General features: G+C 35.6%; 53 protein-coding genes (1 of these 53 running past the window's edge). 18 read left to right on the top strand and 35 right to left on the bottom strand.

Annotated features, from left to right (window positions below):
- Positions 1 to 1,525: the start of a response regulator gene (locus AC2A07_RS04765; RefSeq protein WP_484049450.1), read on the bottom strand. The gene continues 2,381 nt to the left of window position 1, outside the view; 1,525 of the gene's 3,906 nt are visible here — the first part of the coding sequence; its start codon is at positions 1,523 to 1,525; its stop codon lies off the left edge, out of view.
- Positions 1,526 to 2,038: 513 nt separating this feature from the next.
- Complete coding sequence (locus AC2A07_RS04760; protein ID WP_484049449.1) at positions 2,039 to 2,980, bottom strand: NmrA/HSCARG family protein; 942 nt, start codon at positions 2,978 to 2,980, stop codon at positions 2,039 to 2,041.
- 66 nt (positions 2,981 to 3,046) lie between these two features.
- Between AC2A07_RS04760 and AC2A07_RS04755 the strand changes: the two genes are divergently transcribed.
- A complete protein-coding gene (locus tag AC2A07_RS04755) occupies positions 3,047 to 3,397 on the top strand; it encodes a winged helix-turn-helix transcriptional regulator (RefSeq protein ID WP_484049448.1) in 351 nt (116 codons plus the stop codon).
- A gap of 206 nt (positions 3,398 to 3,603) precedes the next feature.
- Here AC2A07_RS04755 and AC2A07_RS04750 read toward each other — a convergent pair whose 3' ends face one another.
- The 3 genes from AC2A07_RS04750 to AC2A07_RS04740 all read right to left on the bottom strand — a co-directional run bounded on the left by AC2A07_RS04750 (position 3,604) and on the right by AC2A07_RS04740 (position 5,728).
- Entirely contained in the window at positions 3,604 to 4,731 is a 1,128-nt protein-coding gene (locus tag AC2A07_RS04750) for an NADH-dependent flavin oxidoreductase (protein ID WP_484049447.1), read from the bottom strand.
- 104 nt (positions 4,732 to 4,835) lie between these two features.
- A complete protein-coding gene (locus AC2A07_RS04745; RefSeq protein WP_484049446.1) occupies positions 4,836 to 5,516 on the bottom strand; it encodes a helix-turn-helix domain-containing protein in 681 nt (226 codons plus the stop codon).
- Positions 5,513 to 5,728, bottom strand: coding sequence for a hypothetical protein (locus AC2A07_RS04740; protein ID WP_484049445.1), 216 nt, complete (start codon positions 5,726 to 5,728; stop codon positions 5,513 to 5,515). Before AC2A07_RS04740 ends, AC2A07_RS04745 begins: the two co-directional genes overlap by 4 nt.
- A gap of 391 nt (positions 5,729 to 6,119) precedes the next feature.
- Here AC2A07_RS04740 and AC2A07_RS04735 point away from each other — a divergent pair, with 391 nt between their 5' ends.
- The 8 genes from AC2A07_RS04735 to AC2A07_RS04700 all read left to right on the top strand — a co-directional run bounded on the left by AC2A07_RS04735 (position 6,120) and on the right by AC2A07_RS04700 (position 13,501).
- Positions 6,120 to 6,701, top strand: coding sequence for a TetR/AcrR family transcriptional regulator (locus AC2A07_RS04735; protein WP_484049444.1), 582 nt, complete (start codon positions 6,120 to 6,122; stop codon positions 6,699 to 6,701).
- 97 nt (positions 6,702 to 6,798) lie between these two features.
- On the top strand, positions 6,799 to 7,974 hold the full coding sequence (locus AC2A07_RS04730; protein ID WP_484049443.1) for an MFS transporter: 1,176 nt from the start codon (positions 6,799 to 6,801) through the stop codon (positions 7,972 to 7,974).
- 306 nt (positions 7,975 to 8,280) lie between these two features.
- Positions 8,281 to 8,679 carry a hypothetical protein gene (locus tag AC2A07_RS04725; RefSeq protein ID WP_484049442.1) on the top strand — a complete coding sequence of 133 codons (399 nt, stop codon included), beginning with the start codon at positions 8,281 to 8,283 and terminating at the stop codon, positions 8,677 to 8,679.
- A gap of 164 nt (positions 8,680 to 8,843) precedes the next feature.
- Entirely contained in the window at positions 8,844 to 9,026 is a 183-nt protein-coding gene (locus AC2A07_RS04720) for a hypothetical protein (protein ID WP_484049441.1), read from the top strand.
- A 452-nt stretch (positions 9,027 to 9,478) separates the two neighbouring features.
- A complete protein-coding gene (locus tag AC2A07_RS04715) occupies positions 9,479 to 10,210 on the top strand; it encodes a DUF3108 domain-containing protein (protein WP_484049440.1) in 732 nt (243 codons plus the stop codon).
- Between the two features lie 179 nt (positions 10,211 to 10,389).
- The gene (locus AC2A07_RS04710) at positions 10,390 to 11,277 is read left to right on the top strand and encodes a helix-turn-helix transcriptional regulator (protein WP_484049439.1); all 888 of its coding nucleotides are present in this window, start codon (positions 10,390 to 10,392) and stop codon (positions 11,275 to 11,277) included.
- Positions 11,278 to 11,336: 59 nt separating this feature from the next.
- Complete coding sequence (locus tag AC2A07_RS04705) at positions 11,337 to 11,789, top strand: SRPBCC family protein (protein ID WP_484049438.1); 453 nt, start codon at positions 11,337 to 11,339, stop codon at positions 11,787 to 11,789.
- A 275-nt stretch (positions 11,790 to 12,064) separates the two neighbouring features.
- Positions 12,065 to 13,501 (top strand): serine hydrolase, encoded by a 1,437-nt coding sequence (locus tag AC2A07_RS04700; RefSeq protein WP_484049437.1) that lies wholly within the window; start codon positions 12,065 to 12,067, stop codon positions 13,499 to 13,501.
- A 961-nt stretch (positions 13,502 to 14,462) separates the two neighbouring features.
- Here AC2A07_RS04700 and AC2A07_RS04695 read toward each other — a convergent pair.
- Positions 14,463 to 15,236: a hypothetical protein gene (locus AC2A07_RS04695; RefSeq protein WP_484049436.1), complete on the bottom strand. Its 774-nt coding sequence runs from the start codon at positions 15,234 to 15,236 to the stop codon at positions 14,463 to 14,465.
- Between the two features lie 206 nt (positions 15,237 to 15,442).
- Positions 15,443 to 16,888: a tetratricopeptide repeat protein gene (locus tag AC2A07_RS04690; protein ID WP_484049435.1), complete on the bottom strand. Its 1,446-nt coding sequence runs from the start codon at positions 16,886 to 16,888 to the stop codon at positions 15,443 to 15,445.
- Between the two features lie 371 nt (positions 16,889 to 17,259).
- Between AC2A07_RS04690 and AC2A07_RS04685 the strand changes: the two genes are divergently transcribed.
- The 6 genes from AC2A07_RS04685 to ade all read left to right on the top strand — a co-directional run bounded on the left by AC2A07_RS04685 (position 17,260) and on the right by ade (position 25,478).
- A complete protein-coding gene (locus AC2A07_RS04685; protein ID WP_484049434.1) occupies positions 17,260 to 19,272 on the top strand; it encodes a sensor histidine kinase in 2,013 nt (670 codons plus the stop codon).
- 114 nt (positions 19,273 to 19,386) lie between these two features.
- Positions 19,387 to 21,594, top strand: coding sequence for an ATP-binding protein (locus tag AC2A07_RS04680; RefSeq protein WP_484049433.1), 2,208 nt, complete (start codon positions 19,387 to 19,389; stop codon positions 21,592 to 21,594).
- A 310-nt stretch (positions 21,595 to 21,904) separates the two neighbouring features.
- On the top strand, positions 21,905 to 22,480 hold the full coding sequence (locus tag AC2A07_RS04675) for a hypothetical protein (protein ID WP_484049432.1): 576 nt from the start codon (positions 21,905 to 21,907) through the stop codon (positions 22,478 to 22,480).
- A gap of 83 nt (positions 22,481 to 22,563) precedes the next feature.
- Entirely contained in the window at positions 22,564 to 23,274 is a 711-nt protein-coding gene (locus AC2A07_RS04670) for an ABC transporter ATP-binding protein (RefSeq protein ID WP_484049431.1), read from the top strand.
- A 54-nt stretch (positions 23,275 to 23,328) separates the two neighbouring features.
- A complete protein-coding gene (locus AC2A07_RS04665; protein WP_484049430.1) occupies positions 23,329 to 23,775 on the top strand; it encodes a hypothetical protein in 447 nt (148 codons plus the stop codon).
- 68 nt (positions 23,776 to 23,843) lie between these two features.
- Positions 23,844 to 25,478 carry an adenine deaminase gene (ade, locus tag AC2A07_RS04660; RefSeq protein WP_484049429.1) on the top strand — a complete coding sequence of 545 codons (1,635 nt, stop codon included), beginning with the start codon at positions 23,844 to 23,846 and terminating at the stop codon, positions 25,476 to 25,478.
- A gap of 14 nt (positions 25,479 to 25,492) precedes the next feature.
- On the opposite strand, the gene AC2A07_RS04655 is transcribed toward ade, so the two are convergent.
- The 15 genes from AC2A07_RS04655 to AC2A07_RS04585 all read right to left on the bottom strand — a co-directional run bounded on the left by AC2A07_RS04655 (position 25,493) and on the right by AC2A07_RS04585 (position 42,260).
- Positions 25,493 to 26,284 carry a patatin-like phospholipase family protein gene (locus AC2A07_RS04655; protein ID WP_484049428.1) on the bottom strand — a complete coding sequence of 264 codons (792 nt, stop codon included), beginning with the start codon at positions 26,282 to 26,284 and terminating at the stop codon, positions 25,493 to 25,495.
- Between the two features lie 291 nt (positions 26,285 to 26,575).
- Positions 26,576 to 27,964, bottom strand: a complete 1,389-nt coding sequence (gene lpdA, locus AC2A07_RS04650; protein WP_484049427.1) for a dihydrolipoyl dehydrogenase — start codon at positions 27,962 to 27,964, stop codon at positions 26,576 to 26,578.
- Positions 27,965 to 28,145: 181 nt separating this feature from the next.
- Positions 28,146 to 28,409, bottom strand: coding sequence for a hypothetical protein (locus tag AC2A07_RS04645; protein ID WP_484049426.1), 264 nt, complete (start codon positions 28,407 to 28,409; stop codon positions 28,146 to 28,148).
- Between the two features lie 110 nt (positions 28,410 to 28,519).
- The gene (locus AC2A07_RS04640; RefSeq protein WP_484049425.1) at positions 28,520 to 29,830 is read right to left on the bottom strand and encodes a PQQ-dependent sugar dehydrogenase; all 1,311 of its coding nucleotides are present in this window, start codon (positions 29,828 to 29,830) and stop codon (positions 28,520 to 28,522) included.
- A 288-nt stretch (positions 29,831 to 30,118) separates the two neighbouring features.
- Positions 30,119 to 32,782, bottom strand: coding sequence for a glycoside hydrolase family 3 N-terminal domain-containing protein (locus AC2A07_RS04635; RefSeq protein WP_484049424.1), 2,664 nt, complete (start codon positions 32,780 to 32,782; stop codon positions 30,119 to 30,121).
- Between the two features lie 233 nt (positions 32,783 to 33,015).
- Positions 33,016 to 34,455, bottom strand: a complete 1,440-nt coding sequence (locus tag AC2A07_RS04630; protein ID WP_484049423.1) for an alpha-L-fucosidase — start codon at positions 34,453 to 34,455, stop codon at positions 33,016 to 33,018.
- Positions 34,456 to 34,774: 319 nt separating this feature from the next.
- A complete protein-coding gene (locus AC2A07_RS04625) occupies positions 34,775 to 34,921 on the bottom strand; it encodes a DUF1731 domain-containing protein (protein ID WP_484049422.1) in 147 nt (48 codons plus the stop codon).
- Between the two features lie 3 nt (positions 34,922 to 34,924).
- Complete coding sequence (locus tag AC2A07_RS04620; RefSeq protein ID WP_484049421.1) at positions 34,925 to 35,674, bottom strand: TIGR01777 family oxidoreductase; 750 nt, start codon at positions 35,672 to 35,674, stop codon at positions 34,925 to 34,927.
- 97 nt (positions 35,675 to 35,771) lie between these two features.
- Positions 35,772 to 36,224 (bottom strand): SRPBCC family protein, encoded by a 453-nt coding sequence (locus AC2A07_RS04615; protein ID WP_484049420.1) that lies wholly within the window; start codon positions 36,222 to 36,224, stop codon positions 35,772 to 35,774.
- 47 nt (positions 36,225 to 36,271) lie between these two features.
- The gene (locus AC2A07_RS04610) at positions 36,272 to 37,054 is read right to left on the bottom strand and encodes a fatty acid desaturase (protein ID WP_484049419.1); all 783 of its coding nucleotides are present in this window, start codon (positions 37,052 to 37,054) and stop codon (positions 36,272 to 36,274) included.
- A 9-nt stretch (positions 37,055 to 37,063) separates the two neighbouring features.
- The gene (locus AC2A07_RS04605; RefSeq protein ID WP_484049418.1) at positions 37,064 to 37,876 is read right to left on the bottom strand and encodes a DCC1-like thiol-disulfide oxidoreductase family protein; all 813 of its coding nucleotides are present in this window, start codon (positions 37,874 to 37,876) and stop codon (positions 37,064 to 37,066) included.
- Positions 37,877 to 38,186: 310 nt separating this feature from the next.
- The gene (locus tag AC2A07_RS04600; protein WP_484049417.1) at positions 38,187 to 38,564 is read right to left on the bottom strand and encodes a hypothetical protein; all 378 of its coding nucleotides are present in this window, start codon (positions 38,562 to 38,564) and stop codon (positions 38,187 to 38,189) included.
- A 96-nt stretch (positions 38,565 to 38,660) separates the two neighbouring features.
- Complete coding sequence (locus AC2A07_RS04595) at positions 38,661 to 39,164, bottom strand: transcriptional regulator (RefSeq protein WP_314498445.1); 504 nt, start codon at positions 39,162 to 39,164, stop codon at positions 38,661 to 38,663.
- A 114-nt stretch (positions 39,165 to 39,278) separates the two neighbouring features.
- A complete protein-coding gene (locus tag AC2A07_RS04590; RefSeq protein WP_484049416.1) occupies positions 39,279 to 41,729 on the bottom strand; it encodes a vWA domain-containing protein in 2,451 nt (816 codons plus the stop codon).
- Positions 41,730 to 41,741: 12 nt separating this feature from the next.
- Positions 41,742 to 42,260, bottom strand: coding sequence for an RNA polymerase sigma factor (locus AC2A07_RS04585; protein ID WP_484049415.1), 519 nt, complete (start codon positions 42,258 to 42,260; stop codon positions 41,742 to 41,744).
- A gap of 294 nt (positions 42,261 to 42,554) precedes the next feature.
- Between AC2A07_RS04585 and AC2A07_RS04580 the strand changes: the two genes are divergently transcribed.
- Positions 42,555 to 43,757 (top strand): C1 family peptidase, encoded by a 1,203-nt coding sequence (locus AC2A07_RS04580; protein ID WP_484049414.1) that lies wholly within the window; start codon positions 42,555 to 42,557, stop codon positions 43,755 to 43,757.
- Between the two features lie 93 nt (positions 43,758 to 43,850).
- Here the strand turns inward: AC2A07_RS04580 and AC2A07_RS04575 are convergent, their stop codons facing one another.
- From AC2A07_RS04575 to AC2A07_RS04565, 3 genes are all read right to left on the bottom strand, one after another.
- Positions 43,851 to 44,276: a PIN domain-containing protein gene (locus AC2A07_RS04575; RefSeq protein ID WP_484049413.1), complete on the bottom strand. Its 426-nt coding sequence runs from the start codon at positions 44,274 to 44,276 to the stop codon at positions 43,851 to 43,853.
- A complete protein-coding gene (locus AC2A07_RS04570) occupies positions 44,276 to 44,524 on the bottom strand; it encodes a DUF6364 family protein (protein ID WP_484049412.1) in 249 nt (82 codons plus the stop codon). The genes AC2A07_RS04575 and AC2A07_RS04570 overlap by 1 nt, the downstream gene beginning before the upstream one ends.
- A gap of 158 nt (positions 44,525 to 44,682) precedes the next feature.
- The gene (locus tag AC2A07_RS04565; RefSeq protein WP_484049411.1) at positions 44,683 to 47,115 is read right to left on the bottom strand and encodes an alpha-ketoacid dehydrogenase subunit alpha/beta; all 2,433 of its coding nucleotides are present in this window, start codon (positions 47,113 to 47,115) and stop codon (positions 44,683 to 44,685) included.
- A gap of 138 nt (positions 47,116 to 47,253) precedes the next feature.
- On the opposite strand from AC2A07_RS04565, the gene AC2A07_RS04560 reads away from it, so the two are divergent.
- Positions 47,254 to 47,550, top strand: coding sequence for a hypothetical protein (locus AC2A07_RS04560; RefSeq protein WP_484049410.1), 297 nt, complete (start codon positions 47,254 to 47,256; stop codon positions 47,548 to 47,550).
- Here AC2A07_RS04560 and AC2A07_RS04555 read toward each other — a convergent pair.
- The 4 genes from AC2A07_RS04555 to queA all read right to left on the bottom strand — a co-directional run bounded on the left by AC2A07_RS04555 (position 47,547) and on the right by queA (position 51,803).
- A complete protein-coding gene (locus AC2A07_RS04555; protein WP_484049409.1) occupies positions 47,547 to 48,524 on the bottom strand; it encodes a polyprenyl synthetase family protein in 978 nt (325 codons plus the stop codon). The genes AC2A07_RS04560 and AC2A07_RS04555 overlap by 4 nt on opposite strands.
- Before the next feature lie 72 nt (positions 48,525 to 48,596).
- On the bottom strand, positions 48,597 to 49,475 hold the full coding sequence (locus AC2A07_RS04550) for a hypothetical protein (RefSeq protein WP_484049408.1): 879 nt from the start codon (positions 49,473 to 49,475) through the stop codon (positions 48,597 to 48,599).
- 163 nt (positions 49,476 to 49,638) lie between these two features.
- Positions 49,639 to 50,670: a dual-specificity RNA methyltransferase RlmN gene (rlmN, locus tag AC2A07_RS04545; RefSeq protein WP_484049407.1), complete on the bottom strand. Its 1,032-nt coding sequence runs from the start codon at positions 50,668 to 50,670 to the stop codon at positions 49,639 to 49,641.
- Between the two features lie 83 nt (positions 50,671 to 50,753).
- Positions 50,754 to 51,803 (bottom strand): tRNA preQ1(34) S-adenosylmethionine ribosyltransferase-isomerase QueA, encoded by a 1,050-nt coding sequence (gene queA, locus AC2A07_RS04540; protein WP_314498423.1) that lies wholly within the window; start codon positions 51,801 to 51,803, stop codon positions 50,754 to 50,756.
- Positions 51,804 to 52,001: 198 nt separating this feature from the next.
- On the opposite strand from queA, the gene AC2A07_RS04535 reads away from it, so the two are divergent.
- The gene (locus AC2A07_RS04535) at positions 52,002 to 52,694 is read left to right on the top strand and encodes an AIM24 family protein (RefSeq protein ID WP_314498422.1); all 693 of its coding nucleotides are present in this window, start codon (positions 52,002 to 52,004) and stop codon (positions 52,692 to 52,694) included.
- Positions 52,695 to 52,754: 60 nt separating this feature from the next.
- On the opposite strand, the gene AC2A07_RS04530 is transcribed toward AC2A07_RS04535, so the two are convergent.
- The 6 genes from AC2A07_RS04530 to AC2A07_RS04505 form a co-directional block, all read right to left on the bottom strand.
- On the bottom strand, positions 52,755 to 53,243 hold the full coding sequence (locus AC2A07_RS04530) for a DNA-deoxyinosine glycosylase (RefSeq protein ID WP_314498420.1): 489 nt from the start codon (positions 53,241 to 53,243) through the stop codon (positions 52,755 to 52,757).
- Between the two features lie 1,118 nt (positions 53,244 to 54,361).
- The gene (locus AC2A07_RS04525) at positions 54,362 to 54,907 is read right to left on the bottom strand and encodes a hypothetical protein (protein WP_484049406.1); all 546 of its coding nucleotides are present in this window, start codon (positions 54,905 to 54,907) and stop codon (positions 54,362 to 54,364) included.
- A 1-nt stretch (position 54,908) separates the two neighbouring features.
- Positions 54,909 to 55,217 carry a hypothetical protein gene (locus AC2A07_RS04520; RefSeq protein ID WP_484049405.1) on the bottom strand — a complete coding sequence of 103 codons (309 nt, stop codon included), beginning with the start codon at positions 55,215 to 55,217 and terminating at the stop codon, positions 54,909 to 54,911.
- Positions 55,218 to 55,490: 273 nt separating this feature from the next.
- Positions 55,491 to 55,877, bottom strand: coding sequence for a hypothetical protein (locus AC2A07_RS04515; protein ID WP_314498417.1), 387 nt, complete (start codon positions 55,875 to 55,877; stop codon positions 55,491 to 55,493).
- Positions 55,878 to 55,960: 83 nt separating this feature from the next.
- Positions 55,961 to 56,218: a hypothetical protein gene (locus tag AC2A07_RS04510; protein WP_484049404.1), complete on the bottom strand. Its 258-nt coding sequence runs from the start codon at positions 56,216 to 56,218 to the stop codon at positions 55,961 to 55,963.
- Between the two features lie 102 nt (positions 56,219 to 56,320).
- Positions 56,321 to 56,671, bottom strand: a complete 351-nt coding sequence (locus tag AC2A07_RS04505) for a hypothetical protein (RefSeq protein ID WP_484049403.1) — start codon at positions 56,669 to 56,671, stop codon at positions 56,321 to 56,323.
- Between the last annotated feature and the right edge of the window lie 1,000 nt (positions 56,672 to 57,671).

The raw sequence follows: 57,671 nt of genomic DNA, 5'->3' as shown, positions 1-57,671 counted from the left end.
CATTTTCACATTCCGGAATTCCTTTTACCCTTACCCAGATCGTAACACCGTCATTACGTACCAACTGAAATTCATCATCATACGGAATTCCTTCTGTAACCGCTCTGTTGAATAAAAATTTAATTCTTTCTCTGCTGTCTTCTTTATAAAAACCAATAGCATTTTCAAAATCAGGTTGAAAATCGTCACTTATTTTATGAATTTCTTTGGTACTTTGTGACCAGAATACGGTGTCTTTTTTCAGATTTACTTCCCAGCCACCTACCTGAGCTACAGAACTTGTCTGCTCAAGCATTTTTTTTGTATAAACCAGATCTTTCTCTAAAGTCATTCGTTCGGTGACGTTCAGTGCCGTACTTAATGTATAAGGTTTTCCTTCTTTATCAATCTCAACCAGGTTATGATACATCCAGATCTGCTCTACCCCATTTTTCGCCTTCAGAATCATAGTTCCGAAATCCTCCTTATTTTTATTAATCCGGTCAAGATATTGACTTAAAGAAGGCCAACTATACTCTGGAACAAGGTCTCTAAGGTTTAAATTTTTAACTTCATCCACAGAATAATGCAGCATTTCTCTACCTTTTTCATTGACAGCGAGAATATTGCCCTCCATATCATGCATACTCATCAATCCGATGGCATTTTCAAAAAAGCTCCTGAAACGTCTCTCTGAGCTTTCTAACTGACGTTTTTCTTCAGTCTGCGCAGTAATATCGGTTCCGAAACAGAAAATTTCAGAAAGTTCCTGATTGGACTTCAATAACCATTCTACTATCACTGGACTGCCGTCTTTAATTACGGTAGAAGTAGTAAAAGACACTTCTCCTGTGATCTCGGAAAAGTTTTTAAGCTTTAAAATTTCCTTATTGTCTTCACCGAAAATCTGACTGAAACCAAGCCCTACCGCTTCTTCCTTTTTTAATGAAAAAATTTTTTCGACTACCGGATTAAAATCTTTAAACTTCAATTTGTCATCCAGAACGCAGATCAAATTATTGGATCTATTGAACAGTTGCTCGAAATATTCTGCATAAATTGTCTTTCTCTTTACCATCAGAAGTTTAGAGATAACGTGTGCAAGCTTTTTGAGTGCTGAAATCTGACTGTCTGTTATAGTTCTCGGAATGTAATCTATCACACAAATAGTTCCCAGCGGAAAACCCTCGTCGTCGATACATGGTACGCCTGCATAAAATCTAATCCCTCCATTCAAAATTAATGGATTATTCTGAGATCTCTCGTCCAGTAACGTATCATTGATAATCACCACTTCCCCACTCGCTATTGAATACTGGCAAACCGTGTTTTTGCGTTCTACAGAATCGATCTCAAGACCGATACAGCTTTGGATATTCTGTGTTTCACTTTCCATGATTGAAATCAAGGAAGCGGGACAGTCGGAAATCAGACATGCAGTCTCTGCAAAAACATCAAATTGAGGATCTTTGCCTAAGTTCAGGAGATCAAAAAACTCTAATTTTTTCAATCTTCTTATCTCATTATCAGGAGTAATATTATTCATCTTATTAGCCGCAAAATTATTTAAAAATAAATAAATATTATTATTATATCTATAAAAATAACTTTTTATAAAAATTTTATTTACAAACATAATAAGCTTCCAGATATGGTATAATCCCTACTTATTCAAAAATCACACATCAAATGACAATAATCCTGTTCTGAATTTACAGATGATAACATCTGCTTACCTCAACTCATTTTACGTATTACATGAAAAAAGGTTATAAATTATAGATTTCAGGCAAAACGAGTGTTTATATAGTTCTAAGATAATGGTACAGGGTAAGCAGAGCTAATTGAACATTCACTACCAAAATTTTCACTGGGTAATAGTTTATCACCGGGACTAAAATCTAAGTTGTCTTCACAACTGTGAAAGAGCAATTATTGAAATAAACTTATTTTATTTAAATCATTTGGAGATACCGTAAGAAATCCCGTCTTATTTAAAGTCGGGATCTTATTTTGAAAGTCGAGAAATTCTATTTAACTCTTAAGAATTCTTTGGGCTTTACTTTTTATTCTCTGATTCTTTATAAGTTTCCTGTAAAAGAGCTTTGTTTTGCTCTAAATAGGTTTTCAGCGATTCTGTCTCGATTCCAAATTCTGCGGCTTCCTGTGGATCAACTTTATACCCTTCAACATTTTGCCATAGATGACTTTGTGCAGCTGGCTCGTAAAAGCCTAGTTCTACAGCTTCTTCTACTGTTACCGTTTTAGCTTCATGGTATTTGCCTGTAACTGCTGTCAGTATTTCTGCAGTTTCGGCCATGGTCAGTTTATCTCCGACAATAGCAAATTCTTTTTGATTAAATTTTTCAGGTTTTGCAAAAGCTTCTGCGGCAAAACGACCAATATCAACAGGGGAAATCCATTCTAATTTTGTTTCCGGCGCAATTGGTGTAAATAGTTTGTCCTGTCTTAAGGTTGGAAAAACAACTGCACTTTTGGATGGCAGTAAATTTTCCATTATCATTGGTGGCTTTATGATTGTCCAGTAAGAAAATCCAGCTTCCTTTACAATATTGTTGGCAGCTGCTTTTTCCTCCCAGTAAGTAGGCTCCCATCTGCCTTCATCCCAGCCAATAAAGTTTTTGTGATCTCCTGCACGGGCAACGGAAGTATGTACAATCTGCTCTACTCCGGAAGCCTTTGCTGCAGCAACCAGATTTTTTGCGTGTTGTGATTCTGCCCCTTTGTTTCCGGGATGAGAACCCATCTGCATAGAGAATATACCGGTTCCACCCCGCGTAGCTTCAGTTAAACTATCCACATCATCAAAATTTGCCTCGGCCAATTCTATGTTTTTTCCAGCCAACACCTGTGCAGCTGCACTGTTTTTATCCCGTACGATTGCTCTTACCTCAATACCTTTAGTCAACAGGGCATCAATAACTGCTCGTCCCTGAGTACCAGCAGCACCTGCTACTACTATTAATTTTTTTTGATTCATATCATTTAAATTATTTTGTAAATTTACTTCCTTACTGGTTTACAAACTATACCAGTTACCTAAAGGATGCCAGATATACAAAAAGACAATACGAGTGTTGAACAGCAAATAAAATATCTTCAGGATAGTTTATACGTGATTAGCGGTAAATGGAAATTGCCCATATTAGTAGCTGTTTACGAGGGCAATAGCCGATTCCGTGACATACAAAGGAGTGTGAATAGGATTACCAGTAAAGTTTTATCGAAAGAACTTAAAGAATTGGAAATGAATAAACTTATCGTACGAAAAGTCTATGACAGCTCTCCACCAGCCGTTGAATATACGGTTTCCAACTATTGTGATTCTTTGCAAAACGTGGTTACAGGATTGATTGACTGGGGAAAACACCATCGTGATAAAATTCGGGAAGATTGATGTTTTTTTCTGGTATCTTAAAATGTTATTATGTATATGATAACGAATAAAATACGCCCGATATATCCGGGCGTAAAGCTTCTGAGAAAGGTCGTATAACTCTTTATCAAATTTGAGGATTTAGAGGTGTTGTTCAATCCTCAAACACTGAGTAAATAAGATATGGATGATATAAAAGTAAAAATTGAAGAAAATTGCTTTAACCATTAATCAGTAACCTGAAAAAATCCGGCAGCGACCTTAATAAATGCCTGAAGCTTTTTGGGCACCGCAAGTTCATCGGCTTTGGACAAACTCAGAACCTCATCGGCTTTTCCTCCTTTCGAAATAAGTTCAACCCAATCCGGATTGATAATGAGTCCATGTCCGACAGCAACCAGGGACAATCCCAAATTGATCGCTTCAACGGCGTCTTTAGACTGTTTGATGCCTCCCGCAGATAGTACAGGAATTCTATGACCAACATGATTAAGGATCAGCCTCAAAATTGTATGATTCCCATCATGTTCGTCTAAAGGCTTCTGAAAAAGCAGGTCAGCCAGTGAAACATGGAGGTAGTCGATTCCAGATTCAATCAACTTATCGATAAAAGGAAATGTATCCCAGACCCTGTAACTTTCGGGCTCTTCAGGAGAAAGTCTGAATCCTAAAAGAAAAGGTTTCTCTGCGTATTTTTTTATCGTATCCTTAACCTCATTGATAACTGCTGCCGCAAAATTCATACGCTTTTCGGCTGAGCCACCCCAATGATCGGTTCTTTGATTGTAATAGGGAGAAAAGAAATTCTGTAATAAAAATCCATGTGCCCCGTGCAGCTCAATACCATCAAAACCAGCCTTGATAGCCCTGTGTGTTGTCTCTCCGAAAGCTTTGATCATTTCCAGAATTTCTACGTTTGTAAGTTCCCTTGATACCGTACCCCCTGCATAAAATGCTGACGGAGCTAGTGCTACAGCACTTGCACTCACTGGAATGTTATCCGGTATCAGATCCAAAACAGCTTTGTTACCGGCATGATAGATCTGAAGGATTGCGGGAGCACCGTCTTTCTTTGCAGCGGTTGCCAGTCTTTCAAGACCGGGGAGGAAAGAATCATCATAAGAAGCATATTCATTGGTAAATCCTATTCCATTGGCCATCACCCTCGTACATCCAGTTATTACCAGACCTACACTGGAACTTCGTGCCTCATAGTGTCTGATCTCATCGTCTGCAACAGTATAGTCATCATTGCTAGCCCAGGTTGTCATGGGTGCCATTGCAATCCTGTTCCTGGTCTCGATCCCGTTCTCAAATTTGAAAGTCCCGAATAATTGATCTGTTTCTGTACTCATTATAAATGTTGATTTTAATTTTTATTTTACTTGTTATTTTGATTTCACATAAGGGCATAGCTCTCCCTCTGCTGTGTTTAAGCGGCGGTATTATGATCAAAAAATCAGTTTAAATGATTGTTGCGATAAATGTTTGGAGGGACCCCTACCTCCTTTTTAAATAACCGCGCAAAATAATTGGGATTTTCAAATCCCAGGGAAAAAGAGATCTCTGAAATATTCATTTTCCCGTTTGTCAAAAGATTCTTAGCCTCCTTTATCAAATGGATGTGAATCAGTTCGATAGCTGTTTTACCGGTTTCCTGCTTTAGAAGGTCACTTAGATAACGTGGAGAGATATTAAGTTTATTTGCCATATAGCCAACCGTGGGAAGTCCTTTATGACGAAACTCGTTTTCATTGTAGTACAGATCGATCATCTGCTGGAATCTGCCTGCATAAGCACCACTGACTTCTATACGGTTGATGAATTGTCTTCTGTAGAAGCGGTGAGCATAAGTAAACAAAGTACTTAGATGTGAAAGAAGGATCGATTTGCTGTAATCATCAGTATTGTTATATGTTTCTCTATGCATGATATTTACCAGATTCCAAATCGTGTCTTCCTCGCTGGGTGAAAGATACAATGCCTCATGGGTCTCATAATCAAAATAGCTGTAATCATTGATTTCGTTATGTAACTTGTTTCCCACCAGGAAATCCTCTTTGATCAAGATTAAAAAGCAATCATCCTCAGACTTTACATTCTTGAATGTAACGGTCTGATTCGGTCTGAAGAAAATCATCTTGCCCTTGCATGATCAAATTCTTTCCTGCCATAGATGATACTGCCCGAGATGAACTTTTGGAAAGAGATGATATAAAAACCGGCACTAAAAACGATGTCATCAATACTGCCATTGCTTTTATGGCCAAAGGAAATACTGAAGAGAGGATGCTCAGGTGCCTCTACTCCTACATCTTTGCTGAAAGAATTCAGGTCGTCATAATGCTTCATAATTCATAAATTATTTACTTTGCAAAGTTCGAATTTTAAGTGGTATCTGACGGATACAAAAGTATCGACTTGTAGCACATATGTACGAAAAATGAGTTTTATTTTATCAATTACTTTAAACAGGTTTTCTGCCTGAAGACCTTGACTAACTGATCGTATCTATTTTTAGTTAATTAGTTAGTGATTTGCTTACACAAGAAATTTAGTATCATTTGCTTTTGATCACGTTAAAACGAGGTGTGGTATGCATTATAGTCATGTCATTTAAAAGAGAGGTTACAACCACATCTGCTCTTACATGATCGAAAACAATTTTGAATTCAAAAATTAATTGAATATTTTAGATCTAAATTATAAACTGATCAGTTTAAAATAGTATATTTGCAGAGTAATGGCAAGAAAAAAAGAGTTTGGATACGAAGAAAAGCTAGATATAGCAATGAATCTCTTCTGGGAGCAGGGATATCATGTGACGTCACTTAGTGATCTTGAAAATCATATGAAGATTAACAGAAGCAGCATCTATCCTACTTATGGTGACAAAAAAGAACTGTTGCTAAAATGTCTTGATAAATATCAAAAATCCAAATTATCAGAATATCAATCTTTTCTAAATGATAGAAGTGACAACGCATTGGAAGATTTGGTAAAAATATTGAATCTATCTGTAAAACAAAGCATTAACGACAATAAAGTCTGCTTAGCTGTAAGAATGATCTTTGAAATTGCTTTGGTTGATAAGGAGATCAGTCAAATGCTGGTTGCAAATGAGAAAGCCATCGAAAAGGTCTATCTGGCCATATTACAGCGTGGTGTTCAACAAAAATTCGTAAAAGAGGAATTGGATGCAGAAACTACTGCTGCCTTTTTTGCAAGTTCATCCACTACCCTGCTCAAGAATTATGTTTTGTACAAAAATAAAACACAAATAGATGCAATGATCAATCTATTGGTTCAATTAATCAGTCGGTAAATTAACTCCTATTTACTGGTACCCGGTCATCTTGGCTGCGGTACTACAATTTATAAACATATATTTTTTTACCTTATTTTAAACCGTTCAGTTTATTATGAAAACAAACTTAAACAAAAAGATAGCATACATAGGCTGCTTAGGTGTTGTCGGAATTATCAGCACAGAATTTGGAGTCATTGGTATCTTACTACAGATCGCCGTACATTATAACATCAGTATTGCCACCGCCGGATATCTTCTCAGCGCATTTGCTTTATTCATTGCCATTACAGGACCTTTCACGGTTTTGTTGGCGTCCAGATTTGATAAGAAGATAATAATGCTGTGGGCAATGGGATTATTCCTGATATCAAATCTTTTCTCAATTTTCAGTCCACCGTTCTCAATCCTGATGATACTTAGAATACTGCCTACGCTCCTTCACCCTGCTTTTTTTTCTATGGCTATAGCAGCAGCTGTAAAAGGTACATCACAAAAAGATCAGATGCGTCTTACGGCTGTTATCATCGGTGGAATAGCTCTTGCGCAGGTAACTCTGATCCCAATAAGTACATTTCTGGCGAGTATATATTCCTGGCAGGTGACCTATGTCGTCCAGGGATTTATCATACTACTGACGATACTGATTATTCTTAAATTTCTTCCGTCTTTGCCTAACGAACAGCCTGCCTCTTTTAAAAGTCAGCTATCAATACTGACACGACCAAGATTTATCTCAGGTACACTTTTGAATTTACTGCTTATAACCGCATGGTTTTGTTCATACAGCTATTTTGCAGATTATCTGAGTAAAGAAAAGCATATGAGTGAAAAAGAAATAAGTCTTTTGCTACTGCTGTTCGGAGCAATGGGTGTAATTTCAAACTACGTAGCGGGCAAATTATTGGGAAAGTATATGTTCTGGACGGCCCTGTTTTTTATTGCAGGTATATTTGTGATCCCTTTTGCATTTAAATATACAGATACTTCTTTTTTAAATGTTGCGCTGGTTACAGGTATCTGGGGAATTATGTACGGTCCCTGCTTTTTGATCGGCTTGGGTTATATGATCTCAGCAGCGCCGGACGCCAAAGAATTCGCCAATAGCCTGCAGACCTCATTTGGGAACCTGGGGGTATCATTAGGAACATCTGTCGGCGGTTTCTTTATTTCCCAAAATGGATTATCGGTAACACCTTGGGCAGGAATTGTCTTTGGTATTTTAGCTATTTTTGTCATTATATGGCGCGCTTATTTAGATAATCATCATTCAGAAAAATCATCGTACTGATATATTGTGGCATTATACCTTCCTACATGCTGTATTGTTAATCAGCATACGCGTTCGCTGTTATTCAATTTTTCTAAAACTATTTTATTAACTGAATAAAAAAATGAAGTTGTATATTGATGACAACACTTCACTTCATTCTTTTCAAAACAAATTGAGAGTGAGACCAAACGAAAACATTTATAGAATGATATTTTGATCTGACAAATTACAAAGATCGATTAGTTTTTAATTTGCGAGATCACTGTTTTCAATTTTTCTTTGCGTTCTGAATAAAGCAACATCAATAAAACTGTCAAAAAATTTATGAAACCAAACAGTTTTCTTATCGCAATCTCACTCATTTTCCGGATGCTTATTTCCTCGAATCACATTTTTGCTCAGAATCCATCAGCGCCGCACATCAGTGGAAAAGTTCGGATATCGATGAAAGACGGACTGATCGCTTTTGATGTAACACTTTCAAATATTCCGATAAAAAATACTGCATTCCGTATCAATTTGAATCGCGGTATGAATATTAAACTCTTTAAAGACAGCACAACTGTGTTGAGATTTAACAATCCTTCCGGAGATGAGTTTATCAGTTACAGGATTCATGATGGAAAAGGATATGTTAATGCACCAAAAAACTCAAAATATCCTATTCAGGCGCTTTTCCTATATATGATGAAAGTAATAATTTTTATGACTACCAAGGGGTGATCGCACTCAATGGAATTACATTGCTTGCCACAAACTACAGCAAGTGGTATGCTGTAATATATGATACTAAAAATGACACGGAAGTTCTGGATATGACGTATGATTTTACGGTCCCAAAATAAAAGATCGCCGATTTCACATGAATGAATAAAATTTATGATCAGATGGAAAAATTAACAGATATCGTCAAGCAAGAGCTTATCGATATAATTTATCACGATTTACCAAAAGTTAAAAATCTGTACCAAGACACTCTGAAAATACAATTTCTCAATATAAAGGATTTGATGAAAGTAATCAAAACTCGCCACGATATGGTACACAGAAACGAAAAAGATAAAAAGTGACAAAGAATTGTGTTATCAAAGGAAAATATTGAAGATGTAATTCAAAAAGTTGAAACTTTTATAACAGAAATTGAAGGACAAATGCAATACTTAAAATAAAGGCAATAAAAATAAAAACTTTTACTTGTAAAATTATTACCTACAATCTTTTTTCAGAAACAATCCAAGCCCGAGCAAAGATCTATTTTTAAAATGGGGTTGCTGCTTATTTTGCAAAAAAGCGTTTCCAACCAAAAGTAGGAATTGCATTTTTGCAACCCGACTTTCATCGGAAAGCAAAATCTACTACAAAATTAATTGGGTTAAATATCGTTTTCACAAAAAATCAAGGTATCTATTTTATACATTGCTTAGCGTGTGCGTTGAAAAGCCTATCATGAGAGTATATTAAAAATTGGTGTACTGTAACTATTATCGTTTTTTGCACACTAACTTTTATAAAAATATTCTATATGAAATCTACAAAATTTTTATTTCTTCTATCTGCAGGTCTCTCTTTACTATGCTTTACTGCAAATGCCCAAGAGAAAATACAATCCCCTAATCACAATGAAATCATTGAGACACTAATTAAAAATGAAGAGTTTGAAATGAATTGGTTTGCAGTTCGGGATACTGCAAAAATTCAAATTGGAAAGGTATTTACTAATATCTCAAAAACAAAAAATACAATAAAAGTCACCACTACGGTAAAAATGAAAAATATGCCGGACTGGGTTGATGAAACTATAGCGGAACTTCCTAACTTAAATGCAGTAAAACATACTTCAGTAAACACCCAAAGAGACATAAACCTTAATTTTGGAAAACAAACAACTGGTTTTTATCTGGATAAAAAAGAGAATAAAAAAACAGATATTAATGAAAAGACCACCGGCGACTTTTTTGACAGTAATATTTATCCTCAAATAATCCGCTGGCTTCCGCTAAAAGAAAATTATAAGACAGAAATGACAATTTTTGACTATAATCCTGTGACAAAAGCTGCAATTCTAAAAGCAAATATAACCAATACAACGAGAGGTCTCCTTGATGGAAGACCTGTCTGGATTGTTACTGTGACAGATGGTATTTCGCAAAACAAAGTTATAAATACTTATTATATTGATTCTGAAACCAATCAATATCTGAAACAGGAAATTGATAGGGGAACAAACAAAATGATAATGGAAAAAGTGAAATAATCTGTAGGTATCCAATAGCAGCAATTGCGATGAAACAAATGCTTTTTTAGCATATTATGCTTGATTAAAAAGTGAATATATATCAAATGAATTGGTAGATATTCACTTTTTTGTATCGCACCTGAATTAAGTTAAGGTTCGATGAAGAGTAATTAATAAATTAGAACGAAAATAGAATAATGACAAAACGCAATATTGACAAATCAACAATAAGACACTGGAATTGTGACAATATTAAATTGACGCATTCAATATCAAATTATGAAAAATTGGGCAATTTTTCTACAAGTAATGACACTGATTTAGTGCGGCTGCACTTTGGATTGAAAGGTAATTATGAATTTTCATATAAACAACTTGAGAAAAAATTTGACCTTATTGGCGGACACCATAACATAATGTATTCAGACGGATTTGACATTGAGATTGAAAATAAGACATTTGAAATAGAAACATTTGGGATTCAATTTCCAAAAGAATTATTTGTTGATTTTACCCAAAATGCCAACGACCAAATTAAACGATTTTCAGAAAATATTCTTTCAGGAAAAAGCGATTTACTATCTCAAAATTGGGGAACGATTGACTTTTCAATTGAACAAGTAATAAGGCAAATCATAAATTGCAACTACTCTAGCGAATTCAAAAAAATGTTTTTGCTTTCCAAAAGTATAGAATTACTTGTGCTGTCTGCTGAATCTTATTCACATTCCGAAAATAAAAAAGAAATATTTGTAAAAAATAAAAGCGACAAAGAAAAAATTATTGCTGCTAGAGATTTTATAAATGAAAATTTGACTTGCCCACCAAATTTAAACCAAATTGCCAAAACCATCGGGCTAAATGAATACAAACTCAAACGCGGATTTAAGGAAGTATTCAATAGTACTGTTTTTGGATATTTGACAGACCAAAGGCTAGATTTAGCTATGCAATATTTGAAAGACACTGAAAAAACTTCTTCTGAGGTTGCTTACAGTCTTGGCTATGCAACGCCACAACATTTCAGCAATGCTTTTAAGAAGAAATTCGGTTTTGCTCCCAAATCTATTAGGAATAATCCTTAAATGGCAATCTAACTTTTAAACTTGTTTTTATGTTTGTGATTCAATTTATATTAATTCATATGAAACAAGATAGTAAATTAAAAATCAAAACAGAATTAACACTAAAAAAGTCTATTCGCATTAATGCTTCGACTTTTAAAGTTTGGGATGCATTGACAAATCCTGAACTTATTAAGATATATTTCTTTGGAACGGAATGTATTAGTGAATGGAAGAAAGGAAGCCCAATACTTTATAAAGGAATTTATGACGGAAAACCATACGAAGACAGAGGAAATGTAATAGACATTGAAACTGAAAAATTCATATTTTACAATTATTGGAGTTCATTTTCAGGAACAGAAGATATTCCTGAAAACTATTCGGAAATTAAGTACGAATTATCAGCAGACGAAGACGGAACAATCTTTACCATAGTTCAAGGAGGTTTTAAAACTCAAGAAACTCAAGACCATTCAGAAAAGAATTGGGGATATGTAATGGATGGGCTGAAAAAAATGTTAGAAAAATAACCTGAAAGAAAAAAAATTGGTTCAGAGAATATGAAATGAGCAAAAATAGAATTGGTCAATTGAAAAACTGATTGTGACGTCTATAAATTTAGACCTTGGAGAAAAGTACTGAAAATAGTTCCAAAACAAAAAGAGATAAAAAAATTAGCAGCCTTTTTCAAAGATTAATGGTTTAATGAATTTATCTCTCAAAGATATGCCCAGAAATAAAACATTGATAAATTTGTATCTTTCTCTTGATGTAATAAAACGTCTTGTATGGTTGTCCTGATAATATGAGAATCTATTTTTTACTACTACTAGCTTGTTTACAATTTTCCGCACAGCAAACAGAAATCAAAGTTGATGAGATCATTAACAGAGAAATGAAAGAAAGGAAGATCCCAGGTTTGCAATTGGCAGTTGTACAAAATGGTAAGATCTTCCTAAGCAGATCCTATGGGATAGCCAATCTGCAATATAATCTTCCGGTAAGCAATACAACAATTTTCCCGATCAACTCGAATACAAAGGTGTTCACCGGAGTTGCTGTGATGCAGCTGGTCGAACAGGATAAAATTAAATTGAATGACCCGATCAGTAAATATCTGGAAGATCTTCCTGCTGAATGGCAAAAGATCACTGTTGACCAGCTGCTGACCCATATTTCAGGATTACCTGAGATCCTTCAATTACTTGATCCAATGACCGGAAATATTGGGCCGTTAAAAACCGAGGCAGCGATATGGGAAAAACTCAAGACACTTCCTTTGGAATTTAAAACAGGAGAACAGTTCAGTTACAACCAGACGAATTATTATTTGCTGGGAAAAATTATTGAAAGGCTTACCAATAAATCTTTTACAATTGATTTTGAGGAAAATCAATTTAAGATCGCTCATCTTAAAAATACGGTATTTGGAGATTCGAGGGACATTATCCCCAACTATTCGCCATCATACCGTTACAACAGTTTTTTTGACGGCAGAAAAGGTGAGACGAAACTGACCAATACCTATACAGAATTTCCTGATTTCACAAGAACAGGAGCAGGTATCAACAGTACCGCTGAAGATATTGGAAACTGGCTCATCGCACTGCAAAGCGGTAAATTATTTAAAAAGTCATCAACATTGAATATGATGTGGTCGCCAGGGAAATTCAATAATGGAACTGCTACCAATTGGACGCGTGGCTGGGGCATTGCCAAATTCAGGAAAAGTCATAGAGCGATTGGAATGTCAGGAGGAAACAGATCTGTAATAATGGTATATCCTGACGATAATCTGGCAATTATAGTATTGACCAACCTGGCAGGAAGTGCTCCCGAAGATTTTATCGAAGAAATTGCCGGTTGCTATAACGCTGATATTATAAAGGCGGATGCATTGACTTATTTAAGGAAAAATCTGAGGAAAATAGGATTTGACAAAGCAACTGATTTTGTAAAAAAAGAACAAAAGACCAATCCCTCATTCAGTCCCAACGAATCCGACCTAAATAATTGGGCATACCGAATGATGGCCAATAATCAACAGAAAGAAGCTTTAGAGATTTTCAAGCTTAATGTTTATCTATTCCCAAAGAGTTGGAATGCCTATGACAGCTACGGAGAAATTTTATTGAAAATGGGAGATAAAAACAAAGCCATTGAGATGTACAGAAAATCCATAGAATTGAATCCGGACAATGAAAATGGGAAAAAGGTTTTGGAAAATTTATCCTCAAAATAAAATTGCTTTTTATAAACACATACCAATCATAAAATTTTAATACTCCGTTTCCCTATAATCTGAGCATGCGGCAGGAGGAATCTCACAGGTTTTGAGCAAAACATTATCATAGCTGCCTGAATTAGCTGGTATTTATTCCACCTACTCAAAATTTACCGGATAAGATTTTATTAAATTAAAATGAGTTCGGGATAAACAATTTTTTAAATAATTGATTTTCAAAATAATGCTATTTTATCGCAAAGAAAAACAAAGAAATACTACTTTTTTGAAACGCTTTCAAGTTAAACAATGCCACTTCGTTTATCAAAGCTATACAAGAATTTTGTATTACCTTGATAAGTTTCACGCCTTTGTATATCCTAAATCTTAGAAAATCACGTAATTACTATTTTTGTTTAGCTTTGCGTTTTATAGAGCCTTATCCCGAACTGAGGTTAAATTAAGACCTAATATATAATAGGGATTTGGTATTTATTGTAAAAAATAATTTAGTACAAAATTACAGGCTTTCATACCTAATTTCAATTTTCCTGTGAACGATTTTAGTTTAATTGACTTTGCTTTCTTAGCTGAAAACATTCCATAACGTTTTGCATTTCTTATGCAAAATTTAAAATTGAAACAACCATCTGTAAAGGAACTGGTATCAACATATTTCATCATGAAAAACATGTAGAAAATAAAAACCGTTTGATTGAATATTCTAAATCACTTTATGCTAAAGTATACAGAATTTAGGAAAATATCCTTTTAAAATCATCAATTCAGAAACTTAAAATATAGTTTTTGGCGGTTTCAGCTGAGAGATAATTGACGTTGATAAAGTTCAAAACCATTTTGACAAAATACTTTGAAAAAGTCCATTAGGAAAGAAATCATAATGGACTGTGTAACCTACCAAATTTCTTTGTAGTTGATACAATTGTTTAAAGGGCTATATATAGATTTGTGTTAAAAATTATTTTACATAGACATCAGCTTTTCCCTGAGCTCCCCAGATATTTGCGCCTCCTGTATTAATCTCACCCTCTCTGTGGACCATTAAATCAAATTTATACGTGCCTGCTACAGGATTATTAATAGTATAAACTACAGGAGCATTCCATCTGGGCCCTAAACCGGTATCGAATGCATTAACCCATCCGCTCATCATGATACTCACAATCTGAGTAGGCGTATTACTTCCTAGCTGTTGTCTTACAGCATACCGTAAGCTCCCCTGTGAAGGGGCTAAACCAGGCGTAGGATATGAACTTCCCCAGATATCCCACCTTAAAACCACTTTGTTTTGTGAATAACCTGTAGGTACTGTAATTGTTAATGTAGTGTTATTAACTAATTCATATGGCCCGCTGTCGCTTGTTACCAATGTAAGGCTCTGACTTTGATTAATACTGGAACTCAATGCAGTATCAGCCAACAACCAACTGTTGTTATTCACGGTAGCAAGCATTTTTTTCCAAACAGAACCGTCAAAAAAGTAATAACCAGCAGCTGTGATATTCACCGTTTTTGGAGTTGAATTGGTAACAGGAGCAGTAGCGTAAATCAATGTACCGTTTTGAGCAGTTACGTATTGGCTATCTGCAGATTTTATCTGATCACCTGTCAGCCTGGGAGGTAAAATGCCTTCTGGTTTACTGCCATCTGTTGACCTGGCAGTTACATCGAGAGTAGCATTGGGCGAAACTGTGTTAATTCCAACTTGTGAAAAGAATAATTGTGTTGCCATTAAAATCAAAATTAAGATTTTCTTTTTGTTAATCATTTACTTGTTGTTTTTGAGTGTTTTTATTTGATCATCTTTTAGCTTCCCAGATGAAAAACTTTTCTGCAAATCAAATAAAAAGTTCAAAAAACTCAAAAAAAACAGCCCCCCAACAACCTACCTCAAAAAATAAAACATTAATAATCAACACATTAAAATAAAAACATCATTCACATTACATATTCTCTGATAAATACCGACAAATCTTTATCTGGAGAAAGATTTATTTTTTTCCGAAAATTAGATCGATTATTTTCTATAGTTTTTACCGCTTTAAAGGTGTACGCTGCGATCTCTTTGCTGGTAAAACCTAAATAGATATATGCACTGAGTGTTAATTCGGAAGTTCGTAAGTTCGGATTTAACGAAAGTATTTTACTACGATAATGAGGATGCACTTCCTGAAATCTGATCCAAAAATACGGTGAGTTTTCCTTTGCTAATTTTACAAGCTCTTCAAAAGATTCGTTAAGCTTTACATTTAAATCATCAATCTCATTTTGTTTCTCCTTAATGATTATTTCATTCTCTGAGATACGCATTGATTTATTTATCTTCAATCTAGTTAGGTAGTTGTATAGATATAAGATCGTTGCAAGTAAAACAATAATAGTCGACAGTACGATGATTGCATAATTAATATTATCTTTTCGAACAATTTCCTTCTCTTCCTCGTCAAGATACCGCTCTGCATTCGCTGAGTCCAAATTATTTGATTTCAAATCCAGATTCCTATATTTCTCTGCTCTCGACAAATAAAAATTGGCACTGTCAGCCATTCCAATCTTAAAATAGGCTTCAGCAATTTTTGTGTCCGTAGGATACGTCCTCTGATAAAACTGCTGCTTAATTTCAATAGATTTTTTATAATAAATAACTGCTTCACGATAGTTTTTTTTTTGCATGTAATAATCTCCAAAGCATTCAAGTGGCAATCCGCTATTTCTGCTTTTTTCTTTAGACACCTGTTCATAGGATTTTTTAATAAAAAATAAAGCCTTGTCAGGATTCTTTGCCTGGAGAAATAGGACTGCACAGTAGTAATAAAGATATGTCTTACGTCTTAATATTTTACGAGACCGCAAATATTCTTTTTCTGGAATGCTTTCTACTAGTTTCAAAGATTTCTCTGCAAATTGACGAGCTAACATAAAATTTGATTTCTCGGTATAGTTATCTGCTACTGCCATTAATGAATTGGCATATAGTAATTTTGAATCAATATCGCTTTTATTTTCAAGTAATTTTAGGAGTTTGAAATTCTCTTCACTTTCTTTTTGCAGTAGTCCTACCCTGCTGTGATAGTTTGCATTGACAGATATAAAAAGTGCATTTAGAAACGGATCTGATAAGGTTGCTTTCTCACCAAATCCTTTTCTGATATACGTATGACATTGATCAAATTTTCTCAGAGATGAATAATTTTTTGCGAGATAATAATAACTTAATGATTTCCTGTAAGAATCGTTTACATTTTCGGATTTTTCAGCTGCTTTTCTTGCGTAGAAATTAGATTTATGAAAATTGACATCTATGTAATCATCAGATATCTTAAGAAGACTGTCGATTTCATTAATTTCACGAGAGCTTTTCGACGATTTTTTACAGCTTACCAATATGATTGGTATTAGAATTAGCGATATTCTGATTACATATTTCAGAAGATAAAAACTGCTTCTCAATGTTTATTAAAATTTTTGGTTATGTGTCATTTTTGGGATTAAATTTATATTGTAAAAATTACAATACTTAAACAATAAATTACTTCCTCTAAAATTAAAAAAAATAAATCTATACTACCGAATTCAGTCGAAAGGAGATAAATTTGGGATCATTTCAAAAAATTTAGAGTTATATTGTTACTGACATCTATATTTTTTTTATTCCAAATAACTTGGTGTGCAAAATATTAATAAAAAATTACTCCGTTATACTTTTATGGCAAATATTTTGGTAGCAAACATACCATTGTATTTAACCTTTCATCATGATGCTATCTTCAGCAAAAATCAGCGGTTCAACTGAAATGTCAGCCAGCATAAGAGAATTTCCCTGGCAAACTACCAGTTTAGGATCAGTTTCAACTTGGGACAATAATCTTATTGTGCATATCAATATGATGTTGGCATGCCCATTTCCTATGATGATATGGTGGGGTGAAGAAAAAATACAGTTCTACAATGATGCCTGCAAAAAACTTTCAGGTATTCAACACCATCAAAAAAGTAAAGAATCTTTAGGACAACCCGCTGAAAAGTGCTGGCCCGAAGCATGGGATACCATCAGGAAAAAACTTGAAGTATTAAAAAAGGATCCTTTAGGGGTTTTTGAAGAAGATCAGCTGATTCCCATTTACCAAGGTGATCAGCTTGAACCTGTTTATTGGACTTTCAGTTACAGCCATCTTCAGGATGAAAAAGGCGATAATGAAGGAACGCTTATTATATTTAAAGAAACGACACATACTAATATTGAATTAAGGAGTAAAAGAGAAAAAGAAACTTTTCTTTTAAGGCTAGGCGATCAGCTTCGGGGTATCACCGACAAAAAAACAATAGAGACAGAATCCGGGACTGCCTTACTTACCCATTATAATCTTCAGGAAATTGGATTTGTCAACATACTTGCAAATACAGTTAAGTTAGTACCGCACACCAAAGTAACTAAAAATAATTCTGCCATATTGATTGACAACTTTGATGATAAATCCTGTGTTGAATTTTTACCGGCAAGTACTGTGACTGAAGATATTTCTTACAGAAATGAGAAGGTTTATCAGTTGGGACAATATTCAGTATTCATTACCAAAATAAATGAAGATCAGAATAACCATCAATATTTATATGCAGTTTCAAAAATTGACGATAGTTGGGATCAATACAAAAAAAATACAATTGCAGAAGCATCCAGACGGATCGGTGAATTTTTAACGATCACAGAAGCTCAGAAGGACCTTATCTTGTCAGAAGCACGTTATCGTTCGCTTTTCGAGAATATACTGGATGCCTTCATGGTCATTGATTTTTCATTTGATGCATCCGGGAAACCAGTGAATTATACCTTTTTAAGTACCAATCCGGCTTTTGAGATTCAAACGGGTCTTGAAAATGTTGTCGGTAAAACAATTCTTGAAATCATGCCTGAGGTTGAACAAGAATGGATGGAAGGTTACGGAAATGTTGCCATCACCGGAGAGCCGGCGAAATTTGAGCAGTATAATGATGCTACCAAACGGCATTACGAAGTTTTCGCTTCATCCATAAAAGACTACCCCTCTCAGGTAGTTGTTGTTTTTCGCGATATAACAGAAAGGAAGCTGGAGACCGAAAGTAAGAAAAAGTTTCTGAATGTTGCAAGTCATGAACTTAAAACACCTTTAACCTCCGTTTATGCTTCTATTCAACTTGCTCAAAAAATGATTAATGGGCAGAAAATAGATAAGGCTTCATCGCTTTTAGAAAAATCAATAACCTCTCTTACTAAAATGACTAAGATTATTAATGGTTTTCTTCATCTGTCAAATCTTGAAGATCCGGAGGTAGCAATTAAAAAAGAGGTATTTGATGTTTCTGAATTACTGAAAAGTTCTTGTACAGAAGCAGGATTTCAACATTCATCGCACCAATTCATTTTGAATAGTGAAGACTGTAAAAATGTTGTAGCAGACAAAGACAAAATTCGTTTGGTGCTCCAGAATCTGATTACGAATGCTGTTCAGTATTCTCCACAGAAGACAAACATTACGCTGTCATGCATCAGCATTGAAAATAGGATAAACATTTCTGTAGAAGATCAGGGAATAGGATTAGATAACCTTGCGATTAAAAATATTTTAAAAAAATTCTTTAGGGTTCACGATAATCCGATCACCGGAGTATCAGGTCTCGGTCTTGGACTTTACGTCTGTTCTAAGATTTTGAACCGTCATGATTCCGAATTGAATATTGAAAGTATACCGGGCAAAGGTTCAAAGTTTTCATTTAGTTTAAGCACAGTTTAGACGTTAAAATGTATATATAAATTTTACATAAAAAAAGTACATTTGTATAATTTTCATCGATAACAGTGGCCATGTCCTGATGACTGGTTTTAAATAAACATTAATTATAAGTATATGATAAAAGACGATCTGGATCTGTGTAGTCAAGAACCAATCCATATTCCTGGTTACATCCAGTCGCATGGACTCCTTATCATCATTAATAAAGAAGGCTTTATCAAATACTGCAGTGAAAATTTCACACAGATTATCACCCAACAGCCTGAGCATATTTTAGGAAAGTCTATTTCCGAATTCAGTTCTGTTTTCGGGAAAGCCAAGAACCATAATTTTATTATGGATCTTATTTCACTTTCATGGCAAGGTCGCAATTTTAAGCCGGTTAATCCTTACCAGGTTGAAATTGGTGATATAATTTACAATGTTATTATATCTACTTCAGGAGAAAATTATATTTTGGATTTTGAGCCGGAAGCGTCTGATCTTTTTAATGACCCACAGAATATTGTTGGAGCCAGTTTATCACAGATGCTTGCAGACAAGAATCTTGAAACGATTCTCAACAATGTAGTTATACAGATTAAAAGCATTATCAATTATGATCGTATTATGGTGTATCAATTCCATAACGACGGTCATGGTGAGGTGGTAGCAGAAGAAAGAAATACCGATCTGGACACTTGGTTAGGTTTACACTATCCCGCTACAGATATTCCTGAACAGGCACGAAATCTATACAAAAAGAATTTTACGAGACTCATCAGCAATGTACATGAAACAACGGTACCGGTTCTAAGCCTTCGTGATCAGCCTGCTGACTTAAGCAACAGCACGCTGCGGGCAGTATCACCGGTTCATATACAGTACCTCAAAAATATGGGTGTTGTCTCCAGCTTCAGTGTATCTATTATTGTTGAAGATGAGCTTTGGGGCCTTATAGCCTGTCATAATTATTCTCCCCGATTTATCAATTTCAGACAAAGGGAAACTGCCAAGCTCATAGGGCAAGTTTTAAGTTCGTGTATTGGACTTCGTAATCAGGAAAAATTTCAGAAAGAAGATATGAAGCTGCAAACTACCGTTTTAGAGGTAAGCCGCAGTCTTCACAGTGAAAAAATATCAGACTTTATACCAGATTGCGCATCAGCACTAATGGAATCTCTGAAAGCAAGTGGTATAGCATTTTTGTATCAGGGTGAACTGACAAGTATTGGAAATGTTCCTGATCTCTCTCAGATTCAGGAAATTTCTGAATTACTACAAGAAGGCGAGAGTGGATTCTTAGCTACTGAGAATTCACTTTCAGATTTTCCTAAGCTACAGCTAAATCCAGTTCATTATTCCGGATTTCTTGGATGCAGACTGACTCAGGATATCAAAGATTGTCTGATCATCTTCAGACCTGAGATTGTTCAAACCGTTAAATGGGCAGGAGATCCTGCGAAAATAGTAAGGTATGATGATCAGGGGCAGCCATTTATCTCCCCTCGTAATTCTTTTGAACAATGGTCCCAGGAAGTTAAAGGCAGTTCTGAAAAATGGTCTGCAACCGAAAAAAAGGCACTGATCGAGATAAGGGATGAAATTAATTTCGCAGTCGGCAGGAAAACTGCTGAACTCAGAATATTAAATGAGAAACTTCGCGACGCCTATGCAGAGCTTGATTCGTTTGCTCACACAGTATCGCATGACCTAAAGATTCCTTTGACCACTATTAAAGCTTTCGCAGAATTGATTATAAGAAAATCAAATGAGGATACTGTAAAAATGATGTCTTCAAAAATTGTAGACAATGCGGACAGGCTTAATCAAATGATTAAAACCGTTCTTGAGTATTCTAAAGTTGGGCAAAAAGAGATCCAGAAAGAATCAATCGATATGACGGTTCTTTTGAATGATATTGTAAGTCAGCTTTTAATGAATTCCGCCAACAAGAATTTAAAATTGGCTTTGAGCAACACCCCGGATCTTGATGGCGACCCTATTCTGATCTTTCAGGTGTTTCTCAACATTATTGAAAATGCCGTTAAATATTCCCATAAGACAGATTATCCTCTTGTTGAAATAGAAGGATGTGTGGAGAATAACGAAGTCATTTACACAATAAAGGATAACGGAGTTGGAATGAGTGAAGATCAGCAGACAAAAATCTTTGGTTTGTTTAACAGAGTTGGACAGACGGACGAATACGAAGGAAGCGGAATAGGTTTAGCAACCGTTAAAAAGATAATCACAAGACATAACGCTACAATAGGCGTACAAAGTGAAGAAGGTATCGGAAGTACATTTATTGTCAGATTTTCAAAAAAGAAGGTGCTGTAAATAACTGTAATATATGCATCATAAATAATACTAATCATGAAAAAGATTGAAAATCAAAAAACCATTCCTTTAATTACCTGACGACCAGTAACATACTGTAAAAATCCCAAATAATTGACTTTTGCATACCAAGGTTTGATTCATGACACCGCTATATCAGGCATTTTCTTTATGCCGATAAATTGATTCATCTTAAGAATGCAAAAAGTTAAGTCAAAAAAAAACATTAATTTTGTCGGATAAAAAGTTGTTGTTTATGGCAGAATAATTAAATTCGCATTACCATATTACATCATATTAAAAAAATCACATGAGAAAAATAATTTTATTATTTGCCTGTATGCTCAGTTTATCTGCATTTTCTCAGATCAAAGTGCTGAAAAATGAGACCTTAGTAGAAATCGGTAAAGACAACTCAGTAGGTCTTTACAAAAAAGAAAACAGATTTACCTTTAATTACCAGGATATCAATACCAGTAATCTCAATACTTTCCGTTCATTCTCTTTTCTGGACGTGAACGGAGACGTTACAGATCTTTATAAACTTGTAACCGACGGATTCATTGACGAGCCTTCAGGAAATGTTACCCTGGAGCTCCCTAATGATATCATCGAACTTCATTACGAAAAAAACTACGGCCAGCCTACAGTACAGTTTATCCAGTACATCAATAAAAACAAAAAATACGTTGGAAAATCTCAGTTTCTGACCAAAAAACAGATTGATAAAATTTTCGGAATCGGAACTCCGAAAGCAGCGCTGTACAAAAAGAATACAGCAAGGGTAAATCCGGTCTCAAATGTCGGAAATATACAGAACCAGATGACAGAAACACCTGCTGTTAACAAAACTGCTCCTGTAAAAGGAAAGAAAACAAGAAAATAATATTTATTTTTATTAATACTGAACTCATTCTTTAAGAATGAGTTTTTTTATTTTTATTTTTGTAAAAAGATATTCCAGAAACTATGTCTCTTCAAGTAATCAATTTAACGAAAAAGTTTGCTGATCAAACAGCACTGAACAATATCAACATATCGATTGAAAAAAATGAAATCATCGGGCTTCTCGGCCCCAATGGAGCAGGAAAATCTACCCTGATGAAATCAATTGTCGGGGCTTTGAGAATTGACGAAGGTGAAATTATCTTTAACGGCAGGAACGTTTCAGAAAATGAAACAGAAAGCAAAAAAAACATTGGTTTTCTTCCGGAAAACAATCCACTGTATCTTGAGATGTATGTAAAAGAATATCTGCAGTTCGTTGCCAACATTCACAGGATTTCCCAATCCAGAGTAGATGAGGTCATCGAGCTGGTCGGCATTACGCCGGAAAAATCCAAGAAGATCAGCCAGCTTTCAAAAGGCTATAAGCAGAGGGTCGGACTGGCGCAGGCAATCATTCACCAGCCGGATCTGCTGATTTTAGATGAGCCAACCAATGGCTTAGATCCCAATCAGATAATTGAAATCCGTAATGTGGTAAAGGAAATAGGAAAAGAGAAAACGGTTTTACTCTCCACCCACATTATGCAGGAGGTTGAAGCGTTATGTTCCCGTGTCATCCTGATTCACAAAGGAACTATTCTACAGGATTGTGCCATTGAAGAATTTAAAGGGAAATTTAACAGTCTTGAAGAAGCTTTTGCGAGTTATACGCAGACAGAAACCTCTTCTTAAATTGGCTTTAAATTTGATTACATTCCGGTATATAACCTTAAATACACCATCAAAATGATTAAGAAAATTGTACTGGGAGCTTGTTTAATACCTGCTTTATCTTTTGCTCACATTTATCAGAACACTGCTTATCTTTCTGAAAAAATCACTGTAAACAGAAATACAAACCCACAGGAAAAAATCCCTAAAACCGTCATCATCAAAACTAAAAAGTTTAAAATAAGAGTTGACAAACAGCCCAACGGAAATTATCTTTATCAATCCTGGGGAGCCAATACCAGGATTACGGCAAAGCCAAGCATGATCATCTCTGACGGAGAAGTGGTTCCCGACGGATCAGGAGGTAATTATTATATCGAATTTAACAATAACGGAACACTCTACCAGATCTGGAGAAATTATCTGACCAACTCAACAAAAAAAGCACCTTACACGCTCGTGGTCATTGATTCAAATGGTGAAACACTGGTAAGACAGGATGCACAGGTTGTTAAAAATTAATTTAAACAAAATCAAATAACAGTTCCTGATTTCGCAATCAGGAATTTTTATTTTATAAAGAAATCAGAATGGAATTTACAGTAAGAGGAAATTTAATAGATATCATCGCTAAAGAAACATACGCGGCTGAAATTACAGTGTCAGGTAAAAAAATTGCTTCCATAAAAAGAATTGAAGAAACTTTAAATAATTATATTTTACCGGGTTTTGTGGATGCTCATGTACATATTGAAAGCAGCATGCTGGTACCTTCAGAATTTGCCCGTATTGCTGTAAAACACGGAACTGTAGGAACCATTTCTGATCCGCATGAAATAGCCAATGTCCTGGGGATTGCGGGAGTTGATTATATGATCGATAATGCAAAGCAGGTTCCTTTTTACTTTTACTTCGGGGCACCGTCATGTGTTCCTGCCACAAATTTTGAAACTGCAGGAGCGGTTATTGATTCTGATGATATTGATGAGTTGCTTGGCAGAAAAGAGATTGTTTACCTGGCGGAAATGATGAATTTCCCAGGGGTTATTTATAAGGACGAAGAGGTTTTAAAGAAAATAGCCTTTGCACAAAAACACGGCAAACCTGTTGACGGTCATGCTCCGGGGCTAATGGGTGAAGGAATGAAAGCATATTTTGACGCCGGCATCACTACAGACCACGAGTGTTTCGGACACACGGAAGCTCTGGAGAAGCTGAAACATGGCGTCAAAATAATGATCAGGGAAGGAAGTGCTGCCAAAAATTTTGAAACCCTGATTCCACTTTTAGAGGAGTATCCTGAACAGATTATGTTTTGCTGTGATGACAAACATCCGGACAATCTCATCGAATCCCATATCAATGATCATGTAAAACGTGCATTAAAGAAAGGTATTGATCTTTATACCGTTTTACGGGCAGCTTCCTATAACGTTATCAAACATTATAATTTACCGATTGGATTACTGCAGGTAGGTGATTATGCAGATTTTATTGAAATTGATCATCCGGATGATTTTAATATCGTAAAAACATATATCAGAGGTGAATTGGTCTCCCAAAATGGTGAGTCATTCATCCAGTCTGTTGACGTTCCTACAGTTAATAATTTTAACTGCAGCTTAAAACATCCTATTGATTTTAAAATCAAAGCTGAAAGTGATACCATTCGTGTCATAGAAGCTCTTGACGGACAGTTAATCACTCATGAAGTCCATTCTGATACTTTAGTAAATGAAGGTTATGCAGAAACGGATATTGAGAAAGACATCCTGAAGATCGCAGTGGTCAACAGATATTACGATGTACCTGTGGCGGTAGCTTTTATTAAAAACATCGGCTTACAGACCGGAGCAATTGCATCCTGTGTGGCTCATGACTGTCACAACATCGTGGTCGTTGGCACCAATGATGATGATATGGCAAAAGCCGTCAATGCAATTATTAAGGCCAAAGGTGGAATTTCTTTAGCCACAGAAAATGAAGAATTGGTTTTGGAATTATCCATTGCAGGGATCATGACCAACCTTCCTGCAGAAGAGGTCGCTGCTGAATATATCAAGCTGGATAAGCGGGCAAAAGAATTGGGAAGTACATTACGTGCACCTTATATGAGTTTATCATTCATGGCTCTCCTGGTAATCCCGGAACTGAAATTAAGCGATAAAGGATTATTTAACGGTAAAAGTTTTGAATTTACAGACGTTTTTGTGAAAGAGAACTGACAAAATCAGCATTTTCAGCTCTTTAATTCTTTATAGAAACTGCTTTCAGCAAAACTGTTTTTAGCAGCTTCGTACCCGATATGGTACATTTGTTCCAGACGGTCTTTTTTTCTTTCAAAATTTCCGAAAGGTGAAAGATCCTGAGAAGATATAAACCAGTCACAATGGTCAAACTTTGCTTTTTCAACACGGTAAGAGAATAAATCGAAAGAACGGGAAACGATTGATTTAATGGTTTTCAGGTCACTGATTTTAATATCATGTGGAGGTGATACAAATACACCGATCAACTGCTCACATTCTTTTCTGATGATATCAGCTGGAAAATTATTAAGTACTCCCCCATCACAGTACATTTCTTCTCCGGAAATATAAGGTGTTGTAATTCCCGGAATTGAGCAGGATGCAATAATGGCATCAGTCACAGGAAAATCTTTGCCGAATATTTTTTCTGTTCCTGAAACCAGTTCTGTTGCGACGATCTTCACTTCTTTATCCAGATCACCAATGGTCATATCCTGAAAAATAGGCTTCAGATAGTTGGCAAAAATAATTGAGGAGACCAGTCCCGGCTGGTTAAATGTGAAATGTTTCCAGTTAAAAAAATAAACAGACTGAAAAAAATCTAAAATTTCCACGGGCGTCTTTCCGACTGCATAGAGACATCCGACAATTGAACCGGCACTGCAGCAAGCCAGGATATCAATATCAATGTTCTGTTCACTTAAGAACTGTAAAACTCCCGCATGGGCAATGCCTTTTGTACCGCCCCCTGATAAAACCAATCCTGTTTTTTCAATATTCATTGAATAAATTTAAAGAAAAGCCGGCGTTAAATCAGGATCAATGCTGTTAAATATTATGCATTGCTGTTAATTTTTTTAATTTTTACTGCAAGTTTCTTTTATCCTTATTTCTCTGTAACCTAGCTGTTCATTATTATTTTTTATTTCAGATTTCAGATCTCAGATTTCAGATTTTTTCTATGTTCCCCAACAACCACCTGCATAACACAGGTAAAAATAATCTTAGACGCAAGCATAAAAAAGCCCAGATAAAATCCGGGCTTTAAATATATTAAGATAATTCTATTTTAATTAAATGTGAATCACTTCACCGTACGCCGCAGCAGCTGCTTCCATAATAGCTTCAGAAACCGTTGGATGCGGGTGAATAGACTTAATGATTTCGTGACCTGTAGTTTCAAGTTTTCTGGCAACAACAGCTTCAGCAACCATATCAGTCACTCCTTCACCGATCATGTGGCATCCTAACCACTCTCCATACTTAGCATCAAAAATCACTTTGATAAACCCGTCGGTATTCCCGTTTGCAGTTGCTTTACCACTTGCAGAAAGAGGGAATTTCCCAACTTTGATTTCATATCCTTTTTCTTTAGCCTGCTTTTCTGTAAGTCCTACAGAAGCAACTTCAGGATGACAGTAGGTACAACCCGGGATATTACCATAGTCGATTTTCTCAACATGAAGTCCTTTAATTTTTTCTACACAGGTAATTCCTTCAGCAGAAGCAACGTGTGCCAGTGCCTGCGTAGGGATAATATCCCCGATCGCATAATAACCCGGAACAGAGGTTTCGTACCATTCGTTTACCAAAACTCTTCCTTTATCCGTCTGGATTCCCACTTCTTCAAGACCGATGTTCTCAATATTTGCAGCAATTCCAACTGCAGACAATAAAATATCAGCTTCAAGAGTGATGTTGCCCTTAGCCGTTTTCACTGTTGCTACCACACCGTTTCCACTGGTATCAACGCTTTCTACAGACGCATTGGTCATGATTTCGATGCCTGTTTTTTTCAGAGATTTCTCTAAGTGCTTAGAGATTTCTTCGTCTTCTACAGGAACAATGTTCGGTAAGAATTCTACAACGGTTACTTTAGTACCCATGGTGTTATAAAAATCAGCAAACTCTACTCCGATAGCACCGGAACCTACAACGATCATAGATTTCGGCTGCTCAGGAAGAGATAATGCCTGTCTGTATCCGATTACTTTTTTACCGTCCTGTGGTAAGTTCGGCAATTCTCTTGAACGTGCTCCGGTAGCGATAATAATGTGGGTTCCCGAATATTCAGTAACCTTACCTTCTTTATCCGTTACAGAAACTTTCTTTCCTTTATGAACTTTAGCTGTACCAAGAATTACATCAATTTTATTCTTTTTCATCAGGAATTCAATCCCTTTGCTCATCTTAGAGGCAACACCACGGCTTCTCTGGATTACATTAGGAAACTCAAAACCTGCTTCCACTTTATTTAAACCATAATCTTCAGCGTGATTGATGTAATGAAAAACCTGAGCTGACTTCAATAAAGCTTTGGTTGGAATACAGCCCCAGTTAAGACAGATTCCCCCTAAATTTTCTTTCTCGATAATTGCGGTTTTAAAACCCAACTGTGCTGCTCTGATTGCTGTAACATATCCACCAGGACCACTTCCGATGACAATAATATCGTAATTCATTAGCTTAAAATTTTTATGCGAATTTACGGAAAAATATTGGATGTTCAGCGTTTCTCATAATTCATCTGCTATTGCGCAGTAAAGGTTATTTTCATTTTATAAAAAGTAAAAATGAGAACGCATAAGCATTCTCATTTTACTATTTTTTCATTTTAAATGAAAGTCAGCAATTTTTAAAATTTCATCTTGCACTTCTAAGAAGCTTTTTTTCATTCTGATATCTGATGTTCAGCGCTCTCAACTGATCATTTTTCATCTTTTTTGTGGCTATCGGGTGATTCATGATCATTTTCTTTTCTGAACGGTATCTCCTGTCCAGTTCCCTTGCCTTATCGTTTGCCAACTGACTTTTTGAAGGATGCGGTGGAACCGGTGGGCGTCTCTGAGCATTGACGCTCATTGATAACCCAACGAGCAAAACAGCTGATATTAATAACTTTTTCATGACATTTAATTTTAATAATTAGAAAATTTAAAATTTCAATCGGTTATGTTATTAATCCTGCATATTTCATACCACAAGATTCTACAGCATCATAAAATAAAGAATGAATCTTATTTTTTGGTGTGTGCTACTCTCCATACGATACCGCTTACATCATCAGCAACCAGAAGAGATCCGTCGGCAATCTGTAAAACTCCCACAGGCCTTCCATAGACATCTCCCTTTTTTTCGTCTGCAATAAATCCTGTCAGGAAAGGCTGGTAAGGTGCAGAAGCTTTCCCATTTCTGAAGGGTACAAATGCCACCTGGTATCCCACCAGTGAAGAACGGTTCCATGATCCATGCTGTCCTATGAAAGCACCATTCCTGTATTTTTCAGGGAACTGATTCGCGGTATAAAAAGTAAGACCTAAAGAAGCTGTATGAGATCCGAGAGGAACATCAGGAACAATGGTTTTTGCTACTAATTCAGGTTTTTCACCTTTTCTTCTCGGATCTTCATTTTTCCCGAAATAGGCGTAAGGCCAGCCATAAAACTGATTTGGTTTTACGCTTGTCAAATAATCAGGGACGAGCTCGTCACCGAGTTCATCTCTCTCGTTTACAACCGTCCAGAGTTCACCCGTAGAAGGATTCCAGCTCATTCCCACAGGATTCCGAAGGCCGGATCCGTAAATTTTTTCACCGCTTCCGTCAGGGTTTACCTCAAGAATATTGGCTCTTCTCACTTCGTATTCCCTTCCGTTTTCGCCAACGTTACTTCCCGAACCTACTGAAATGTAGATTTTCGACTGGTCTTTATTGGAAAGTAAATTTCTTGTCCAGTGGTTATTATAGCCTCCGGCCGGAAGACTGACGATCTTCTTCCCGGGTTTCGTGATTTTGGTTTCCCCTTCCTGATAAGGATAGACCCAAAGCCCATCGGTATTGGCTACATAAAATTTATTCTTGATGATCAGCATTCCGTAAGGCTGGTTTAAATTATCAAGAAAAACAGAAGACGATTCTGCTATACCGTCTTTATTGGCATCCCGGTACAGAATAATTCGGTTGGCAGATTTGCCATTGACTTCGGCATCACTTTTACCGCTGATGTCATTTTTTATCTTTTCCGTTTTTGTACGTTCAGAATTGGAAAGAACTACAAAGACATCCCCATTCTCAGCCTGAATCATATTACGGGGACTTTTAATATTTTCCGCAAAACGGGTAACCGTAAATCCTTCAGGAGCTGTCGGAGTCTTACCGGCAGGCCACCCAATAACATTACTGAATTTGTTCCTTGCCCCTTTTTCATCAGGTGCAGGAAGTTTCAGAGTATCTGTTTCAGTAACAACTTCTGTTTCGGAAGCTTTATGATTTTTATTTTCTTTACAACTGAAAAACAGCACTGCGACTGTAGGTAGAAGATATTTTTTCATAAATAAATGGTTAAGGTGTTAGAAATATTTTTGCTCCAAAAATTGCAAAAACCGTTCCCTAAAAAGAAAACGGTTACAATACTTTTAAAATTGAAATCTGCTGAAGCGATTTGCCTAATTATAATGAGCAGTAAATGAAATATTGATAACCAGTGGAATACGGGATAATCTTCATTAAATCGCTGAATGATATTGAGTAAAACACGTTGTCGAACAGAATAATTCAGATAATTTTAAATGAAGTCTTGTGAACAATCCTCTGAAATAAATAGTCCGTTTATGAAAGCACTATTTTACCTCAATATTTTGTTTTAAAGGAAGATTTTTTGATGAATTTCCCACCATTATTCTATAAGTTCCTTTCTCAACGACCCAATTCATTTTCTCATCCTGAAATCTCAGTTCACTTACAGGAACTTTAATTGAAATTTCTTTGGATTCACCCGGTTTTAAATATATTTTCTGAAAGCCTTTCAATTCTAAAACCGGTCTGGAAACTGAGGCCAGTAAATCTTTCACATACAGCTGAACTACTTCGCTTCCTGCTTTTGAACCTGTATTTTTAACGGTTACTCTGGCAACAACCGTATCATTTTCAGAATATATTGATTGGTTTAATTTTAAATCAGAAACCTCAAAAGTCGTATAACTTAATCCAAAACCAAAAGGATACAGAGGTTCTCCACTCAAATCATAATAATCATTTCCTCTTCCTGTCGGATGATGGTTGTAGGTCAAAGGTAACTGTCCCTCCTCTACAGGGAACGTTACAGGTAATTTCCCTGATGGATTTTCTGCTCCGAAAAGCACTTTTGCAACAGCATTTCCGCCTTCTTCTCCGGGATACCACACATCCAGAATAGCTCCTGCTTTATCTTTCCAACCTGTTGTTTTTATGGCTGAACCGCCTGTTAAAATAACAGCCGTCTGTTTATTTAATTTTGAAACTTCATGAATAAACTCTTCCTGATTTCCGGGAAGACTCAATGAAGAGCGGTCCTGAAATTCACCTTCATGAATTCCGGCAGTAATAATAATATAATCAGCATTCTGTGCTAATTTTAAAGCTTCATCAAAATCTTTCCGGTAATTATCAACACCATAATTCCAGATCAGTTCTATATTGGCTTCGCCTCTGTTTTCATGAAACTCTATTTTAATATCATACTTTTGACCTTTCAGAAAATCAATATCCACAGTTCTGGTTGAGTAGCTTACCTTTTCCCACTGATCAATGATTAGCCTGCCGTTTAAGAACAGCCTGAAACCGTCGTTACCACGGAGTCCCAACTGATATTTTCCGGATTCCGGAGCCTCCAGTTTTCCGGTCCAGCGAACACTGTAATTATCTGCCTGCAGTTTTTCAGGATCAGGAGCATATAAAGTCCATTTAAAATTCAACTGCCCGTCCTGTTTTTCATACGCAGGATTTCCTTTTAAATCCGAATTCGAAAAGTACGTCCCTCTCAATCCCTTTTGATTTTCAGAAGACAGAAATTCAGCAGGTACCGTTTTCACCTCTTTTAAATTCCAGTCAATTCCTTTTGAATAGGTGATTTCAATATTTTTATTTTTAACGAAATTTTTAATTCCTTCCAAAATATTTACTTTCTTATTTCCAGGTCCTGAATATCCTCCCAGTCTTGCATCTACGGCATCGGTTCCTACAATTAAAATCTTTTTCAACTTTTCAGAGATCGGAAGAGTCTGACGATTATTCTGAAGCAAAACAAAAGATTCAACTGCTGTTTTTTCAGCCAATGGTTTATGACTGATCTTTTTTAGTTCCTTCATATCATGATCGGAAACGTAAGGATTTTCAAAAAGGCCTAACTCAAATTTTGCTCTCAGAACTCTGGCAACAGCATCATCAATTCTCTCTTTCGAAATCCTTCCGTCCAGAAACGGTGGAATAAACAGCTCATAATGTTTGTATTCTGTCTGAAAAATCACATCAAGCCCTGCATTGATTGCCTGAGCAGAGGCATCATCATAATCTTTCGCCGTAAAATGCAGCACATTTGCGCCACCCACCGCACTTGCATCGCTGATAACAAAACCTCTGAAATTCCAGTCTTTTTTTAATTTTTCAGTTAACAGCCAGTGATTAGCTGTTGAGGGCCGTCCGTCCAGTAAGTTGTAAGAAGTCATTATCGATCTGCTTTTGCCTTGTTCAAAAACTTTCCGGAAAGGAACCAGATGGGTCTCCTCCAGATATCTTCTGCTCCAGTGTATTGGGTATGAATCTCTTCCCCCTTCACCTACATTGGCTAAAAAATGTTTCGGAGTGGTAATAATTCCCTGATCTTCAAAAGAACTCACAAAATTCACCCCCATAACAGAAGTCAGAAACGGATCTTCGCCATACGTTTCCTCTGTTCTACCCCATCGGACATCACTCGCCAGATTGACTACAGGAGTTAAAATCTGACGGATTCCTCTCAATCTGGATTCTTTTGCAATTGCCGCTGAAACTTCCCTCATGAGCTCAGGATTGAAGGTTGCTGACAAACCAACCGCCTGGGGAAAAGCAGTTGCTCCCTCTCTCATCAGCCCATGCAAAGCCTCATCAAACGGAATTATCGGGATTCCCAGACGGGATTCTTCAATAAAATATTTTTGAATAGCATTGATTTTTTTTGCTAATCTTTCGGCATCTTCATTCGCATTATATTTCAATAATTGGCCCGCTGCTCCTCCACCCTGATTTCCTGCACTCACCTGCAATCCGAAAATACCGTGGGAATATTGACCTTTCGGAATATTGTCCAAATCTCCGGGAATCATGAAACACTGCCAGAATTTTTCCTCCAGGGTCATGCGTTTCAGCAAATCCTGAACTCTGGCTTCGACAGGTTGTTTTGGGTCTTTGTATAAGGGTTTTTGAGCTGAAATAATTGCAGTACTCAATAATGAAATTGCTATGATTTTAAAACGAAATTTAAAGCGCATAAATAATTTGATTTAATTATTGTTCTTTTGTCTTGAAACAAAAGAACCAAAAATTCAAGACTGGATTCTTTAGCTAAAATTTTGAAAAACTCCCTAAAATTCCCAAAACTCGGGCGGAAACATTGATTTTACCTCAAAAGAAGATTTTTGTCGTCACTCAAACAGTGGAAATTTTTTAACCGAACTTTTTCAAAATTTCTTAACGCTTTCGAATCCTAAGTCACTAAAAAAGTCTATTCACTTATTTGAATTACCGTTGAATATTTTAATTGACTTCTTTCTTTTGGTAAAGTAATTTCAATTGAGTTTCCAGATTTTTTCCATTGAATTTTGTTTGATAATCCTAAAACTTTCACTGATTTTGGCTTAAAATTTTCAGGAATTACAAAACTTAATGTTGGTGGAGATTCATAATTTATTTTTTCATCCAAATGAAAAACATTCACTGTTTTTCCGTCTTTGCTTTGGGTGTAATAGAAATTTCCCTCATGATAAGGAGCGACTGTTCTCGTTGCAAAAACCGCCGGTTGATTGTTATCCATCCATCCGGAAATTTCTTTTAATCTTTCGTACACTACGGCGTCATAATCACCGTTGGGACCGGGAGCAATATTCATCAGGTAATTGCCGCCTCTGGAAATGATCTTCACCAATGTTTCAATGATTTTCTGAGACGATTTATAATTATCGTTCGGCACATACGAAAAGGAATCCCCCATCGTGATACAGCTTTCCCACGGAATTGAAAGTGCTTTTTCCGGAACTGCCTGTTCAGGCGTGACATAATTTTCCCATTTTCCGGGAACAGTACGGTCCACAACGATAATCCCCGGCTGATTCTTACGGGCCATCGTCCCTATTTTATCCATGTCAATATCCTGTTCGACCTTAATGGTCCTCTGCCATTCAACATTCGGATCGATAGTATGAAAAGGACGGACCCAGCCCCCATCGAGCCAGAGAATATCTATTTTTCCATAATTCGAAGTAATTTCGTTGAGTTGATTAAATGTGAATCTTTTAAATCTGTTCCATCTTTCAGGATATTTTCCGGGATCATAATTTACATTCCTGTCTTTCGGCGGAAAATATGACCACCAGTAATCTTCCGAATGCCAGTCAGGTTTTGAAAAATAAGCTCCGATTTTAAAACCGTCTTTTCGGAAGGTATTGAAAATTTCCTTTGTGACATCCGCTTTCGGATTTTTAGAATAAGGAGTTTTTGAGGAAGTGATTTTGTAATCAGATTCTTTTGTATCAAACATCGCAAAACCATCGTGGTGTTTTGTGGTAAAAACCACATACTTCATTCCTGCTTTTTTGGCTGCATCTGCCCATTTTTGGGGATTGAATCCTGCCGGATTAAATGTGGTCTGCAGATTTTCGTAGTTTTCTACATATTCGTTGTACGATTTCCCGTGTTCAGGTTTTCTCTGCGTCCATGATTCGTCTTCCGGACAAAGACTCCAGCTTTCCACAATACCCCACTGACTGTAGGTTCCCCAATGCATAAACAGTCCGAATTTCAGATCCTGCCAATCTTCAAGATTTTGAATAACAACAGGATCAGTCGGTTTCTCATAGCCGTCTGATACATTATGGGCCTGGGAGAAAAATGCGGATGACAGAAGGAAGGATGACAGAAAAAAGGTTCTCGTTTTTTTATCCAACATAAAGTTTTAGTTTGGGCTAAATTTAATCATCATTTATGTAATCACAAAATGATTTATCTGACCCTTACATCAACTCTAATCTGAAGATTGCCCTATCTTAAAATAGGTGTACTTAATAGATAAGCTTTACTGTTATAAGCGAATTAATCTAAATCCATAATGATCACCATCTGATTAAAAAATTTCTCATTTTTCAACCATTGTGTAATTATTGTAAAATATAATAAGGTTACTTAACTCTTTGATTGAATTCTTACCTATTTTTATCTTTTTAACTAAAACTGATGTGACTTATGGGTTACCATAAAAATATATAAGATCAGTTACCAATCAATTCCTCAAAAGCACCTTCAGCTGTTGGATATAAAAACTGAAATCCACTCAGTATTAATTTTTCCGGATAAACATTTCTGCTTTTCAACAGTAATTCTGTTTCGGTTCCTAAAAAGACTGAGGCAATCTCCAACTGCTAGACCGGTGCATTCAGACCGAACGGGATTTTCAATTTCTTTCTTAATATCTGCATGAATGATTCGTTCGATAAAGGATGGGGTGCTGTGATATTGATCTTTCCTGAACCGGTCTCATTCTCAATAATAAATTCCAATGCTCTGCAGAAGTCTTTGATGTGAATCCAGCTTACGTTTTGATTCCCTCTTCCCTGTCTGCCTCCTAACCCTAATTTTGTAATCATCTTAAGTTTTGTAAAAGCGCCACCGTCATTCCCTAAAACGATGGATGTTCTCAACGCAACTTTTCTGACATTTTCAGTTGGAATCCTGAAAAATTCTGTTTCCCAGTTTTTACAGATATTCATCGAAAAATCATCCCCGACAATTCCGTTTTCCTCAGTGTTTATATGAGTTTCCGAGTGAATATAAATGGTCGCCGAACTGGAATTCAACCAGACTTTTGGTTTATTGATGCACTGATCAATAGCCTGCTGGAGAACTTTTGTACTTTCAATTCTTGATGTATAAATTTCTTTTTTGTTTTTAGCAGTATACCTGCAGTCAACTGACTTTCCCGTGAGGTTGATGACAACATCAGCATTTTCGAGATCATCTTTCCAGTCACCTAATGTTTTTGCATCCCACCGGATTTCATTTTTATGTTTTGGACTTCGGGTCAGGATATATACTTCATTCCCTTTCTCTGTAAAATACCTGCTGAGATTTCTTCCAAGAAATCCGGTTCCTGCGGCGATGATTATTTTCATTTTGTGGTCGTTTTTTATTATTGCAATTTTTTGAGTTTGAGATAAATATATAAGATTCTGAACAGAGGTATTGTTCTGTATTGTACTTTTTAATCTTTTAAGCTGTTTCTGCCGTTGACCTGATCAGTTTATTTCGTTCGGTCAGGAAATTTGTCATATAGTTTTTAAGAAAAATTATATTGAATATTTTACCGATCATTCCAAATGGCGATTCAAATTCGAACAGGTCTGTCATGATGGTATTTTCACCTTCTTTTCTGAATATGTGCTGATGTTTTAATGATTTAAAAGTTCCCTGCAGCATAATATCAGTAAAATGATACGGTCTGTTCATCTCTGTTATTTTTGAAGTATGGGTCTGGTAAAATCCTAAATGTTTTGCACGCCAGGTAACGGTCTCATCCAGCTCAATCAAGCCTGAAGTTCGGCCGGCAATGGCATTTTCTCCTGTTTTGAAAGTTGATTTTTGATGAAGATCAATATCCCTTGCCAAATCAAAAACGGTTTGGATATCAGCTTTTACGATGGTCTGTAGGTGAATAATCGTCATATCTTTACTGTTATTGCATTCTATATTTTGTCATAATTTTATCTAAATCAGAAGGTCTGCTTCTTTTGTAATTGAGGTAAAGCCTGATCAATTCTTTGGGCAAGTTCCGGTAATTTTATGGTTGGGACTGCCGGGAAAAGGTGATGTTCCATGTGATAAAACATACTGAAAGTTAATTTATTTTTCCAGAACGTGCGTTGGGTTCTTGCAATGCCGGGATTTTCATGAGTATCGTGATGAACGGACCAGACCGCAAAAAAAGCCATTAAAAGTTCTCCTGCGAACATGACCATAATATGATAGATCAAGAAATGAACCTGAAAATAGATAGCAGTGAAAACAAAGATTGAGATTGAAGTAAGTTCTATCAACATCGTATGCCTGTAGTTCTTATTGGCTAGCTTAAAGGTCATCAGATGAATTAAAAACAGGTGTTTCGGTCCGTACAGAATTGCTCCATACCATTTCATTGAAGCCGATCTGCCTTCATAGTCCTGATCTGAAAGACAATATTTATGATGTCGGATATGATTAAATTTTACAGCGTGAACAGATGTCATCATTAAAATACTGTTAAGATACATCGACAGCCATGTGAAAAATTTTCCGGTTCCTAAAGAATTATGAAAACCGTTATGAACCTGTCGCAACGCAGTAAGAAAGTAAAACCCGGAAAAAGGAAGAGCTGCCCAATAGTAACCTTGATACGCTAAAAATACCGAGATGAAAAACCATGGAAGACTGATATTATTTTCTATCAGCATTTCCTTGAAGGAAAGCTTTGTGAGGTCTTTCCATTCTACTTTTTTTGTAAGCTGGTGATGATTCATATAATTTTTTTAGAAATTCAATCCAATGATTAATGCCGCAACTGTAATTCTGAAAATCGTCCATGAGACTGTCGGAAGAAGATTTAACTGCAGAATTTTACATCTTCTCAGATGTTCCAAAAACATCATTATCACGACAAATCCGAAATATAAAACTGACAGTGCTCCGTTTAGATTTAAAAGCAATGACGGAATTAAGAGCAAAGTTCCGATCAGTGAGACGGTCATCATATTTCCAATATAATCCCAAAATTTTTCTTTCAGATAATTTTTCAGAAATAAAGTCTGCCACGCAATCTGACCTGCACAGACAGCAAATTCTCTCCAGAAGTTCACTTTCAAACCGACATTCATTTGAGCAGAAAAAAGACTTAAAACAAATGCTGAGAAGATAACGACAAAAGAAATATAAGCCAACCTGTATCTTACATTAAAATCCGGAACACAGCCCTGCCCGTTGTGATCTTTTTCGGAAGGAATAATTTGTTTTCTGTTGTAGGAAACAAAAGAATACAGTTTTTTAAAAAACCAGTAAAGTGGTTGTATTCTTGCCATTTTTTCTAAAGCCGGAAATGAATTTCCAATAATTAAAAGAAGGCTGTCTAAACCGTAAATCACTTTACTCTGCCGGTAATCAACGAGTGCAATTTCATTTTTTGCACGGTTAAAATCAATCAGGCTATTCCTTTCAGAACTCAGTTCTGTGAAGGCTTCTCTTCCGTTTTCATCCAGCATTCCTGCTTTTATAAAACCTTTTGAATACATGTTGCACATCGGACATTCACTGTCATAAATGAGGATGTGATTTTTAAGTGTTTTCATGATATTAGTTTTGAATAATTAAAATTTTCACTTCAGAGATTCCTGATAGTCCTCGTAATAGCCTATACTCCTGTACCCTTTTTTCTAAAACAGTGATTTCCGTTATTAAAAAAGTATAATAAAGCATATCGCAATAAGCGTCTGAGTGTAATGATCATATCGAATAAATGTTTTCATGGTGTCAGTTTTTAAAAGGTTATTCTCTTCGTTTTTCCTCCAAAATAGAAAATAAGGACTATATGAATAATTAAGTTTTTCATAATTATACTATTTTCAATAATTTTTGAAATTTAATTTGAAATAAAAAGATTTACTTCGTACTTTTCATTTCACCTGATAATTTTTTAACGGTCAAGTACCCGTAGATCAAGTAATACATATTAATAAGAAATCCTCCTGCCTGCATAAAATACATAACAGAATTTACTGCAGGATCGAACTTAGACATCAGGTATATCATTAGAAAGAATACAATCACTCCAAAGAAATAATATGGATGGAAACAGCTTTTGACAACTGATATTCTGAGAACAAACCCCAAAATATTTGCAAGCCCCACAAAAAACAAAGCAATAAAAATTTCACTGATCTGGTCTTTTTGAAAATAATCATTGATGAGATAGATGATGCTTCCGAGTGTTAGCATAATTTGAAAAGTAAGCTCTGTAATTAAAATTTTAAGTTTCATGACTGTAATTTTTATTGATAATCAAATGATTTTATTTACTATAATTTCAGTAATATTTGAAAGTTAATATGAAATAAAAAAGGATTGAAGTCCTTTCTATTTCAGTAAATTGGTGATTTTCCCGACCAGCCAGTGGTCATCGCTTTTGATAGCGAGATCCATGATATTATTGATTTTATTGGTAACATTGCTGAAGTCGTCCATCAGCTTAATGAACTCTTTCGCTTCTGCAGAATCGTTGTCTTCAATATTTTTTAATTCTTCTAAAAAAGAAACAACTGGTTCTATTTCTCTCTTTCTGCGTTCTTTTGTAATCTGTTTGAATAAAAACCACACATCTTTTTCAGCAGTAAAATATTCTTTTCGGTCGCCCTTAATAAATTCTTTTTTTACAATCCCCCAGTCCATTAATGCCCGGAGATTCATATTGGCGTTTCCTCTTGAGATTTCAAGCAGCTCCATCACCTCATCGGTAGAAAGTGGTTTTCCGTTTGCCAGAAGCAAAGCGTGAACCTGTGCCATCGTCCGGTTGATTCCCCAACTTGTTGCGAATGTTCCCCAGGTCTGGATGTATTTTTCTTTGGCTTCTGAGAGTTTCATTTTGTTCTGTTTGATTTCTATTACAAATATACTTATAGTTTTTGAATTTTCAATAATATTTGAAAGTTTATTTTAAATAAAAGCAGACATCCGTTTTGAATGTCTGCCTGAGATTTACTTTTGAATCGTTTTATAAGTTTCCAGTAATCTTACAAATTCAGACCTGTAACCTTCTTCATCATTTCCTTTTCCTTTCTTGGAAAGTTTTTCAATATCAGTCAGATTTTTGTTTTTAATTAAGTCAGAATTTCTCAAAACCAGACCAAACCAAGCTACAGAAGAGGCAAATTTAAAATCATCACTTGCAGAAGAAATTGATTCATTTGGATTTTTTACCACCTGAATAATTTCCGAACTTTTATCTCCATCAGGTTTTTTATATCTGAATTTTACAGTTGCCATTTCATCTCCGAAATTTTCAGAACTTGTGGTATTCGTGTATTTTAAATCAGTTTCTTTTGGTAAAAACTCAGAATTTACATCATTTGGAATCACTTCGTACAAAGCTGTAACGGTGTGTCCACTTCCTAATTCTCCGGCATCAATTTTATCATTGGTAAAATCTTCATTTTTCAATTTTCTGTTTTCATAACCAATCAATCGATATGATTTCACGAATTTCGGATTAAACTCAATCTGAATTTTCACATCTTTTGCAATTGCATACATGCTTCCTGCAAACTCTTTTCCGAGAAACTTATTGGCTTCCTGCATATTATCGATGTAGGCATAATTTCCGTTTCCTTCATTGGCTAAAGCTTCCATGTGATTGTCTTTAAAATTTCCCATTCCGAAACCAAGACATGTAAGAAAAACTCCTGATTTTCTTTTCTCCTCGATCAATGTCTGAAGATCACCAGTCGAAGACGCTCCTACATTGAAATCTCCGTCAGTTGCGATAATAACACGATTGTTTCCGCCTTTAATGAAATTTTCCTGAGCAAGTTTATACGCAAGTTCAATTCCTTGTCCTCCTGCGGTACTTCCTCCTGCCTGAAGTTTGTCTAATGCGTCTATAATTTTATCTTTTTCTTTTGCTGAAGTAGGTGGTAAAACCATTCCTGCACTTCCTGCATAAACTACAATTCCGACTTTATCTTGTGGTCTTAATTGGTCTAAAAGAACTTTGAAAGATGACTTCAACAATGGTAATTTATTCGCAGCATCCATCGAACCGGAAACATCGATAAGAAAAACAAAATTTGAACTCGGCAATTTATCCATCGGAATATTTTTTCCCTGAAGACCTATCTTTAGTAATTTATGTTTAGGATTCCAGGGTGCATCATTGTATTCTGTGTTAATGGAAAATGGTTGATCATTTTTTGGTTGTGGATAATCATATTTAAAATAATTGATCATTTCCTCAATTCTTACGGCATTTTTATTTACAATTTCACCATTGTTAATCATTCTACGGATGTTAGAATAAGCCGCTTTATCGACATCAATCGAAAAAGTAGAAACCGACTGAGTTTTTGTCAGTTCAAAAGGATTTTCCACAAAAGCATCGTATTCTTCCGAGTTGTATTGCTGAATTTGCTTTGAATTTGAAATACTATCCTGAATTTTTTGAATTTGCCTGAGCGCTTTTCTTTCTTTTCTTGAGAGTTTTTTTGTAGTGATAACAATGACACCATTTGAAGCACGACTTCCGTATAAAGCATATGCAGAAGCATCTTTTAAAACATCTATACTTTTAATCTGCTGAGAATTTAACTTGGATAGAAAGTTTTGGTCTTTAACCACACCATCAATTACAATCAGAGGTTGATTATTCCCATTTAAACTTGCAGCGCCTCTGATGAGAATATTTTGTGAGATACTGCCTGAACTTGTACTACTTTGTATTTGTCCTTGAAGAGAATTTACTGGCTTATTGTTGTACGATTGATTATAAAGCCACCCATTATTGTTACTTGAAATCTTAATTCCTGCAACACTACCTTGTAAAGATTGAGCTACATTAGAATTTGAAATATGAGTTGAGGATGATGTCACATCTTGTCTTTTTCTAATTCCTAAAGCACCCGTTACAACAACTTCTCTTATCTCTTGCGGTTCATCATCTTTATCTAAAACTCCGTCATGATCTGGTTTCATATAATTTGGGTTACTTGCAGCTGTATAATCTCCTTGTTGTGGATCCAAAATAGTCGGAGCTTTTACAGGTTCTGGAACTACATTTGAATAAACTAAAACTTGATTTTCTTTTTGAGAATGTACAACAGCAATTTCCTTTTCAATATTAGATTTCAAAATACTGTCAATTACCTGAACTTTAAGATTCATTTTTGGTGAAACATTATTTTGTACAAGATCAGGTTTTGAAATATCAACAACATCTTTCTTATTAATAAAATAAAAAGCTCCCAAACCAATAATCAGACTCGCAGCTATTCCGTACGGAAACCAGATGGGAACTACTCTCTTCTTGTCTTCTTTTTTATCTAATTTTTCTTCAACTTTCGCCCAAACTTTGTCGAAACCCTGAAAAGTCGCAGGTTCTTCTACTGAATGAGAAGCGTCATTGAATTTTTTATCGATATCGTGATTGTTTTCCATTTTTGTAAAAGTTTAAATGTTGTGATTAACCAGGAGTTCCTGCAGTTTTTTCCGTGCAAAATTGAGCTGTGATTTTGAAGTTCCTTCACTGATCGAAAGCATTGTCGCAATCTCTTTATGTGGATATCCTTCAATAGCAAAAAGATTGAAAATCGCTCTGCAGCCTTCCGGCAAAAAATTCAGCAGCTTTAAAATGTCTTTCTCAAAAGAAATACTGTCGGTTGGTGAACCCGTCGATTCAACCCATTCCTCCTCTAAAGAAACATCGAGTATCTTCATACTTCTCAGCTTCTGCAGACATTCGTTGACCGCAATTTTTCTTGCCCATGCTTCAAAAATCTCATGGTTTTGCAGTTGATTCAGCTTTGTGAAAATCTTATAAAAAGTATCTGCCAATACTTCTTCGATGTCTTCGTCATTTTTCAGATAGCGTCTGCAGACTGAATACAGTTTTCCCGCCATTTTTTCATAAACTTTCCGCTGGGCGTTGCGGTCGTTCCGTTGGCATTCTATCAGTAATTCTTTTTCCATAGTCAGGCTTTATACTCTTATAGATGCAGGAAATTTCAGAAAGGTTGGAAACATGGTAAACTTTTTCTAAAAGTAAGGAAATATCGTTTATCAGATTTTTCTCAAATAAAAAAACTGCCTGTCACGCTCAATAATCTCTCAGGATCATTTTAACCATTTTTAACGTTAAACGTTGTAACATTGGCTTAACAATACCGACTATTTAAACATAATTTTTACTGTTAAAGCTGTTATTAATCCTTATCAGGGCCGACAGTCAATTTAGATAACAGTAAAATAAATATCCATTTTCATATGAAGAATAAAAGATTTGCATCATTGTTTTTTGTTTTATGTGCAGGAAGTATGATGTTTGCTCAGGATGATCTGATCAACAAATTAAAAGGCAATCAGTCACAGAATGCCAATTTTCAGTTTACCACCTTAAAAGATGTAGGCGCCACTTCAGTTAAAAATCAGGGTTCATCAGGAACGTGCTGGAGTTATTCAGGAAATTCTTTCCTTGAATCTGAAATGCAGAGAATGGGTAAAAAACCTGTCGATTTAGCTGAAATTTTCACAGCAAGAAATTCTTATCATGACAAAGCAAAATTATTTGTTTTAAACGGCGGAGCGATCAGCTGGGGTGATGGCGGCGAACTGCATGATGTCGTGAATATGTACAAAAAATATGGTGCCGTTCCGCAGGAAGTATATACGGGATTACAATCCGGACAGACTTTAAATAATTTCAAAGAGATGCAGGGAAAACTGAAGCCTGTTTTAGACAGCCTGGTTACCGCATCACAGAAAGGGAAACTGTCAGACAACTGGATGTCTTCCGTGGATGCAATTTTAGATGAATATCTTGGGAAAGTCCCTGTGAATTTTACCTATGAAGGAAAAAATTACACCCCAAAAACTTTTGCGAAGGACGTTGTAGGGATCAATCCTGAAGATTATGTGGAATTGTCTTCGTACAAAGATTATCCGTACTATCAGAAATTTGTCGTTCCGATTCCTGACAACTGGAGTCATGATTCTGACTGGAATATTCCGATGAATGAAATGACGGCTATTATTGACAATGCTGTTACAAAAGGATATTCTGTAGGCTGGGCAACAGACGTTTCAGAGCCTTATTTCTCCTACAAAAATGGTGTTGCGTATGTTCCTGATGTAGATTTGGATCAGATTACTCCGGAAGTAAAAAAAGAATTGTTTACACAGCCTAAAAAAGACAAAACCATCACTGAAGATATGCGTCAGAAAGCATTAAATAATCTTTCTACAACAGATGACCACGGAATGCATATCGTAGGCCTTGCGAAAGATCAGACCGGAAAAGAATATTATATGGTGAAAAACTCATGGGGAGTAACCAACGATTTTGAAGGTTATCTGTATGTAACGAAACCGTATGTTGAGTATAAATCAACAGCAATCCTGGTACATAAAAATGCGATCCCGAAAAACATCAGAAAACAACTGAAACCAAGCAAAAATATTGGTTTGTAGGAAATCATTATTGTCATTCAGATGACAGTTTTAGATATTTTAAACTTGTTAATAAGCCGCTTTGAGATTTTTCTTGAAGCGGTTTTTATTTGATCAGATAATGCTGTTAAATGTCTTCAGATAATTCTCCGGTGTCATTACTGATAACTGGCTTGTTTTGTAATCTTTAACATTCCTGGTAATTATTACATTGATTTCCTGATAGCTTTGGGCTGAAAAATTTTGAAGTGCATCTTCAAAGTCTTTAAAATCAGAATCCAATGCTCTCAGAACAGCTTCTTTATCAGTTTTTAAAACATCAGTTAGACTTAGTAAAATTTTCAAATGATCTATTACTTTCTCATGCTTAGCCGTTTTTCTCAGAAGATAATAGATATTGCTCAACATAACTGAAGTTATGAAAGCTGTAATTTTTCTATTTTCGCATAAGCTTAAAATTTGACAGGCATCTTCTGAAAAAGGTTTTCTGTCGAAGAAAAAATCTAACAGAACATCCGTATCAATTAATACCTTTCTCATTATAAATATTTTTCAGATAAACGTTCTGTCAGTTGCTGTTTATAATCAAAATCTTCAGGCAATTGAAATGAGCCTCTTAAAGACTTTACAACAGGAGTTATCTCATTATCATTCACAGATTGTCCACTCGTAATCGCTTTCAAATAATTTTCAATCAAATCAGAAAGACTTCTTTCTTTTTCACGGGCATACTTTTTCGCTTTTTCGATCACTGCCAGTTCCATTGTCAAAGTTAATTTTGTATTCATTGTATTTTTTAGATACAAATATACTAAAAAAAAATTCACACGTATAAAATGCAAAAATTAAGCACGTGTTAATTATTGTGAAAAACTTAGTGATAATAAACGTTTATAAAAAAACCGCTCCCAAAAGGAAGCGGTTTAAAATTTATTTAAAAGCCCAATTAAAATATCGCAGGATATTTCTGAGGGTTTGTTTCATTAAATAAGGCATAAATCCTTTCAACCATATCATCTGAAGATGGCTTACTGAAGTAGTCTCCATCACTTGCGTATGCAGGTCTGTGATCGTTTGCAGCAATCGTCAGCGGATCAGAATCTAAATACCTGAACGCTTTTTGTTTTTCCAGAATCTGCTGAAGGATAAACGCTGAGGTTCCTCCCTGTACATCTTCGTCAATCACCACTAATCTGTTGGTTCTTTTTACGCTTTCCGCAATTTCGCTTGTTAAATCAAAAGGGATCAAGGACTGAACGTCAATAACCTCTGCAGAGATCCCTAATTTCTCCAGTTCTTCTGCTGCTTCCATTACAATTCTCCAGGTCGAACCGTAGGTTACCAGAGTAACATCCTTTCCTTCTTTTGTAATCTCAATTTTTCCTACCGGAACAGTAAATTCACCTAAATTATCAGGCTGCTTTTCTTTTAATCTGTAGCCGTTCAGACATTCAACGATGACAGCCGGATCATCACTCTGAAGCATGGTATTATAAAATCCTGCCGCTTTGGTAAGGTTTCTAGGTACCAGTACCAGAATACCTTTTGACAGATTTAAAATACCGGCCATCGGCGAACCTGAGTGCCACACTCCTTCCAGTCTGTGACCTCTTGTTCTAATGATCACCGGAGCTTTCTGACCGCCCTTTGTTCTGTACTGAACGGTTGCCAGGTCATCGCTCATTCCCTGCAGGCAGTATAAAATATAATCCAGGTACTGGATTTCTGCAATCGGTCTCAGCCCTCTCATGGCCATTCCGATTCCCTGACCCAGTATCGTTGCTTCACGGATTCCGGTATCGGCAACACGAAGTTCACCATATTTTTCCTGCATCCCTTCCAATCCCTGGTTCACGTCACCGATATTTCCGGCATCTTCACCAAAGACAAGGGTCTGCGGATATTTTTCAAATATTTTATCAAAATTATTTCTTACCACTACTCTTCCGTCAACATCTTCGGAAGCATCGGAATAGACAGGTTTCACTTCTTTCACATTTTCAGTTTTCCACTGAGACTGTGAATATAGGTGAGAAGAATAATTGTCTTTTTCCACTTCAAAAACTTCGTTATACTTCTGCATCAACTGCGTTCTCTCGGCTGAGTCGGTTCCTCTTGTCGCAAGTAAAGATTTTCTGATAAGATGGAAAACATCTTTTTTAGCTTTAGAGACCAGTTTATTATATTGGTTCAGATACCCTTCAATCTCAGCATTCTGATCTTTCAGGTTTTCGACCAGAGGTAAAATCGAAAACGCAAGCTCTGTGATGGTTTTCTGATAATTTTCCCACGCAAGTTTCTGTCCGTTTTTCACTTTTTTCTTTGCCTCTTCATCGATGGCATCCAATTCTTCAGTACTGGCAATGATTTCTTCGTTTCCTTCAATTTCAATGGAATAATTTAAGATCCATTCTCTGAATTTTACCAGTCCGTCAAAATCTGCCTCCCATGATAAACGGTCTTCATTTTTATATCTCTCGTGAGATCCTGAAGTAGAATGGCCCTGCGGCTGGGTGACTTCAATGACATGCATCACCACGGGAACACTTTCCGTTCTTGCAAAATGCTCTGCTTTTGCGTAAGCATCGAGTAAAGCAGGATAGTCCCATGCTTTTACCTGAATGATCTCGCAACCCTGATTTTCTCCTTCTTTTCTCTGGAAACCGCTCAGCATTTCTGCAATATCAGCTTTAGCTCTCTGTTTCATCGTTGGTACAGAGATTCCGTAACCGTCATCCCAGATTGAAACAATCATCGGAACCTGCAGTGCACAGGCAGCATTCAGGGTTTCCCAGAAGTGACCTTCTGCTGTAGAAGCATCGCCAATGGTTCCAAAAGCTATTTCGTTCCCCTCTTTAGAAAACTTCTCAGATCCGTCGAATTTTACTGATTTATATATTTTTGAAGCCTGTGCCAGGCCTAATAATCTTGGCATCTGTCCTGCTGTAGGAGAGATATCTGAAGAAATATTTTTCTGGGCAGTCAGATCTTTCCAGCTTCCGTCTTCATTTAAACTTCGTGTAGCGAAATGGCCGTTCATCTGTCTGCCGGCAGAGGCAGGCTCTCTTTCCACGCTTGTATCTGCATAGAGCTGAGCAAAGAAACTTTCAACCGTTAATGCGTCAGCAGCCAGTGCAAACGTCTGATCCCTGTAATATCCTGAGCGGAAATCTCCATTTTTAAAAACTTTCGCCATTGCCAGCTGCGGCAACTCTTTACCGTCACCAAAAATTCCGAATTTAGCCTTTCCGGTCAGCACTTCTCTTCTTCCAAGATAAGACATTTCACGGGAGATCCTTCCTAATTTATAGTCTTCAAGTATTTGATTTTTAAAATCTTGAAAAGAGATCTGTTGAGTTTCAATATAGGTTGTCTGCATAGCCAAATATTAAATATTAATTATTAATGAAGTATTTTGCTAATATACACTTTTTATACTAATTTTAATTTTCAATAATGTTTTTTAAAAATTTGATAATGAAAAAAAATGTATTTACTTTGAATAAAACTCTGTAATATGGGAAAAAAATCTACGCATATTCTCAATGCATCGACCAATCTTCTGGGATTTTCTATGATTATCATCACCTCTTTAAAAATCACTAAAACGAGTCATCATACATTTTTGGACGAGTTTGCAGGGATTGCAGCCATCCTTTTTGCATGCAGCAGTTTCTTTTCTTTTATGTCGATAAGATCCAGGAATAAAAGCTTGGGAAACAGGTATGAGAGTATTGCGGATTATTTATTTTTAATCGCTTTATTTTGTATTGTTTTGTCTGTGATTATTATCACGACGGCGATTATTGATTAGAATTTTCTTTCAATCACATAATCCAGCATCATGTGTAGTGATCTTCTAACTTCTGAGTCCGGAAACTCATTCAGGATATCTTTTGCTTTCTGCTGAAAATCTTTCATCACGGTAATCGCATATTCCAAACCTCCCGAACTTTTAACAAATGAAATCAGCTCTTTCACCCGTTTCTGATCATTGTTATATCTCTTAATTGTATTAAAGTAGTATTTCCTGTCAGTTTCGCCGGCAATTTTCAGGGTATGAATCAATGGTAAAGTCATTTTCTGCTCTTTAATATCAATTCCTACCGGTTTTCCGATAAAATTTGAACTTAAATAGTCAAAAAGGTCATCCTTAATCTGGAAAGCCATTCCTGTATAGGTTCCGAAATCCTGCATTTTTTTTGCTAAATCTTCATCAGCATTATTGGACAGTGCTCCTATCTCACAGCATGCAGCAATCAGTGTGGCTGTTTTCTGGCGGATAATTTCGTAATAAACATCTTCGGTAATATCAAGTTTCCTTGCTTTTTCCAACTGTAGAAGTTCGCCTTCAGACATTTCCCTGATGGTCCTTGAAATTACAGAAAGTAAATCGTAGTCTTTATGGTCTGTTGAAAGAAGTACCGCTTTTGAAAGTAAGAAATCCCCTACGAGAACGGCAATTTTATTTTTCCACAAAGCATTGATCGAGAAAAAATTACGCCTTTTAAAGCTTTCATCAACCACATCATCATGAACAAGCGTTGCGGTATGGATCAATTCGATCATGGAAGCTCCGCGATAGGTCTTTTCGTTGACCGCTCCCACCAGTTTTGCACACAGAAACACAAACATAGGACGCATCTGTTTCCCTTTTGTGGTAACAATAAAACGGGTAACTTTATCGAGTAAAGCGACTTTGCTCTGCATTGATTCATAAAACTTCTGTTCAAAAAGTTTCATTTCCTCATTGATCGGTTGCTTGATTTCTTCTACAATATTGGCCACTATCTGAGAATGATGGATGAGTATTTATTAATTCTCACAAAGATAATTTTTTTTAACCAATTCTGACAGCAATTAGAGTTTGAGTTTCTCTTTGGGAATGAAATAGAAAAACGGGCGGGTTTTCTTGATGGGAGAATAGAATTTTTCACCTGAAATATAAATCCCCGTTTCATCAACCGCAATTCCTTCGATCTGACCGACCGACAGTGCACTTCCCAAATAAAGATGTCTTGGCTTTTCTTTAAAAAACAAACCAGGCTCTGTTTCGTTAAATACGTCTAAAAAAACTTCAGTTTTCTTAGTATACCCTACTAGATACAGCTTTTTATTATAATAACAGGCATCAGTGATCACAAATCCCGTCCTGTATGATTCTATTTTTTGTGCTGCCTGATCTTCTGTATTTTCAGGATCAACCAGGTAATGTGTGGTCGATCTGGAAGCCCATTCTTTAGTAAAAAGATGGATTTTTTTGTTTAAATAAATCATTGATTCCAGATCAAAATCTGTGCTGATATTTTTGGAACCGAAATCTTTCTGTTCGGGATAATGAAACGAAATCGTTGTCATCAGACCATTCTCAAGCTGATTATTTTTGAATGGAATCTTATATATTCTGAGATCTTTCCGGGTTCCTGCATTGTTTCCGAAGTCTCCGATGTAGAAATTTTCTCCATCATTGGTTAAAGCTTCCCAGTCTTTATTTTCAGCATCTGTCTTTAAAACAGTAAGAATTTTTCCTGAACTTTTATCAATCTCATACAATTCTGCAGGATTTCCGCTGTCGTTGAAAGTGTACAATTTTCCATTAAAAAAATTAAGTCCCGAAGTTTCCTGAATAGAATCATTAAGGACTGCAATTCTATATTTTTTGAGCTTGAAAATTTCTGCCTGTTGAGAAAAAGCAGTGTGAAACGTAAAAATTACAAGCAATATAAAAATCTTCTTCATGCATCAAAATTAAGGATTCCGGTGTGAACTGATTGTTAAGAAATGTAGATGAACTGAGAAATATGTTACAAGTCAGAAGTAAACCATCTGTAATTCTCAATGAATCAGCACTGAATATTATTTGGAAAGAAAGAAAGAAAGAAAGAAAGAAAGAAAGAAAGAATTAAGCATTTTTATTCGCCAACTGCCCACAGGCTGCATCAATATCACCACCACGACTTTTTCTAACCATTACTGTAATTCCTGCTTTTTCAAGTTCACGAACGTATTTTTCTTCAGCTGCAACACTTCGATGATCAAACTTACCTTCACCAATCGGGTTGTACTGGATTAAATTAACTTTAGAAGGAATCTGTCGGCAATATTTAATCAAAGCTTTGATGTCTTCATCTTTGTCATTTATGCCTTTCCATACACAATATTCGAATGTAATTACAGAGCCTGTTTTTTTGTACCAGTATTGAAGTGATTCCATGATATCCGTCAAAGGAAATTTATCTGAAAACGGCATAATCTCATTACGGGTTTTCTCAACCGCAGAGTGTAATGATAAAGCAAGCTTTACTCTTAATTCATCATCAGCCAACATTTTAATCATCTTCGGAATTCCTGATGTAGAAACGGTAATTCTTCTTGGAGACATTCCCAGACCTTCCGGCTGAGTGATTTTTCTGATGGCTTCCACTACATTTTTATAATTCATCATCGGCTCACCCATTCCCATAAAAACAATATTGGTAAGCGGACGGTGATAATATTCTTTACTTTGTCTGTCTATCAAAGCAACCTGATCTACGATTTCTGCCACTTCAAGGTTCCTCATTCTTTTGAGCTTTGCTGTAGCACAAAATTCACAATTTAATGAACAGCCTACCTGTGACGAAACACACGCTGTAGTTCTCGTTTCTGTAGGAATAAGAACAGATTCTACCATAAGACCGTCATGAAGCTTTACCCCATTTTTTATCGTTCCGTCTGTAGATTTCTGAAATTGATCTACTGCTGCCGGATTCATGATAAAGTCACGAACCAGATGCTCTCTCAGATCTTTTGAAAGATTCGTCATCTCTTCAAAGGAATGAAGATTTTTACTCCAGATCCAGTCATACACCTGCTTAGCACGGAATGGCTGTTCGCCGATAGTTCCGAAATAGTCTTTGAGTTGATCGAGGGATAAGGTTCTGATATCTTTCATGTAGATGGTTGAAAGTTTATGGTTGAAAGTCGTCAGTAAATAATATTTAAAACTATCAACTGACAACCAACAACTTAAACTTATTATAGAATTAACATTGCGTCACCGTAAGAATAGAATTTATATTTTTCTTTTACAGCTTCTTCATAGGCATGCATTAAAAAGTCTTTTCCTGCAAACGCTGCGATCATCATCATTAAAGTGGATTTTGGCGTATGGAAATTGGTAATCATCGTATTTGCAACACCAAAGTCATGAGGAGGATAAATAAATTTATTCGTCCACCCATTAAACGCTGAAATTTTTCTGTTGGATGAAACTGAAGTTTCAATTGCTCTCATCGTCGTTGTTCCTACAGCACACACTTTTCTGTTTTCCTGAACTGCTTTATTGATGATTTCTGCGTTAAGTTCATCAATGATGATTTCTTCAGATTCCATTTTATGCTTAGACAGATCTTCCACTTCGATAGGGTTGAATGTTCCCAGACCAACATGCAATGTTACCTCAGCAAAATCGATTCCTTTGATTTCAAGTCTTTTCATCAGGTGTCTTGAGAAATGCAGACCTGCCGTAGGTGCAGCAACCGCTCCTTCCACTTTAGCATAAATGGTCTGATATCTTTCAGCATCTTCAGGTTCAACATCTCTTTTGATATATTTTGGAAGTGGCGTTTCCCCCAATTCCTTCAGTTTGGTTCTGAATTCTTCATATGAACCGTCGAACAGGAATCTTAAAGTCCGTCCTCTTGATGTTGTGTTATCAATTACTTCAGCAACTAAAGATTCATCTTCAGTAAAGAATAGTTTATTACCAATTCTGATTTTTCTTGCCGGATCTACCAAAACATCCCAGACACGGGTTTCTTTATCAAGCTCCCTTAAAAGGAAAACCTCAATTTTAGCTCCTGTTTTTTCTTTATTTCCGTAAAGACGCGCAGGGAAAACTTTAGTGTTGTTGAAGATGAACAAATCTTTTTCATCAAAATAATCGACAACGTCTTTAAATGTTTTGTGCTCTATCGTCTGTGTTTTTCTGTCAAGAACCATCAACCTTGCCTCGTCTCTGTGTTCAGACGGGTGCTCTGCCAATAATTCTTCAGGGAGATCAAAATTAAAATCGGATGTCTTCATTTTTTAAATTACGGTTTAAAAATTATAAAAAATTACTGATGTAATTTTCGGAGTGCAAATATACAACATTCGACACCCCTTTGTCAAGTGTTTATTTCACAATCGGTACTGGCAGGGATTTTAAAGGATGATATTTTTTTATTTAATGAGATAAGCTGACAAAAAAACAGTATTTTAGTGAAATCAAATCAGATAACCATGAGCAAATATTCTTTAGAAGAATTCGTTAAAGCAACCAAAGAAAATCCTTTGGAAAGAGATTATTTCGAGCTGGAAAAACCGGCACTCTTAGAAATCAACCTAAACAGTCAGGCAGTCTGGACGAAAACCGGAAGTATGGTAGGCTACGTCGGAAGCATCAACTTTGAAAGACAGGGAATGCTTGCGGGCGGACTGGGAAACTTTTTAAAGAAAGCAATCAGCGGAGAAGGTGCCAAACTGATGAAAGCTGAAGGTACAGGCAAACTGTACGTTGCCGACTCAGGAAAAAAAGTAAGAATTCTTTATCTGAACAATGAAACCCTTTTCGTAAACGGAAATGACGTTTTAGCTCACGAGCAAAGTGTCAAGAGCGATATTACGATGCTGAAAAGCATTGCCGGAATGATGTCTGGCGGACTTTTCCAGGTAAAGCTTTCAGGAACAGGTCATATTGCGATCACGACACACGGCGAACCCTTGACTTTGATGGTTACTCCCGATGCTCCTGTTTTTACAGATCCTAACGCAACTGTGGCATGGTCAGGCAACTTAAGTCCGGAGCTGAAAACCAATGTATCCTTTAAGAGCCTGGTAGGCAGGGGAAGCGGAGAAGAGTTTCAGATGAAGTTTTCCGGGAATGGATGGGTACTGATACAGCCTTATGAGGAAGTTTACGTGATGGAGAAGTAATATTAATGAATAAGTAACCAATTCATATAAAGCAGGAGCCGTTGTTCCTGCTTTTTGCTTTTAAATGTATTCCAAAATCTTTTTCCAATCTTCAAATTTTCTTTCAAAAGAAATTGTGTGAAGCGGACTGGTTGAAGGCAGTAAGAAGATAGGAACTCTGTAATTTTTCCCTAAAATTTTAATCAGGTTTTTATATGATTTTCCTCCATTACAGAATACAGCCCTGATATTCGGATACTGTTCCAGAAGTTCAGGGATCTGATTGGCTTCTTCATTTTTTATTTCAGAATCTAAACTTCCTTTCCTTTCACAGGAATCAATCACGTCCCAGAGGGCAACGTGATTTTTCTTTAAAACATCAATTCTATCAGGATAGTTTTCTGTAAATTCTTCATGAAACAGTTCAAAAATGATCTTCCAGAATTTATTTTGCGGATGACCGTAATACTGCTGTTTTTCCAATGATTTCATACCGGGAACAGATCCTAAAATCAGAATTTCAGATTGATGATCGATAATGGGCGGGAAAGAAGAAATCCTGTTTTGCATGATTTAAATATATATTTTGATTGAAGCCTGATGTTTTAAAACAAAAAGCGGGCTAAAGCCTAGTTATGATTGGAAGAAATTAGAATTGCATTTTTCATGTCGCAAAGCTTCATCGCAATATGTTTTTAGCTAATTTATAATCCAAAGTGTTTGCTTTTTTTTTGATCAGCAGAAGCACAACCGTAATCATCTCTTTATAAATTATAACCTATATTTTGTTTTTGTCGAGTGTGAGTAAGTGGCTTAAGTTAAGTTCCTGCTTTAAGAATCTGAAAAATAAGTCAATGTTTTGATGCTTAAGGTGATAATCTGTAATCTCTTTAGATTTTCAGGAAATTTATCTGAAGCGGAATTGGAGTTGCAATTTTTCCAGTTTTGGAATTGATTCTTTCTATCAATTCCAAAACGAATCTGTAGTAATTGAGCATTAAATCAAAAAGTCAACTGCGTCCAATATGTTTTTAAATGAAATGCTCATAAAGGAAAAAAGCATAAGAAGAAAATGAGAGTAAACTATTGACAGAGGCTCCTACATCTATGCAACTTTGGACTAAAACACAAAACCCCTTGTGAAATGTGAGTTTTTTTGTATTCATCTTCGATGAGGTTAAAAACTTCGCAGAGCGGATTTTTATTATCAGCTCAAAGTCACAGACTTTGTATTGATTTTATTGTGTTACTAAACTCTTGCCTATGGATTAATTCGTTTTTTTGTGGTATCCTTTTTATTGTATCATGTGGAACAGGATATGCTAATCTTTCACTAATATAAATACTATCACTTTTGCTTTCTGACAATTAATCTGTCAGCAATCCAAGATAAAGCATATTTACGTCCACCTTTGAGCTCTTTACGGGAAAAGTATTAGGAGCAACAAAACTATCCAAATCTAAGTTAAAAGTTTTATCATCAGCATATTTTTATCATGTGTACTTACATCAAAATCTGTTCTTGCCATACCGCTATTATAGGAAAACATATAAATATTGGCAAAGAAATTATTACATATAGTATGAGTAAAATATCTGCTGTGATTTTTCTGTATTATAACTAAGATGAGCAATCTCGCAATTGTGAAATTTTTATCATTATACCACGATACAGTTATACAGAAGATTTAATTGAGAGGGACAAAACCTCCATTTTCTACTAAAAATGGCGGATTAAAAATCGTATCTTTTTTTGTTTTCTTTTTAATGGTATCAAAAAGCATCTCACTTTTAATATATTGTTTTTCACCGTCATGCATAAAACCATATATGGAAAAAGGCTTACCACTTTTACTATAAAAAATCCATTCGCCTCTTTTTAAGTACAAATTTTTATCTTTATAATAATCTCCCTCTCCTTCATTGGATATTTTGCCATTTTTATAATATACTGTAGTCGTATAATGATTGGGAGCTTTATTCAGGTAAGAATAAGATTGCATTTTTTCATCAGGATAATATTGATATATTTTAATGATAACTCCCTTCTTGTATAAACACTTATTATCTAATTGTCCTGATTTATTATATATTGCTGAAGAAACTAATTCCCCTTTTTTATATGTTGCTTTTGTTGTTACTCCATTGGTTTTATTAATTTCTATATAATCTTCTTTTTTGCAAGAATGAAATAAAATAATAAAAAAAACTGATATCAAACTTAAATTTTTCATATTACTTTTGAGACTTTTTTACACTATCAATTTTTGCCTTAATATAAGGATTTGTAAGATTTTCATAATTATTTCCTGTATGCCAATTTTGATATACATCACCAACTTTAGGTACTTTAAATTGCATTGTTGTATCTTTTCTACTATTAAAAAATGTAGCATTGATAATTGTATCATTACTAATTTTAGTATTATTCCCACCTCCAATTGATGAAAAGATCAGATCACCTAATGCCGTTATATCTACTCTATAAGCCATAAGATCTGTCCAATCATTTCCACGACTTAAACTATTAACCATTCCTCCCATGAAACCATCTAAACTTTTTATTTTATCTATACCTCCTCTAAAAAAAGGATTGCTTAAATTTAAAGGAGCTGCACCTCCAAGATTGGTATAAAAATCCCCACCTGTATTTCCTAAATGTGATAAAAAATTAGTGATGTCAAAAGCTTTTTTTGCTTGTATATTAATTCCCCCTGAAGTAGTTAAACTACCTTTATGAGTTTCTCCTGCAGCATCAGTAACCGTACCATCTACATTTAAGGAATAGTCAACAGCGATTTTATTATAATTTTATTTCTATTTGTTTCCTCCAAAATAAGCAGCAAATCCTATAAACAATGGTAAAGAAATAATTACATACAAAATAAGTAATACATCCCAAACTATTCTTTTGTTTTTACTGAAGCTTTTTATTTTTTTATCTATTTCTTCATATGATGTATATTTCCAATACCTTAAGGTTATTAATGATATTATTGGAAGACAGTACATGATTAGGAAATATTTATTTTTTGGACCCAAATTAGCAATAAAATAATTATCCAATATAATGATGAAAAATATTAGATTCCAACATAACATACCACAAGTTAAAATAATTCCAGACGCCTTATGCGTTCCATCTTTCTCAAAATACTTGTAAAAGTTGGCAAACTGGTAGTATAAATAATCAATAAATATCATATATTTTTTTTTAATAGCCTGTAGCTTTATTAAACTCCTATTATTCTCCTGCTTTCTTATTCTCTTTATAAGGACTAATTGAACTATCGATATGTTGCCCTATATCTTTGTCCTGTAGCTAATATCGTTATACCATTTGCTAAAAAATAAGCCGCAGCTATACCTTGCCCAACTCCTGTCGGAGACACCGCCAATACAGACATAGTAAGATCTAGTGTGTTGGAAGTCGTTACTCCGTTCTGATACATATCATACCCCGCTAAACCAACTCCCACAACACCTAAAACCCTACCTGTAACTTTAAGTACTTTTGATATTTTTCCAGCTTTGATGGCGTTCATTGTCATCAATGGTTGATATATAATTCTTCTACCACCTAAAATTTTAGCCAGTGATTTCTCAAAAACTAAGGTTGTTGTGGTATATGGTTTAGGATTTCCGTACTAAGATGCACTTTGAAACGCAGGTTGAAATAGCATCTTGTTTGAAGAAAAAGCATAACCAGAACTTTTTCTTAATGTTTGGGACCAATCGTGATAATTTGTATTACTCTCGCTTTTCTTTCCTGTAACTACAACTTCTTCAATTGGTGTTACTTTTAAAGAAGCGGTATTTGTCTCAGGATTATAAAAATACACATTGTTTTTATCGTCAATGTAAGGTTTAAATTCATCTGTTTTTGGGCAGGTAGGACAATGTGCAAGAGCATTCCCGCCTTCTTCAAACAATCCTGTTGGATCAGAAAAATAAACAGGGTTATTAAATGCAAAACGATAAGGTGTCCAATCAGGCATTATTTCAGAAAGTCTGTCTTGACCGACAAATCTTGCGATATCAGGTTAATTATTAATTTTTTTTCTGCTTTTTATCTTGAAGTAGTATGAGACCAACTTATATAAGAAAAACCATAAAATTATAAAAACTATTGTTTGCAATATAAATATTGATAAAAAGGAGACATCAACCATAACTAACCCAAACAATAAAATATTGACAGGATAAGTAATTATTACTAATGGTGTCCAGAGGGGGCTATTATAATCAAAGCCGAACAAAGAGTATTCTGGAAAGCTAACCAAAACAACTAAAGTTCCCAACAATATATATATTAAACTAAATATCATTGTCCCGAATAAAATTTTATTTCTTTTCATATTATCTTAGTGATGGAAATGTTAAAGCTTGTTTCAAAACATTCATAAATGTTTGTCTTTTAGGCTGAGATGCGCTGTTCAATCCCCTTCCTAATATTTTTGCCTGTATCATAAGTTTATAGTTTCCTTCCTTTCTGTATTTTTCCTCTAGTTTACCCATACTATCAACAAAACGATCATCTGCTTTAATTGTGGCTGTATTATTAAATAATGCATCGGCTCCTGTAGCTCCTAATTTATCATAGTCCTTATCGTGAATAAAAGCTGGAACTTCTATTTCAGTTGGTGCTACTGAATAATCAGATTCGCCATTATATTTTCTTGGGTTTTTTCCACCGGGATAATTATATCCAAATAAATTTTTATTTAAGGTTTCTGGATTTAATTGGTCTAAATTGATTTTTCCATCTTATAGTATAGAATATAAATTTATCGCAGCGGATCTATCACTCACCATCTTCCGATATCTGGCATACACTCTTGCATCATCTATATATACTAGTTTCCTTAAACTTTTTGAAAAATCTTATTTTAATGCATCCAATATATAGATTTCATTTAGTCCCATCTCACAGTCATCATACTAATATCCTTCTTCGAATAATGTTTGCAATCAAAATTAAGGAACTATTTGAAAATT

It is taken from the genome of Chryseobacterium sp. HNCC26DJ238 (assembly GCF_057180465.1).
Note: the sequence above shows the minus strand (reverse complement) of the source record. Positions and strands in the feature narration are given on the sequence as shown.

Bases quoted from the DNA above. Each gene is read 5' to 3' on its own strand.
- AC2A07_RS04760 (WP_484049449.1), bottom strand. From the start codon at position 2,980: ATGAATCAAAAAAAATTAATAGTAGTAGCAGGTGCTGCTGGTACTCAG.
- AC2A07_RS04755 (WP_484049448.1), top strand. From the start codon at position 3,047: ATGCCAGATATACAAAAAGACAATACGAGTGTTGAACAGCAAATAAAA.
- AC2A07_RS04750 (WP_484049447.1), bottom strand. From the start codon at position 4,731: ATGAGTACAGAAACAGATCAATTATTCGGGACTTTCAAATTTGAGAAC.
- AC2A07_RS04745 (WP_484049446.1), bottom strand. From the start codon at position 5,516: ATGATTTTCTTCAGACCGAATCAGACCGTTACATTCAAGAATGTAAAG.
- AC2A07_RS04740 (WP_484049445.1), bottom strand. From the start codon at position 5,728: ATGAAGCATTATGACGACCTGAATTCTTTCAGCAAAGATGTAGGAGTA.
- AC2A07_RS04735 (WP_484049444.1), top strand. From the start codon at position 6,120: ATGGCAAGAAAAAAAGAGTTTGGATACGAAGAAAAGCTAGATATAGCA.
- AC2A07_RS04730 (WP_484049443.1), top strand. From the start codon at position 6,799: ATGAAAACAAACTTAAACAAAAAGATAGCATACATAGGCTGCTTAGGT.
- AC2A07_RS04725 (WP_484049442.1), top strand. From the start codon at position 8,281: ATGAAACCAAACAGTTTTCTTATCGCAATCTCACTCATTTTCCGGATG.
- AC2A07_RS04720 (WP_484049441.1), top strand. From the start codon at position 8,844: ATGGAAAAATTAACAGATATCGTCAAGCAAGAGCTTATCGATATAATT.
- AC2A07_RS04715 (WP_484049440.1), top strand. From the start codon at position 9,479: ATGAAATCTACAAAATTTTTATTTCTTCTATCTGCAGGTCTCTCTTTA.
- AC2A07_RS04710 (WP_484049439.1), top strand. From the start codon at position 10,390: ATGACAAAACGCAATATTGACAAATCAACAATAAGACACTGGAATTGT.
- AC2A07_RS04705 (WP_484049438.1), top strand. From the start codon at position 11,337: ATGAAACAAGATAGTAAATTAAAAATCAAAACAGAATTAACACTAAAA.
- AC2A07_RS04700 (WP_484049437.1), top strand. From the start codon at position 12,065: ATGAGAATCTATTTTTTACTACTACTAGCTTGTTTACAATTTTCCGCA.
- AC2A07_RS04695 (WP_484049436.1), bottom strand. From the start codon at position 15,236: ATGGCAACACAATTATTCTTTTCACAAGTTGGAATTAACACAGTTTCG.
- AC2A07_RS04685 (WP_484049434.1), top strand. From the start codon at position 17,260: ATGATGCTATCTTCAGCAAAAATCAGCGGTTCAACTGAAATGTCAGCC.
- AC2A07_RS04680 (WP_484049433.1), top strand. From the start codon at position 19,387: ATGATAAAAGACGATCTGGATCTGTGTAGTCAAGAACCAATCCATATT.
- AC2A07_RS04675 (WP_484049432.1), top strand. From the start codon at position 21,905: ATGAGAAAAATAATTTTATTATTTGCCTGTATGCTCAGTTTATCTGCA.
- AC2A07_RS04670 (WP_484049431.1), top strand. From the start codon at position 22,564: ATGTCTCTTCAAGTAATCAATTTAACGAAAAAGTTTGCTGATCAAACA.
- AC2A07_RS04665 (WP_484049430.1), top strand. From the start codon at position 23,329: ATGATTAAGAAAATTGTACTGGGAGCTTGTTTAATACCTGCTTTATCT.
- ade (WP_484049429.1), top strand. From the start codon at position 23,844: ATGGAATTTACAGTAAGAGGAAATTTAATAGATATCATCGCTAAAGAA.
- AC2A07_RS04655 (WP_484049428.1), bottom strand. From the start codon at position 26,284: ATGAATATTGAAAAAACAGGATTGGTTTTATCAGGGGGCGGTACAAAA.
- lpdA (WP_484049427.1), bottom strand. From the start codon at position 27,964: ATGAATTACGATATTATTGTCATCGGAAGTGGTCCTGGTGGATATGTT.
- AC2A07_RS04645 (WP_484049426.1), bottom strand. From the start codon at position 28,409: ATGAAAAAGTTATTAATATCAGCTGTTTTGCTCGTTGGGTTATCAATG.
- AC2A07_RS04640 (WP_484049425.1), bottom strand. From the start codon at position 29,830: ATGAAAAAATATCTTCTACCTACAGTCGCAGTGCTGTTTTTCAGTTGT.
- AC2A07_RS04635 (WP_484049424.1), bottom strand. From the start codon at position 32,782: ATGCGCTTTAAATTTCGTTTTAAAATCATAGCAATTTCATTATTGAGT.
- AC2A07_RS04630 (WP_484049423.1), bottom strand. From the start codon at position 34,455: ATGTTGGATAAAAAAACGAGAACCTTTTTTCTGTCATCCTTCCTTCTG.
- AC2A07_RS04620 (WP_484049421.1), bottom strand. From the start codon at position 35,674: ATGAAAATAATCATCGCCGCAGGAACCGGATTTCTTGGAAGAAATCTC.
- AC2A07_RS04615 (WP_484049420.1), bottom strand. From the start codon at position 36,224: ATGACGATTATTCACCTACAGACCATCGTAAAAGCTGATATCCAAACC.
- AC2A07_RS04610 (WP_484049419.1), bottom strand. From the start codon at position 37,054: ATGAATCATCACCAGCTTACAAAAAAAGTAGAATGGAAAGACCTCACA.
- AC2A07_RS04605 (WP_484049418.1), bottom strand. From the start codon at position 37,876: ATGAAAACACTTAAAAATCACATCCTCATTTATGACAGTGAATGTCCG.
- AC2A07_RS04600 (WP_484049417.1), bottom strand. From the start codon at position 38,564: ATGAAACTTAAAATTTTAATTACAGAGCTTACTTTTCAAATTATGCTA.
- AC2A07_RS04595 (WP_314498445.1), bottom strand. From the start codon at position 39,164: ATGAAACTCTCAGAAGCCAAAGAAAAATACATCCAGACCTGGGGAACA.
- AC2A07_RS04590 (WP_484049416.1), bottom strand. From the start codon at position 41,729: ATGGAAAACAATCACGATATCGATAAAAAATTCAATGACGCTTCTCAT.
- AC2A07_RS04585 (WP_484049415.1), bottom strand. From the start codon at position 42,260: ATGGAAAAAGAATTACTGATAGAATGCCAACGGAACGACCGCAACGCC.
- AC2A07_RS04580 (WP_484049414.1), top strand. From the start codon at position 42,555: ATGAAGAATAAAAGATTTGCATCATTGTTTTTTGTTTTATGTGCAGGA.
- AC2A07_RS04575 (WP_484049413.1), bottom strand. From the start codon at position 44,276: ATGAGAAAGGTATTAATTGATACGGATGTTCTGTTAGATTTTTTCTTC.
- AC2A07_RS04570 (WP_484049412.1), bottom strand. From the start codon at position 44,524: ATGAATACAAAATTAACTTTGACAATGGAACTGGCAGTGATCGAAAAA.
- AC2A07_RS04565 (WP_484049411.1), bottom strand. From the start codon at position 47,115: ATGCAGACAACCTATATTGAAACTCAACAGATCTCTTTTCAAGATTTT.
- AC2A07_RS04560 (WP_484049410.1), top strand. From the start codon at position 47,254: ATGGGAAAAAAATCTACGCATATTCTCAATGCATCGACCAATCTTCTG.
- AC2A07_RS04550 (WP_484049408.1), bottom strand. From the start codon at position 49,475: ATGAAGAAGATTTTTATATTGCTTGTAATTTTTACGTTTCACACTGCT.
- rlmN (WP_484049407.1), bottom strand. From the start codon at position 50,670: ATGAAAGATATCAGAACCTTATCCCTCGATCAACTCAAAGACTATTTC.
- queA (WP_314498423.1), bottom strand. From the start codon at position 51,803: ATGAAGACATCCGATTTTAATTTTGATCTCCCTGAAGAATTATTGGCA.
- AC2A07_RS04535 (WP_314498422.1), top strand. From the start codon at position 52,002: ATGAGCAAATATTCTTTAGAAGAATTCGTTAAAGCAACCAAAGAAAAT.
- AC2A07_RS04530 (WP_314498420.1), bottom strand. From the start codon at position 53,243: ATGCAAAACAGGATTTCTTCTTTCCCGCCCATTATCGATCATCAATCT.
- AC2A07_RS04525 (WP_484049406.1), bottom strand. From the start codon at position 54,907: ATGAAAAATTTAAGTTTGATATCAGTTTTTTTTATTATTTTATTTCAT.
- AC2A07_RS04520 (WP_484049405.1), bottom strand. From the start codon at position 55,217: ATGGGAGGAATGGTTAATAGTTTAAGTCGTGGAAATGATTGGACAGAT.
- AC2A07_RS04515 (WP_314498417.1), bottom strand. From the start codon at position 55,877: ATGATATTTATTGATTATTTATACTACCAGTTTGCCAACTTTTACAAG.
- AC2A07_RS04510 (WP_484049404.1), bottom strand. From the start codon at position 56,218: ATGAACGCCATCAAAGCTGGAAAAATATCAAAAGTACTTAAAGTTACA.
- AC2A07_RS04505 (WP_484049403.1), bottom strand. From the start codon at position 56,671: ATGCCTGATTGGACACCTTATCGTTTTGCATTTAATAACCCTGTTTAT.